Below are 57,671 nucleotides of genomic sequence, written 5' to 3' on the forward strand. Positions count from 1 at the left end.
CATTTTTCGTCCGAGGACGTTAAGAATCCATGTCACTTTGAGTGCCCACACAGATTGTCTGATAAATTGTTAAAGAGCAGTGCAACGCGGCTTTCACTCACCGTTGCGAGGTCCCGTATAATACGTTTTCCTCATTCAGAGTCAAGCATTTGTTTTCGCTTTTCTCTGTCAGAATTTCCGGAGAAACCCTTCTGACCCGGCGGCTTGCTTGCCGTTGTTCCGTGTCAGTGGAGGCGCATTATAGGGAGTTCTGAGACGTTGACAAGCCCTGTTTTAAAAAAACTTTTCAACCGTCTCTTTTTTGTGCAAAACACCCTTAAAGCGGCAGTTTTTCCAGCGTCTCAAAGCCATAACGCTGTAAAACGGGTAAAAGTTGCTCGGTTCCGGCGGTCAGCGCCATGCAATAGGCAATATTAGGATCACTGGATTTTGCATCTGGTGCTTCGTGCTCCAGCAGCCAGACGGTACGGCGGGCAATTGCGGCTCCGGAATCAATCATTCGCGTGCCTTCCGGCAAGACCTGCTGCAGTTCTTCCTGTAACAGCGGGAAATGCGTGCAGCCCAGCACCACGGTATCGGGCGGCTCTGACATTCGCAGCCAGGGACGCAGAATACGGCGTAACTCATCCAGCGGGACCGGCTCGCCCTGCAGCTTCGCTTCTGCCAGCTCAACCAGTTCCGCAGAACCCAGCATCTCTATCTTACATTCATTGGCAAAGCGGCTGATTAGCTCACGCGTATAAGGACGCTTAACCGTACCGCGGGTGGCTAGCAGGCCGACAATACCGTTCGCCGTGAGTCGGGCCGCAGGCTTAATCGCCGGCACCACACCCACCACGGGAAAGCCGAATTTGTCGCGCAGTGCAGGAAGAGAGACGGTACTGGCGGTGTTACAGGCAATGACGGCTAGCGCCAGTGGATAACGCCGCTGAACTGCGGTGACAATCTCGAGTACGCGTTCAACGATAAATTCTTCACTCTTTTCCCCATAAGGAAAAGCAACGTTATCGAAAGCGTAGATGTAATGCAGATCCGGCAGCAGCTGCCGGATCTCATTATAAACCGACAACCCACCGACACCGGAATCAAACACCAGTACGGTGGGACGTGGATCAGAAGGTGTAGCTGCCAGACAAGTAGTATTCTCGTCCTGCAGTTTGGTAGCCATAAGCTGTCTCGTAATCTTTATCGAACAGGTTGGCTATTTTACCACGAACTGTCAGGCGATCGGTGATCGGATACGCGGCAGAAACGTCAACCGTGCTGTAGCTTGGCAAAATTCGCTGCGTCGGATTGTACTGAGACGTGTTGTTGTCGTAGCGCTTACCGTAATACTGCCACGAGATATCCATATCGACCTTGAACATCGTCCAGTCGAGCTGGTATTTAGCCTGGCGTTTAGAACGTCTGGCCAGGACTTCGCCGTTGTCGTCATTGCGCGGATCGACATACTGCAACGTCACGCGATGGCTGAAGATGCCGGTATCAATATTACCCGTCCACTCCACACCTTTAATGGTCGCGGAATTGATATTGTCATACTCACCGTCATAGGTGACAGGATCCGAGTAATAGGTAATCAGATTCGAAATCTTGTAGTGATACGCCGACAGTCGCCAGTCCAGCGGACCGGTGAGTCCTTCAAGTCCGGCTTCCCACTGCTTAGACTCTTCAGGCTTCAGGTTCGGGTTTGAGTTGATGCCAAAGCGGGCGGAGCCGAACTGTTGCCCCAGAGAAGGCGCGAGGAAGCCGGTGCCGTAGCCCAGGGTGACGCGATAATTCTCCACGAACTCCCAACCGGCGGTGGTTTGCCAGGTGCCGTGCCAGCCAAACTGCTCGTCGTGGTCCTCGCGGCCGGAAGCCTCAAGCGTCACATCACCAAACTGCTGTTGCCCGGTCAGATACAGACCCGTGTTATCGCGCTTATAGGTATCCGATATCACCGTGTCCGACGAGGTCAGTCGCTGCTGCTGCCAGTCCACACCGGCGCTCACCGAGCCGTGACCAACAACAAGATTGTTTCCCCACTGCAGATTACGCTGCGTCATGCGATCGAGCGTCGTACCGTCATTGTAACGGCCGTAGATGCTGCTGTAGTTGTAGTCTTTCACCTTCTGGTAGCTGGCGATCAGCTGCGAAGAGTAGATCCCGGAGCTGTAGGTCAGGCCCGCATCCCAGCTCTGGTTATAGAGCTGTTCTTCATCTGCGCTGTACGCCGCGCTGTAGGGCGCACTTCCCAGATCGTAATCGGAGTTGTTGGTATAGCTGCGACCGCGGAAGAAGCCGTCGAAGTTATCGTTGAATTTATGCTCGAGGCTGCCCCAGAACGCTTTACTGCGGAAGCCGTCGCGATCCTGGTCATGGCTCCAGCTGGAGTCAGGCTGAACGTTAAAGCCTTTATTGCCCTCATAGGAGCCCGCCACAGTAGCAACCGTATCGCCGAAGCGATGACGCAGAGTGCCGTCGTATTGCTGATAGCCTTCCGACCCGACGCCCGCAGTGATCTTAGATTCTTCTTTATCAGAGTGGGTAATGACGTTAATCACCCCGCCCATCGCGCCGGAACCATAAATCGCGGAGCGCGGTCCACGGATGTACTCCACCCGTTGCACCAGCGAGAGCGGTATTTGGTTGAGGTCGGGGTTATTGGTGATGCCAGGGCGAGGCGTAGGAACGCCATCGATCAGCACCAGCACCTGTTTGGCTTCCGTACCGCGGATGAACAGCGACGAGCTCTGCCCCATTCCGCCATTCTGGGCAACATCCACACCAGGCAGTCGACGCATGACGTCGTTTAAATCCTTGGCCTGCCAGCGATCGATATCTTCCCGGGTCACCACGTCAGTCGGCGCAAGCACCGTATTGACCGGCTGTTGAAAACGATTTGCTGTCACCACTAACGTGTCTGAATTGCTGTCTTGCGCCCAGCCAGAAAATGCCGTGACGGAGAGTGCCGTCATCAGCGAAGCTTTTTTAATCATTGTAAAAGCATCCGTAACATATAAAGGATGCCGCTGGCTTCATCAGTAGCACGCGATGATAGAAACCAAATGCGACGTATTCCGGCAGGTCTTCGGGCTCGGGGTGTGTTATGGATGAAGACTTCCCACCAACTATCGGCAGTGTCTGCATAATGCGTTCATCCCACCTTCCTTACCGCTGCGCGTCAGCCCCAGATTTGCACTGGATTCCCTTTTAACTCACAGGACCGGTTACACAATGCTATAATTAGAAACATATAGATGTCCAGACTTCTATAATTATATTTGAAACCTTATCCGGGCTGGACATCCCCTGCGCTTTCCCTACAATCCCCGCGTAATTATTTTATTCAGGATGCATCATGACCCCCGAACATCTTCCGACCGAACAGTATGAAGCGCAGCTGGCAGAGAAAGTCGTCCGTCTGCAGAAAATGATGGTGCCTTTTGCCGCGCCGGTTCCGGAGGTGTTTCGTTCGCCGGTCAGCCATTATCGAATGCGTGCTGAGTTTCGTCTGTGGCACGATGGCGACGACCTGTACCACATCATGTTTGATCAACAGACCAAATCCCGCATTCGCGTTGATAGCTTCCCGGCAGCCAGCGAGCTTATCAATCAGCTGATGACCGCCATCCTCGACGGTGTTCGCAACAACCCGGTTTTGCGCCATAAGTTATTCCAGGTCGACTACCTGACGACCATGAGCAACCAGGCCGTGGTCTCGCTGCTGTACCACAAAAAGCTCGACGATGAGTGGCGTCAGCAGGCCACCGCCCTGCGCGATGCGCTGCGGGCGCAAAACCTGAACGTGCATCTGATTGGCCGGGCCACAAAAACCAAAATCGAGCTCGACCAGGATTACATCGACGAGCGTCTGCCGGTCGCAGGCCGGGAGATGATCTACCGTCAGGTTGAAAACAGCTTCACCCAGCCGAATGCCGCTATGAATATTCAGATGCTGGAATGGGCGCTGGATGCCACCAAAGACGCTACGGGGGATTTACTGGAGCTGTACTGCGGCAACGGCAACTTCTCGCTAGCGCTGGCGCGCAATTTTGAGCGCGTACTGGCAACCGAGATCGCCAAACCGTCCGTCGCAGCGGCCCAGTACAACATTGCGGCTAACCATATTGATAACGTGCAGATTATTCGCATGGCGGCAGAAGAGTTTACTCAGGCCATGAACGGCGTGCGAGAGTTTAATCGCCTGCAGGGTATCGACCTACAAAGCTATCAGTGCGAGACCATTTTTGTCGATCCGCCGCGCAGCGGTCTGGACAGTGAAACCGAGAAGATGGTGCAGGCGTATCCACGGATCCTGTATATCTCCTGTAACCCGGAGACCCTGTGCCAGAATCTGGAAACCTTAAGCCAGACTCACGACGTCACACGCCTGGCGCTGTTCGATCAGTTCCCGTATACCCATCATATGGAATGCGGCGTGCTGTTAACGAAGAAGTAAGAAGGAAGAAATGAACCCGGCAACGCGATGTTTGCCGGGTGAGCCCGACGACCGGTTTACTCTGCCGCCGTGTCCTTACGGTTGCGGATCCGGTAGCCAATCCAGAACACGGTGATCACCGACAGCACCGCCGGGAAGAAGTTAGACCCGATATCCGGATACTCCGCACGCACCACGGTGCTGTACAGCAGAACGCCCAGAATAAAACAGGCGGCCGCCAGGCCCGGCAGCCCCACGGGCATGCTGCGATTCTGATAGCGCTGGTGCAGACAGTACACCGTCAGCAGTAACGACAGAATCGGGAAGATGGAAAAGGGAACAATCGAGCTGAACAGGGCTGCGAAGGTTCCATTAATGGACAGGCCAGCGATCAGCGCCAGCAACAACGTACCTTTATCTTGAACTGAGTGTTTCATTGCTCGTCCTTCACGTTATTCGGAATGATGTGACATTTTTTCTTGTTCGCGGCGATACCAATAGTACGCCCCTTTCGAGATCATTCTGAGCTGCAGTACCAGTCGTTCTTCCAGCTGCCGACGTTGTTCAACACCGACATCCAGCGCTTCTGCGCCGGCACTAAACACGATGGTGACCATAGCTTCAGCCTGCGCTTCGGTAAAGGCGCGTGGCATGTGGTTTTCGATTTCTAAATAGTCGGCAAGTTCCGCGATGAAATGTTGAATTTCGCGTGCGACAGCGGCGCGAAACGCCGCGGAAGTGCCAGAACGTTCCCGCAACAACAGGCGGAATGCGTTAGGGTTATTGCCGATAAATTCCATAAATGTGGAGACGGAGGTGCGAATCACGCTACCGCCTTTAGCGATACGCTGCCGCGCCTGGCGCATCAGCTGGCGGAGCATGAGCCCACTCTCGTCGACCATGGTCAGACCTAGCTCATCAACATCACGAAAATGGCGATAAAAGGAGGTGGGGGCAATCCCCGCCTCGCGCGCGACTTCACGTAAACTCAAGCTGGCGAAACTCCGCTCAGCGCTAAGCTGGCTGAATGCCGCTTCGACCAGCGAACGCCGGGTTTTCTCTTTTTGTAGCGCTCTTACGCCCATCACGATGTCTGAATCCTTCCAATAGCCCTGCTGGCACTATACCAGAGATTAAAACTAATCGGTTTACACTGCTTTGTGAATGATTGTTTACGAGCCGATTCTGCTTTTATGCCGCAAAAAAGCACAACGATAATTGGGTTAAAGCCCGGCGAATGTTATCATCGTGTTTATTTTATGTATAAAACAGGTGAGTAATGCCATGTCGCACTCTTGGGATTATGATGCAATCGTGATTGGGTCCGGCCCTGGCGGTGAAGGCGCCGCCATGGGACTGGTTAAACAGGGAGCGCGCGTCGCCGTTATCGAGCGCTATCATAACGTCGGCGGCGGCTGTACCCACTGGGGTACCATCCCGTCAAAAGCGCTCCGCCATGCCGTCAGTCGTATTATCGAGTTTAACCAAAACCCTCTCTACAGTGACCACTCCCGCCTTCTTCGTTCTTCTTTTGCCGACATTCTTAACCATGCCGACAGCGTGATTAATCAACAAACCCATATGCGTCAGGGTTTCTATGAGCGCAACCACTGCGAAATTTTGCAGGGCAACGCCCACTTTGTTGATGAGCACACCCTCGCGCTGGAATGTCACGATGGTACCGTCGAGACCATCACCGCGGAAAAATTCGTCATCGCCTGCGGCTCACGCCCTTACCATCCTGCCGATGTCGATTTTTCCCATCCGCGCGTGTACGACAGCGATTCGATTCTCAGCCTGCAGCATGAACCACGCCACGTGATCATCTACGGCGCCGGGGTTATTGGTTGCGAATATGCGTCGATTTTCCGCGGCATGGAGGTGAAGGTCGACCTGATCAACACCCGCGATCGTCTGCTGGCGTTCCTCGATCAGGAGATGTCCGACTCTCTCTCCTATCACTTCTGGAACAGCGGCGTGGTGATTCGCCACAACGAAGAGTATGAGAAAATTGAAGCCGTCGATGACGGCGTGATCATGCATTTGAAATCGGGCAAAAAACTGAAAGCCGACTGCCTGCTGTACGCCAACGGCCGTACCGGTAATACCGATTCCCTGGCGCTGGAAAATATCGGCCTGAAAACCGATAGCCGCGGCCAGATCAAAGTGAACAGCATGTATCAGACGGCGCTGCCGCATATCTATGCCGTTGGTGACGTTATCGGTTATCCGAGCCTGGCGTCCGCCGCCTACGATCAAGGCCGCATCGCCGCGCAGGCGCTGATTAAAGGCGAGGCCTCTGCCCACCTGATTGAAGATATCCCGACCGGTATCTACACCATTCCGGAAATCAGCTCCGTGGGTAAAACCGAGCAGCAGCTGACGGCGATGAAGGTGCCATATGAAGTGGGCCGTGCGGCGTTTAAACACCTGGCACGCGCGCAAATCGTCGGCATGAGCGTGGGAACCCTGAAGATCCTGTTCCATCGTGAAACGAAAGAGATCCTGGGCATTCATTGCTTTGGTGAACGCGCGGCCGAGATTATTCATATCGGCCAGGCGATTATGGAGCAGAAAGGTGGTGGCAACACCATTGAGTACTTCGTCAACACCACCTTTAACTACCCGACCATGGCGGAAGCCTATCGGGTTGCCGCGTTAAATGGCTTAAACCGCCTGTTTTAACGCTTTGTCGAAATGGCCATCCATGGTGCCGCGGATGGCCTCCGCCAGATGCTCGTAGCGACTACGCAGCGGTGAACCGGGACGATATACCAGACCGATGGTGCGTCTTGGTTCCGGCTTAATGCACGGAATATAGACCACGCCATCGCGTTTTCTCTCCTGCGGCACCGCTAACGCCGGCAGCAGCGTGATGCCGCTACCTGCGGCCACCATGTTGCGCAGCGTTTCAAGACTGGTCGCGCGGAAATGGGTATCTTCATCCGCACCGGCCTCAAAACAGAAGCCCATCGCCTGATCGCGCAGGCAGTGGCCATCTTCCAGCATCAGCAGCTTTTCCCCGGCCAAATCAGACATCGGCACGCGATCGCGATTTGCCCACGGGTGATCTTCGTAGATAGCCAGCATCATCGGCTCATCAAACAGCGGGACCTCAATAAAGGCCTCGCTCTCTTTCACCAGCGCGAGGATCGCGCAGTCCAGCTTACCGCTGTCGAGCTGAGCCAGCAGTTGATGCGTTTGTGCTTCATGCAGATACATTTCCAGTTTTGGAAAAGTCTGGTGCAGCATCGGTATTATTTGCGGCAACAGATAAGGGCCAATTGTCGGAATCAGGCCAATATGCAGCGGCCCGGACATGGTCTCACCTTGTTGACTTGCCATTTCCTTGAGCACTTTGACTTCGCGTAACACGGTACGCGCCTGATCCACCAGCAACAGTCCGGCCTGGGTAAACAGAACCTTACGGCTGGTGCGCTCCAGCAACATGACCCCAAGTTCATCCTCCAGCTTGCGGATTTGTCCGCTCAGCGTGGGTTGGCTGACGTGGCAGGAGTCCGCCGCGCGCCGAAAATGGCGGTGCTCGGCTAGCGCAACCAGGTATTCAAGATCGCGAATATTCATTATTCATCCTCCGTCGCCATGATAGTTCATGGCGATAGATAGCATAGCAACGAACGATTATCCCTATCAAGTTTTCTGTTCAATAATAAGCCCAGAAACGAGGCCGACGTCAGAAAATCAACGATGGCCTCATCATATTCCCTGACCGAACAACTAAAGCCAACGTGAACTTTTGCGGACCTTGTGTCCGCTTTTTTTTGCATAAAAAAAGCCCGGGCATGGCCCGAGCCTCTTTGACGACTCACTCCGTTAGAATGACCCGTGAAAATAGCGCATTCACACCAGACGCTGTCTGGCGTCGTCAATTGCCTTAGCGACCTGCTGCGGTGAGACGCCGCCTTTTGCCGAACGCTTATCCAGGCAAGACTGCAGCGACAGAATCGGATAGACATCATCGGCAATCACGCTGCTAAATTTCTGCAGGTCGGCCAGCGCCAGATCTTCCAGCGGCTTGCCCTGGGCGATCGCTTCTACCACCGCTTCACCGACGATATGGTGCGCTTCGCGGAACGGAACCCCTTTCGCTACCAGGTAATCCGCCAGCTCAGTGGCATTGGCATAGCCCTGCTGCGCCGCCTCTTCGCAACGCGGACGCTTAACCTGAATACCGTCCAGCACCAGCGCCGCCATATGCAGGCAGTCCAGCCAGGTATCGAGCGCGTCGAACAGCCCTTCTTTATCTTCCTGCATGTCTTTGTTGTACGCCAGCGGCAGACCTTTCAGGGTCATCATCATCCCGGTCAGCGCGCCCTGAACACGGCCGCATTTACCACGGATAAGCTCCAGCGCATCCGGGTTTTTCTTCTGCGGCATCAGAGAGGAACCGGAGGTGACGCGGTCGGACAACTCAATAAAACCGGCTTCCCCGGTATTAAAGAAAATCAGGTCTTCGGCAAAGCGTGACAGGTGCACCATGCCAATCGATGCATCAGAGAGCAGTTCCAACACGTGGTCACGGTCAGAAACGCTATCGAGGCTGTTGCGGGTCGCCGAGGCAAAGCCCAACCAGCCAGCCAGCTGCTCGCGGTCGATTTCATAGGCGGTTCCCGCCAGCGCGCCGCAGCCCAGCGGGCTGACATCCAGACGTTTCAGGGCATCCTGCAGACGGCTTTCATCACGCGCCAGCATTTCAACATACGCCAGGCACCAGTGGGCAAAAGTCACCGGCTGCGCGCGCTGCAGGTGGGTATACCCCGGCATCACCGCATCCTGGTTGCTCTGAGCTGTCTCCACCAGCGCGCTTTGCAGCTGGCGGTTGGCCGACAGCAGCTCGGCGACCGTGTCTTTACACCACAGCTTCAGGTCAGTGGCGACCTGATCGTTACGGCTACGCCCGGTATGCAGCTTCTTACCCAGTTGACCCACTTTGTCGATCAGCTTGCCTTCTACCCAGCTGTGAATATCTTCCGCGTCGCTTTCAAGGATTTGCTGCGGGTTCGCCCGCACCTCTTCCAGCAGCACACCTAATGCCTCTTCCAGCTGCTGTTGCTCGGCGGCACTCAGCACGCCCACCGTCACCAGCGCTTTAGACCAGGCGACAGAGCCAACAATATCCTGCTCCGCCAGGCGATAGTCGAAGCGCAAAGAGTCGTTGAACTGTTTGAACCGCTGATCGGCTGCCTGAGTAAAACGCCCGCCCCAAAGTGCCATAATGTGCTTCCTTCAAATTTGGTTTTATGCTGCCGGGAAGCCCTGTGCTTCCCGTCTTCAACTGTGTTAAATCAGGCCAGAATGCGCGTGCCAATAGGCGTGCCGTTAAACAACGCCGGCAACTGCTCCGCGTGGCGCCACGAGGCGATATCCACCGGGCGGCCCAGCGTGCGTGCCGCATCCAGTGCCGCATGCACCTTCACAATCATGCCGTCGGTAATAATGCCTTGTTCGATCAGCTGCTCTGCCTTCGCCGCGGTCATCTCCGCAATGCGCTGGCCCTTGCCATCGAGAATGCCGCTGACATCGGACAGCAGAATCAGGTCCGCACCGAGCGTCGCCGCCAGCGCGGTCGCCGCCTGATCGGCATTCACGTTCATCAGTTGCCCTTCATCGGTGACCCCGATGGAGCTGACCACCGGCAGATAGCCGCCCGCCAGCAGGGTGTTAATCAGCGCAGGCGAACCCGGCTGCGCCAGACCAACGTGACCCAGTTCTTCGTCCAGCTGCGTCACCTTAACGCTATCGCCATCGCCGAGGAACAGGCCCACGGAAGCCAGATGGTGTTTTTTCGCCCAGGCCAGCAGCGTTTTATTGGCGGTTCCCGCCAGCGCGCCGGTAATAATGTCGATCTGATCCGCCGGCGTAACCCGCAGACCATTTTTCTTGTTCACCGGCAGGTTGAGCTGCTTCATCAGCTCATCCACCACACAACCACCGCCGTGCACGATAATCAGCGGGCGATGATGGGCTTCACGGTAATTCACCAGCGCGGTAAACAGGCGCTCCAGCGCTTCTTCGCTATCGAGTAACACGCCGCCGAGCTTAATTATTAATGGGTTCATCATCACACCTTAAATAAGAGACTGCGTCTCAGCGTAGCCGAAACGAATATTCGCGCACTGTATTGCCTGTGCCGCCGCACCTTTCAACAGGTTATCTTCCGCCGCCACCACAATAATGTGCTGGTCCTGAACGGCAAAACCGATATCACAGAATGGCAGACCCACGACGTTTTTCAATGCCGGCACGCCTTTATCATATAAACGGACCATCGGCTTATTGGCATAGGCCTGCTGGAACACGGCGGCAACCTGATCTTTGCTCACGCCAGGCTTCAGGCGGCAGGTGATGGTTTCGAGGATCCCACGTTTAAAATTACCAAGGTGAGGGGTAAAAATAACCTCCGCGCCAAGGTGGGTGGAGATTTCCGGGTGGTGACGATGATTGAATACGCCATACGGCTGCAGGCTGACTTCACAGAAGCTATTACTGATAGCCGCTTTACGCCCTGCGCCGCTGACGCCGCTGGTCGCATTGATCACCGGCCACTGGTTCAGATCCAGCAGGTCCGCATCGATCAACGGTTTCAACGACAGCTGGGCCGCCGTCGGATAGCAGCCTGGAACAGCAACTAAGTTCGCCTCTTTCAGCGCGTCAGCGTTCCACTCAGCCAGACCGTAAACCGCCTGCTCAAGCAGGGCCGGATGCTGATGAGTGAAACCGTAATATTTTTCGTAGAACGCACCGTCGTTCACGCGGAAGGCGCCGGACAGGTCGAACACCACGCAGCCTGCGGCAAGAAACTGCGGCGCCAGGTCGTGGCTCACTTCATGTGCGGTCGCGAGGAAGACAACATCGACGCCGGCGCTAAATTCGCTGATATCTGACATCGGCTGCAGCGGCAGATCCACAATGCCTTTCAGCTGAGGATGCAAATCGGAAATTAATTTCCCTGCATCATTGCTTTGCGCGGAGACCGTCAAAGCGGTTATGGTCATATGAGGATGGCGATTTACATAGGTCACTAGCTCTGCGCCGGCATAACCGCTGGCACCCACAATCAGCGTCTTCAACATCGGGGCTCTTCACCTTCTTACGTCATATTTGCCCAGGAAGCATCTCGCTTCCTCACCCAGTTAAGCCGTAAGAGTCTCCCTGCATTTTATGGGTTTTCTTACGCTCAACGATAATGTATTTTTATTCACAAATAATGCATGAATATTGATACTATCATGACCCGAGGTGTGTCAACAATGAAAAACAATTTACCGCCCTTTATCGAGATTTACCGCGCATTGATCGCCACACCTTCCATCAGTGCAACCGAAGAAGCACTGGACCAAAGTAATGAGACTTTAATCAATTTACTCGCTGGCTGGTTCCGCGATATTGGCTTCAATGTTGAAGTCCAGCCGGTACCGGAGACGCGCAATAAATTCAATCTGCTGGCCAGTACCGGCCACGGCGCTGGCGGTCTGCTGCTCGCCGGGCATACCGACACCGTGCCGTTTGATGACGGCCGCTGGACCCGCGATCCTTTCGCCCTGACCGAGCACGACAACAAACTGTACGGTCTCGGCACCGCCGACATGAAAGGCTTTTTCGCCTTTATCCTTGATGCCCTGCGCGATGTCGATGTCAGCACGCTGAAAAAGCCGCTCTACATCCTGGCCACCGCCGATGAAGAGACCAGTATGGCCGGCGCCCGTTACTTTGCCGAAACCACCCAGCTGCGTCCGGACTGCGCCATCATCGGCGAACCGACTTCTCTGCAGCCGGTGCGAGCGCATAAAGGCCATATGTCCAACGCGATTCGTATCCAGGGCCAGTCCGGCCACTCCAGCGATCCGGCGCGCGGCGTGAATGCCATTGAGCTGATGTACGATGCTATCGGCCGCATCATGCAGCTACGCGACGACTTAAAAGAGCGTTATCACTACGCCGCGTTTACCGTGCCGTATCCGACGCTCAACCTCGGCGCGATTCACGGCGGCGATGCCTCAAACCGCATCTGCGCCTGCTGCGAGCTGCATATGGATATTCGCCCGCTGCCGGGCATGACGCTCAACGATCTTAACGGACTGCTGGATGAAGCGCTGGCGCCGGTAAGCGAACGCTGGCCGGGCCGCCTGACGGTATCCGAACTGCACCCGCCGATTCCCGGCTACGAATGCCCGCCGGACCACCGTCTGGTTCAGGTCGTGGAAAAGCTGCTCGGCGCACAAACCGAAGTGGTGAACTACTGCACCGAGGCGCCGTTTATCCAGACGTTGTGTCCGACGTTAGTATTAGGCCCTGGCTCCATCAACCAGGCGCACCAGCCGGATGAATACCTGGAAACCCGCTTTATTAAGCCGACCCGGGAGCTAATTACCCAGGTTGTCCATCATTTCTGCTGGCATTAAGGGCAGTCCGTTCCCGCCGCTTTTATCAGGGCGGGACGGTGATTCTGGTCACATTTCCATAAGTAATGCTTATCAGGCGACCTCTGAGTTAAATTTCGCAAATTGCCGTCATTTATTCGTTTGCTGAAGCGATTTCGCAACAATTGACGTGGGGGTTTTTACGTGGCTTTATAAAAGACGGCTGCTTATCCGATGCTCACTGTTGCAGAGCGCCGGATATAACAAAATAAAATGAGATGGGGTGTCTGGGGTAACATGAACGAACAATATTCCGCTTTGCGTAGTAATGTCAGTATGCTCGGTAAGGTGCTAGGCGATACCATCAAGGATGCGCTGGGAGAGAACATTCTTGATCGTGTCGAAACTATCCGTAAATTGTCCAAGTCTTCTCGCGCCGGCAATGAAGCCAACCGCCAGGAATTGCTGACCACGCTGCAAAACTTGTCCAATGACGAGCTGCTGCCGGTGGCCCGTGCTTTCAGCCAGTTTCTGAATCTGGCGAATACCGCAGAGCAATACCACAGCATTTCACCGAACGGTGAAGCGGCCAGCAACCCGGAAGTGATTGCCCGCACCCTGAGAAAGCTCAAAGACCAACCTCATCTCAACGAAGAGACCATTAAGAAAGCGGTGGAGTCCCTGTCTCTGGAGCTGGTGCTTACCGCTCACCCCACCGAGATCACCCGCCGTACGCTGATCCACAAAATGGTGGAAGTGAACAACTGCCTGAAGCAGCTTGATAACAAAGATATCGCTGACTACGAGCACCACCAGCTGATGCGCCGTCTGCGCCAGCTGATTGCCCAGTCCTGGCATACGGATGAAATCCGTAAATACCGCCCGACGCCGGTTGATGAAGCAAAATGGGGTTTTGCCGTTGTTGAAAACAGCCTGTGGGAAGGGGTGCCAAACTACCTGCGCGAGCTGAACGAACAGCTGGAAGAGAACCTCGGCTATCAGCTGCCGGTAGACTTCGTCCCGGTGCGTTTCACCTCCTGGATGGGCGGCGACCGCGACGGTAACCCGAATGTCACCGCCGATATTACTCGTCACGTGCTGCTGCTGAGCCGCTGGAAGGCGACCGACCTGTTCCTGAAAGATATTCAGCTGCTGATCTCTGAACTGTCGATGGTTGAATGCACCGACGAGCTGCGCGAACTGGCCGGCGCGGAAGGGGCACAGGAACCGTACCGCTATCTGATGAAAAAGCTGCGTACCCAGCTGATGGAAACTCAGACCTGGCTGGAAGCCCGCCTGAAGGGGCAGAAACTGCCGAAGCCGGCAGGCCTGATTACCCAGAACGAACAGCTGTGGGAACCGCTTTACGCCTGCTATAAGTCGCTGCAGTCCTGCGGCATGGGCATCATCGCCAACGGCGAACTGCTGGATACGCTGCGCCGCGTGAAATCTTTCGGCGTACCGCTGGTGCGTATCGACATTCGTCAGGAAAGCACCCGTCATACCGAAGCGCTGGGCGAAATGACCCGCTATCTGGGTATCGGCGATTACGAAAGCTGGTCAGAAGCCGACAAACAGGCGTTCCTGATCCGCGAACTGAATTCCAAACGTCCGCTGCTGCCGCGTCAGTGGGAGCCAAGCAACGAAACCCGTGAAGTCCTCGACACCTGTAAAGTGATCGCCGAGGCGCCGTACGGATCCATCGCCGCGTATGTGATCTCAATGGCGAAGACCCCGTCCGACGTGTTGGCCGTGCATCTACTGCTGAAAGAGTCCGGTATTGGCTTCGCCCTGCCGGTCGCGCCGTTGTTTGAAACCCTGGACGACCTGAATAACGCCAATGACGTAATGACCCAGTTGCTGAATATCGACTGGTATCGCGGCTTTATTCAGGGCAAACAGATGGTCATGATTGGCTACTCTGACTCCGCAAAAGATGCCGGCGTCATGGCAGCATCGTGGGCGCAGTATCAGGCACAGGACGCGTTGATCAAAACCTGCGAAAAAGCCGGGATTGAGCTGACGCTGTTCCACGGCCGCGGCGGTTCCATCGGTCGTGGTGGCGCACCGGCACACGCCGCGCTGCTGTCTCAGCCTCCAGGTAGCCTGAAAGGCGGCCTGCGCGTGACCGAACAGGGCGAGATGATTCGCTTTAAATACGGCCTGCCTGAAGTCACCATCAGCAGCCTGTCGCTGTATACCAGCGCGGTGCTGGAAGCCAACCTGCTGCCGCCGCCGGAACCAAAACCGGAATGGCGCCATATCATGGCCGAGCTGTCTGACATCTCCTGCAAGATGTACCGTGGCTATGTGCTTGAAAATAAAGACTTCGTCCCGTACTTCCGCTCCGCAACGCCGGAGCAGGAGCTGGGTAAACTGCCGCTGGGTTCCCGTCCGGCAAAACGCCGTGCGACCGGTGGCGTCGAGTCTCTGCGCGCCATTCCGTGGATTTTCGCCTGGACGCAAAACCGTCTGATGCTGCCGGCCTGGCTTGGTGCAGGCACCGCGCTGCAGAAAGTGGTGGAAGATGGCAAACAGAGCGAGCTCGAAACGATGTGTCGCGACTGGCCGTTCTTCTCTACCCGTCTCGGCATGCTGGAAATGGTGTTCTCGAAAGCCGACCTGTGGCTGGCGGAATATTACGATCAGCGCCTGGTGACCCCGGAGCTGTGGAAGCTGGGTGCAGAACTGCGCGAGCTGCTCTCTACCGGGATCAACGTGGTACTGGATATTGCGAACGATTCCCACCTGATGGCCGACCTGCCGTGGATCGCCGAGTCTATCCAGCTGCGTAACATCTATACTGACCCGCTGAACGTTCTGCAGGCAGAGCTGCTGCACCGTTCGCGTCTGGCGGAAGAAGAAGGCAAAGAGCCGGACCCACGCGTCGAACAGGCGCTGATGGTCACCATCGCCGGCGTTGCTGCCGGTATGCGTAACACCGGCTAATCTCGCCGCAAACCAGCCCCGGATAGCGCCGTTTAGGCCTTATCCGGGCAACAAAAACCCCGGCCAGCATCGCGCGACCGGGGTTTTTTATTAACTGGCTTTTTTCATTAATGGTGCAGCATCTCGTCGACGATCTGTTCTTTGTGCAGGGCATACGGATAATAGGTCGGCCAGTTATCCATCTCTTTCAGCAGCGCCTCCTGCGATTCATTACCCATAAAGATGTGGAAGTGCTGCGATTTGCGTGGGCCGATAATATGATCGCTGAACTGCACAAATTTCGGTGCTTTTGAATCAGCCTGCTGGCATTCAAACAGATAGCGCACGCCCTTCTTACCGGAGGCATAAGTCAGGATCTTCTTGCCGGCATAGGCGTACTGGCAGGTATTGACCGTTTTGCCAATGTGGAACTCCATCACGTTGTCCTCAATCCCAATCTGGTCAACGTCGGTGGCATAGCCTTTCTTATAATATTCCCGATACTCGGCCACGCTCTTATCGCCCGCTTTTTTGGCTTTTTGCTCCAGCACCGGATCCAAATCACCATTGAGCAGATAAGGGTTCACCGACTGCCAGATCCCGTCCCAATCGCTTAACGAGCGATCCTTCACATCCCCATCGGCAAAAATGCCCTCGCTTGCTTTTATCTCCGCCTCGGTTAACGCGGGTCCATGGCTATGATTGCCGTGAGCAAAGGTCTGAGCGCTGGCCAATAGCAGGCCAACGCCCAACGCAAGGGCAGACATCTTTGTGGTCATTACATTCTCCTGAGTTAACGCTTGCAACGATATGTTACGATATAACATATCACACATATCGTGCAACATCGTTCTCCCGCTATCCTGCACCGGCTTTTACCCTTTCTGCTCTGTCCGGTATGATAAATACGAGGCGCCTTGTATGGAGCAAGTATGGATACCGATCTCAATCAACTCATCGACGCGTTAATCACCGGTCCGGCGGCGATCCAGCAGATCCGCTTTGCCAGCACCCACCACCCGCTTGCCGATGAAGTACAGAAGGCTGATTTTTCACGTCTTGAAATCATGCTTGAAGGCCAGCTGTACGATCCTGGTGTAAAGGCCGATCCGCCAATACTTGCCCGGTATGACGCGCTGTATATCCCCGCCGGAGGATGGCATTTTCCCCAGTGGAGCTCGCCCTGTCGCACCCTGAGCATCGTATTTGGCAAGCAGCAGCTGGTATTTACTCTACAGCGCTGGGACGGTAGCCATCTGCAGATTGAGGAAAAGCTGCAGGTTCCGCGCCGCGGCCCTCGTACCGGCTCCTTCCTGCTACAGGCACTCAACGAGATGCTGATGCAACCCCAGGAACAGCGCACGACGCGCTGCATTGTTATCAGCCTGCTGAGCCACTGCGCCGATCTCCTCGGCAGCCAGGTACAAACCGCGTCCCGCAGCCAGGCGCTGTTTGAGGCGATCCGTCAGTATATCGAGGCCCACTTTGCCGAGCCGTTAACCCGCGAAGCGGTCGCGCAGGAATTTTATCTCTCGCCAAACTATCTCTCCCACCTGTTCCAGAAATGCGGGCCAATGGGGTTTAACGAGTACCTGAATCACGTCCGGCTCGAACAGGCCAGGATGCTGCTAAAGGGCCATGACATGAAGGTCAAAGATGTCGCCCACGCCTGCGGCTTTGCCGACAGCAACTATTTCTGCCGCCTGTTTCGTAAAAATACCGAACGCTCGCCCTCCGAGTATCGCCGTCAGTACCACAGCCAGCTAACAGAAAAAGAAATCCAGTAAAAACTAGATTTTTGTAAGTATTTCTTCATATTTCGCTGATTAACCTGCCCAGGTTCATCAGGTATCACGGGAGAAACGTGATCTAAATCATCCTTAACCGCAATGCGTACATTTATCCAGTTTTTGGCAAATTTGTCATCTGGCGACCCGCCGGTGAGAAGCCGTATCCTTATCTCAACATCACTGAATTGAGCATCGAGGAAAGGCTATGGAACTCTATCTGGACACCGCAAACGTAGCAGAAGTTGAACGCCTGGCACGCATCTATCCCCTGGCTGGCGTCACCACCAACCCCAGCATTATCGCCGCCGGCAAAACGCCGGTCTGGGAGGTACTCCCGCGCCTGCAAAAAGCCGTCGGGCCAGAGGGAACGCTGTTTGCCCAGACCATGAGCCGCGATGCCGAAGGCATGGTGGCGGAAGCCAAACGCCTGAGCAATGCCGTCCCGGGAATTGTGGTTAAGATCCCGGTTACCGCCGAGGGCCTCGCCGCGATCAAGCTGCTGAAGAAAGAAGGTATCCCGACTCTGGGCACCGCGGTCTATAGCGCCTCCCAGGGGCTATTGGCCGCGCTGGCAGGCGCAAAATATGTCGCCCCTTACGTCAATCGCGTCGATGCCCAGGGCGGTGACGGCATCCGCATGGTGCAGGAGCTGCAATCCCTGCTGGAGCTCCATGCGCCAGAGAGCAAAGTGCTGGCCGCCAGCTTTAAAACCCCACGCCAGGCGCTGGATTGTCTGTTAGCGGGCTGCGAAGCTATCACCCTTCCTTTAGACGTAGCGCAACAAATGCTTGGCACCCCCGCGGTAGAGTCAGCCATAGAGAAGTTTGAGCAAGACTGGAATAACGCTTTTGGAAATCTGAACCTGTAACCCGATCGGCGCGCCGACAAAGGGCGGCGCCACGATCATCCAGGAGGAAAAGAAATGGATCACATTATTCAATCCCCGGGCAAATACATTCAGGGCGCGAACGCCATCACCCGCCTTGGCGAATACCTCAAACCACTGGCCGAACGCTGGCTGATTGTGGGCGACAAGTTTGTACTGGGTTTTGCCGAAGAAAAACTGCGCAAAAGCCTGACAGACGCCGGCCTGGTGGCCGAAATTGTCCCGTTTGGCGGCGAGTGCTCACGCAATGAAATCAACCGTTTGCAGGACATTGCCAGTTCAGCCAACTGTCATGCCGTGCTGGGTATCGGCGGCGGTAAAACGCTGGATACTGCAAAAGCATTGGCTCACTTTATGCACCTTCCGGTGGTGATTGCCCCGACCATTGCCTCAACGGATGCCCCCTGTAGCGCCCTCTCGGTTCTCTATACCGATGAAGGGGAGTTTGACAGCTATCTGATGCTGCCACGCAACCCGAATATGGTCATTGTCGATACGCAGATCGTTGCCGGTGCGCCACCGCGCCTGCTGGCAGCCGGTATCGGCGATGCGTTAGCGACCTGGTTTGAAGCGCGCGCCTGTTCACGCAGCGGCGCCACGACCATGGCGGGAGGTCAGTGCACTCAGGCCGCGCTGGCGCTGGCCGAACTGTGCTACAACACGCTGATTGAGGAAGGTGAAAAAGCGATGCTGGCGGCGGAGCAACATGTTGTCACGCCGGCGCTGGAGAAAGTGATTGAAGCCAACACCTATCTGAGCGGCGTGGGCTTTGAAAGCGGCGGTCTGGCCGCGGCGCACGCCATCCATAACGGGCTAACGGTGCTGGCGGATGCCCACCATTTCTATCACGGTGAAAAAGTCGCTTTCGGTACGCTGACCCAGCTGGTGCTGGAAAATGCCCCGGTGGAAGAGATCGAAACCGTTGCCGCTCTGTGCCACAGCGTCGGCCTGCCGATCACCCTGGCGCAGTTGAATATTAAAGGGGATATTCCAGGCAAGATGCGCGCCGTGGCGGAAGCCGCCTGCGCAGAGGGCGAAACCATCCACAATATGCCTGGCGGCGCGACGGCCGATCAGGTCTACGCCGCGCTGTTGGTCGCCGATCAGTACGGCCAACGTTTTCTGCATGAGTGGGAATAAAAAACAACATGGCCCTCATTGAGGGCCATCGTTTTATACCGCCGGGCGCACGCCCAGCGTGTGGCAAATCGCGTAGCTCATCTCGGCACGGTTCAGCGTGTAGAAGTGGAAATCCTTCACCCCTTCCCGGCTTAAAATCTTCACCATGTCCATGGCGATGTTCGCCCCGACCAGCTGGCGGGTTTCCGCATCGTTATCCAGGCCTTCAAACATTTTCGACATCCAGGTAGGGATGCGCACGTTGGTCATGTCGGCAAACTTCTTCGCCTGTTTGAAGTTAGAGACCGGCAGGATCCCGGGAATAATTTCGACATCAATGCCGGCCGACACGCAGCGATCGCGAAAACGCAGATAGCTTTCAACATCGAAGAAAAACTGGGTGATTGCCCGGTTGGCGCCCGCATCGACCTTACGCTTCAGATTCAGCAGATCCGCCTGCGCGCTTTTGGCCTCGGGGTGCACTTCAGGATAGGCCGCCACGGAGATATCAAAATCGCCCACCTCTTTCAGCAGCGTCACCAGATCGGCGGCGTACATATCCGGCTTGCCGCTACCCGGCGGTAAGTCACCGCGCAGGGCGACAATATGACGAATGCCGTTGTTCCAGTAGTCCTGGGCAATGGCGCGCAGCTCGTCGCGGCTGGCGTCGATACAGGTCAGATGCGGTGCTGCTTCCAGACCAGTACGCTCTTTAATGCCTTTGATGATGCTGTGGGTACGGTCGCGCTCGCCGGAGTTCGCGCCGTAGGTCACCGACACAAACTTCGGCTTCAGGCTGCTTAAGCGATCGATGGACTTCCACAGGGTTTGCTCCATTTCACTGGTGCGCGGCGGGAAGAATTCAAAAGACACATTAATCTGGCCCTGCACTTCTGCCAGGCTCTGATTCAGCGCTTCCCGCTGATTGGCGTGAAAAAAGCTCATACCTTACCTCATCAATCGCATTTTATTGTTTGTTGTGTTGCGAACTTCTATACGTTTAGACGTCCAGATGTAAAAATGACGGAAAAGCGGGCAGGCGTCAATAGAAAAATCAGCGTAAACAGTGAGGAATATTCAGCGAAGATGAGATTAATTCATGTCACCCGACGCTAAGTTAATGATTCTTCAATTAACGGCAGCAGCCAGTCGCGCAACGCGTCATCTTCCGGCCGGGTTAATAATCCCAGCGTCAGATGCAGACGGGCCTCCTCCAGCGTCTGGAACACCACCCCCTGACGCTGAATAGCCGCAAATGAGGCGGGCAGCAGAATCATCCCTTCGCCACGCGCAATACGCGCCAGCAGGACATCATGCTCGGCAGGCTCTTCAACGTAGGTTGGGGTAAAGCCAGCACGTTCAAAGATGCGCCGGGTCTGGTCAAAAAACGCCGGATTACGCTCCCGCTTGAACCAGAACAGCGGTCGATGGTTCAGGGCGTTTAAGGTCAACTGGACCATGGCGGCTTGCGGCCATGAAGCCGGCAATGCCGCAATCAGCGGTTCATCATAGGGCAGCGGCGAAAACGTTAAGCCGTCGGCATCCAGCGGCAACGCCACCAGCGCGGCGTTCAGCTTGCCTCTGCGCACCTGTTGAGCGAGGGCCGGTGAAGCCTGTCGGCTGAGGTGCAGGGCGCTGACGTGACCGCTCAGGGCCGATTCCAGCGGCGCAAAGATCCCCTGTTCAAACGCGGTGGTCAGCCCCAGTCGTAACGGCTGCTGGCGGTCGCGGGAGAGCTGGCTTAACGCGCTCAGCGTCTGCTCCTGCAGCGCCAGCAACGGCCGGATCGTCTCCAGCACCCGCTCGCCTTCTGCGGTCAGTATCAGTCCTTTGGTGTGACGGACAAACAGCGTCACCCCCAGCAGCATTTCCAGCTGGCGGATATGCCGGCTCAGCGGCGGCTGTGAAATAAACAACCGCTGCGCTGCCCGACTAATGTTGTTCTCTTCCGCCACCACCGCGAAATAACGCAGCAGCCGCATGTCCAGAGTAGATAAGCGCGAATTTGTCATACCGGAAAGGTATCACGAAAAGGGTATTACTCAACGCTTCCCGATGCCTCTACTCTCCTTACAGCACATTATCTCTATGAGGAAAGATCATGACATCAGAACGTTATACTACCGGCCTTGAGATGCTGCAGCGCGTTGATGGTAAGGGCGGCGATGCCGTCGTAGCCAGCCTGCAGGCTATCGCCCCGGACTTTGCCCGCTATCTGATTGAGTTCCCGTTCGGCGATATCTACGCCCGTCCGGGGCTGGATTTGCGCAGCCGTGAAATCGCCACCATTGCCGCGCTTACCGCGCTGGGCAACGCCGCCCCGCAGCTCAAAGTGCACATTGCCGCCGGGTTACACGTGGGTTTGTCGCAGGAAGAAATTCTCGAAGTGATCATGCAGATGGCGGTATATGCGGGGTTCCCCGCGGCGCTGAATGGCCTGTTTGCCGCCAAAGAGGTGTTCGCTGCACGCTGATGTCACGAGACCAGAGCAACGCCTGGTCTCGTGACAGGGTTGAATTACAGCAGCTGCGCCAGACGGTTGATGTCCGACTGAATGGCGCCAGCGGTCACATCGCGGCCGGCACCCGGGCCGCGGATCACCAGCGGGTTATCGCGGTACCAGCGGCTCTCGATCGCAAACACGTTGTCGCACGGCAGCAGCGCCGCCAGAGGGTGCTCCTCACGTACCGCTTCCACGCCGACTCGTGCTTTGCCGTTGGCATCAAAACGCGCCACGTAGCGCAGAACCAGCCCCATTTCACGGGCCGCTTCCAGACGCTGCAGCATCTGCTCGTTCAGCTCTTCACCATTCTCGAAGAAGTGATCGACAGAGCCCTCTTCGCAGTGCGCAGGCACCAGCGATTCCACACGAACCTGATCCGGCTCGATGTCATACCCGGCCTCACGCGCGAGGATCACCAGTTTACGCATAACGTCTTTCCCCGCCAGGTCAACGCGCGGGTCCGGCTCCGTCAGCCCTTGCTGCCACGCCTGATCGACCAGGTCGGTGAACGGCACGGTGCCATCAAACTGCAGGAACAGCCAGGAGAGCGTGCCGGAGAAAATGCCGCTCAGCGCCAGGATGGTATCGCCGCTATCGATCAGATCGCGCACCGTGTGGTTCACAGGCAGGCCCGCGCCTACGGTGGCGTTGTACAGCCAGTGACGACCGGTTTTCTCGAACGCATCGTGGATCTGACGGTATTTATCGCTGCTGCTGGCGCCCGCCAGTTTATTGGCGCTGATCACGTGGAAGCCATGGCTGGCGAAATCCAGGTATTGATCGGCCAGTTGCTCGCTGGCGGTTACGTCCAGCACCACTAAATCATCGTACGGGTGGGCACGCATCCACAAGAACAGCGACTCTTCATCCTGGGCGACGGCCTCGTCGTTGAAGAAGGCCAATGCGCGGCTGGCGTCCAGGCCTTCGTAGTTCAGCAGGCTGCGGCGGCTGTCCACCACCCCGGCGAGAATAAATTCAAAACCGGTGCGCGCGGAAAGCGTGGTTTGTTCGCGAGCGAACAGCTCCAGCCAGCGCGAACCAATGTTGCCTTTGCCAAACAGCACCAGGCCAATGCGTTTCTCGGCACGGAACAGCGACTGGTGCAGCCCCTGAATCAGGCTTTCCGTCGGACCAGCACGCAGCACCGCGACCAGGCTGATGCCCTCTTCGGACTGCCAGGTAAACTCAACCGGCTGCCCTTTCAGCTGCTGCCAGAAACGGTGACAGTGCAGTGGGTTACGGCTGACGCCAGCCCCCACCATCGCCACCAGCGCCAGCTTCTGACGCAGACGCAGCTCGCCCGGAAGACCGGCTTCGTCGAGCAGGCGCAGCGCGCTGTCGGCGACTTCCGAGGTATAGCAGAACTGCAGCAGCTTACGGTCGGCATGAACGCCGACCGCCAGCGGGCGCAGCTGGGCGCGTTTAAAGATAAGATCCAGCTCTTTATGCGCCAGCTTGAAATCCTGGCCCGCAGGCACCTGGAACTCAATCAGGCACACATCATCGTGGCTGGTCACAATACGTGCGCCGGTCCCGGAGGCCAGCACACGTTCAATGCGCGTGGAGCCCTGTTCAGGGTTATAGCTACAGCGCAATTGCAGATCGATATCGCTACCGGATACCGGCTGCAGAGTACGGGCATGCAGCACTGGCGCGGCCAGACGTGCCAGCTCACTGGCTTCATCCAGGCGCAGCAGCGGCAACAGGCAGGCATCTTTTACCTTACGCGGGTCGGCACTGTAGACCCCGGCCACGTCACTCCAGATCGTGACGCGCGAGGCCCCGGCCAGCGCGCCAATCTGGGTCGCGGAATAGTCGGAGCCGTTGCGCCCCAGCAGAACCGTCTCTCCCGCGTTGTTACGCGAGATAAAACCGGTCACCACCAGGCGTTTGTTCGGGTGTTGCGCCATCAGTTGCTGCAACAACGGGTAGGACAGGCCTTCATCCACCTGCGGCTGGGCGCCGCGTTCGGCACGCAGGAAGCTGCGGGCATCGAGCCAGGCCGCCTCCTGCCCTAAATGGTTCAGGACTGCCGCCATCAGGCGTGCGGACCAGACTTCCCCGTGACCAACCACTTCGGCGTAGACCGCATCGGTCACGCCGCTGTCAAGCAAGCCGGCAAGGCGCTCGAGATCGTGAATAAAAGTGGCGATCAGCGTATCGGCAGCATCTGCTGGCAGCAGGCTGGCGATCAGCTCCATATGATAACGGCGCAGCGACTGCTGCACCTGATGCGCAGAAAGGCGATCGGTCTGGCTGAGTTTCAGCCAGCTAATCAGCTGGTTGGTGGTGCTACCCGCGGCGGAGACAACCATCATGTCACCCGCCTGCGAGTATTCCGTCATGATCCCCGCGACGCGCAGGTAACATTTCGCATCCGCTAAACTACTCCCACCAAATTTGTGCAGCTGACGACCCTTCGCCCCTGCCTGCGCATTCACACTCATGTTTATTCCTCGTTTGCTGCCCGGAAGCCATTTTCCAGGTCGGCAATTAAATCTTCACCATCTTCAATACCGGTCGAAATACGCAGAAGCGTTTCTGAAATCCCAGCCGCCGCACGTGCTTCAGGCGACATACCTGCATGCGTCATCGTCGCGGCATGCGAAATCAGACTTTCTACGCCCCCCAGCGATTCGGCCAGCGTAAACAGCGACAATCCGCTCAGAAAACGACGCAACATCTGCTCATCCCCGTCCAGTTCAAAGCTTAACATTGCGCCAAAACCTTTTTGCTGACGCGCAGCAATCTCATGCCCCTGATTTTCCGGCAGGGACGGATGATACAGTTTTTTCACCAACGGCTGGGCTTTCAGATAGTCGACAATCGCCTGAGCATTGCGCTGCGCCACTTCCATACGCGGAGAGAGCGTACGCAAACCACGTAGCAACAAGTAACTATCGAATGCACCGCCGGTGACGCCGATATTATTCGCCCACCATGCCAGTTCGGTGACAAGGGCCGGATCTTTGGCAATCACCACGCCCGCCACCACGTCAGAGTGGCCATTCAGGTATTTGGTGCACGAATGCAGTACCAGATCGGCACCCAGCGCCAGCGGGTTTTGCAACGCCGGGCTCAGGAAGGTGTTATCCACCACGCTTACCGCACCTGCTTCACGAGCCAGCGAACAGATTTTCGCAATATCCACCACCCGCAGCAACGGATTACTTGGGCTTTCGACCAATACCAGCTTCGGTTTTTCAGCCAATGCCGCATTCAGCGCCTGTTCATCATTCTGATCGACAAACAGCACGCGATAGCACCCGCGTTTCGCCAGGCTATCAAATAAGCGATAGCTGCCGCCGTAGCAGTCATGTGGTGCTACCAGCACATCACCAGGCTTCAGGAACACGGTGGTCACCAGCAGAATAGCCGACATACCGGTGTTGGTCAGCACAGCACCCGCGCCGCCTTCCAGCTCCGCCAGTGCGCGTTGCACGACATCACGCGTCGGGTTGCCGCGACGGGAATAGTCATGGGCACGAGGTTCATTAAAGCCGGTGAAGTTGTAGGTACTGGAAAGGTGAATCGGCGGGACAACGCAACCGTACTGTTCGTCGTCATTTAAACCGCTACGCACTGCGATGGTGGCCTGTTTACGCGTCATGTTGGGCAGTTCCTGGGCTGGATCGGTGAAAAGTCAGGCACCAGAGTAATCATTGTCACAATGGACGTCAATACATCTGGACATCTAAACTTCTTTGCGTATAGATTGAGCAAAAAGCGAATAGCCGTTAAAATTATATGCATTGGCGCACATCCGCAGGGGCTAATCAGATGTCAGACACGCCCCGCTACGGTAAACTACGCGCAATTATGGCCAGACAAGACGTTCTGGTCCTTAACTAATGAATAGAGGATTAAGGTATCTCATGGCTGAATGGAGCGGCGAATATATCAGCCCATACGCTGAGCACGGTAAGAAGAGTGAGCAAGTAAAAAAAATTACGGTTTCCATTCCTCTGAAGGTGTTAAAAATCCTCACCGATGAACGCACGCGTCGCCAGGTGAACAACCTGCGGCATGCCACCAACAGCGAACTGCTGTGTGAAGCGTTCCTGCATGCCTTTACCGGTCAACCGTTGCCGAACGATGAAGACCTGCGTAAAGAGCGCAGCGATGAGATCCCGGAAGCGGCGAAGCAGATTATGCGTGAGATGGGCATCGACCCGGATACGTGGGAATACTAAGCGCATGAAAAAGGGCGGAGTTTATCTCCGCCCTTTTTGACGTCGCTGACCGGCCATCAACTACAGCACGGTCTGGCGACAAAAACAAAAAAAGCCGCCCTGAGGCGGCTTTTTCTTTCAGCAAATTACTTGCTGGTACCCGGCACGCTGAAGCGCTTGTTGAAGCGGTCAACACGGCCACCGGTAGCAACGTCACGCTGCTTGCCAGTGTAGAACGGGTGGCATTTACCGCACACGTCGAGGTTCAGGTCGTGACCTACGGTAGAACGGATTTTCATGACGTTACCGCAAGAGCAGTTAGCAGTAACTTCTTCGTATTTCGGGTGAATATCTTTTTTCATGGGAGAACCTCAGTTAAGGCCGCGTCGCTCTTCCAGCCCTAACGCCAGACACCACGCGATGTTAATAATTGCCCGTCACCTTCTACGCTACCGGCACATTGACCACAGCGCGAAACTTTCAGGTAATAAGTTTAGTTTGATGCTGCACGAAGCGCACCAAAGGCGGCGAATCATACAGAATTTGACCAGCATATGCAAACTGATCCGCGAGCCCTTATCACAATGTGTATACTAAGCGGCCAGATTTCAAGTCAGGAAGATGACATGTCCGTCGCCCACGTTGCCCTGCCCGTTCCGCTGCCCCGTACTTTTGACTACCGCCTCCCTGAAGGCATGGCGGTCAAAGCAGGCTGTCGCGTGCGTGTGCCCTTTGGCAAACAGGAGAAGATCGGCATTGTCACCGCCATCAGCGAGCACAGCGAACTGCCGTTAGATGAGCTAAAACCGGTTGCCGAAGCGCTGGATAGCGAACCGGTGTTTTCATCTACCGTCTGGCGACTGCTGCTATGGGCGGCCGATTATTATCACCACCCTATCGGCGATGTGCTGTTCCACGCGCTACCGATCCTGCTGCGTCAGGGTAAACCGGCCAGCGCAGCGCCGCAGTGGTACTGGTTTGCCACCGAACAGGGGCAGGCCGTCGACATCAACAGCCTCAAGCGTTCGCCGAAGCAACAGCAGGCGCTGTCGGCGCTGCGTCAGGGAAAAATATGGCGCTATCAGGTCGCTGAGCTGGAGTTTAACGATGCGGCGCTGCAGGCGCTGCGTGGCAAAGGGCTGTGTGAGCTGGCGAGCGAAACCCCGGCCCTTACCGACTGGCGAAGCCATTTTTCCATTCCCGGCGAACGGCTGCGTCTGAATACCGAACAGGCCACCGCCGTGGGCGCCATTCATAGCGCTTCAGACCGGTTTTCAACCTGGCTGCTGGCCGGTATTACCGGTTCCGGCAAAACGGAAGTCTATCTCAGCGTCCTGGAAAACGTGCTGGCACAGGGCCGTCAGGCGCTGGTGATGGTGCCGGAGATTGGCCTCACGCCGCAAACCATCGCCCGCTTCCGCCAGCGCTTTAACGCGCCGGTCGAGGTGCTGCACTCCGGGCTGAATGACAGCGAGCGTCTTTCTGCATGGTTAAAGGCTAAAAATGGCGAGGCGGCTATCGTCATCGGGACGCGCTCGTCGCTGTTTACGCCGTTTAAAGACCTCGGGGTAATTGTTATCGATGAGGAGCACGATAGCTCCTATAAGCAGCAGGAAGGCTGGCGCTATCATGCCCGCGACCTGGCGGTCTGGCGCGCCCATAGCGAGCAAATCCCGATCATTCTGGGCTCCGCCACGCCGGCGCTGGAGACGCTCTATAACGTTCGTCAGGGCAAGTATCGTCAGCTGAAGCTGACCAAGCGAGCGGGCAACGCGCGTCCGGCTCAGCAGCACGTGCTGGATTTAAAAGGCCAACAGCTGCAGGCGGGACTATCTCCGGCCCTGATTAGCCGCATGCGGCAACATCTGCAGGCCGATAACCAGGTGATCCTGTTTTTAAACCGCCGCGGTTTTGCCCCTGCGCTGCTGTGCCACGATTGTGGATGGATTGCGGAATGCCCGCGCTGCGACAGCTATTACACTCTGCACCAGGCCCAGCATCACCTACGCTGTCACCACTGCGACAGTCAGCGCCCCATTCCGCGTCAGTGTCCCTCTTGCGGGTCGACGCACCTTGTTCCCGTCGGGCTGGGAACCGAACAGCTGGAGCAGGCGCTGGCGCCGCTGTTTCCCGGCGTTCCGATCTCCCGCGTCGACCGGGATACCACCAGCCGTAAAGGCGCGCTCGAACAGCACCTCGCCGATATCCACCGCGGCGGCGCGCGTATCCTGATCGGCACGCAGATGCTGGCAAAAGGTCACCACTTCCCGGACGTGACGCTGGTGTCTCTGCTGGACGTTGATGGCGCGCTGTTTTCCGCCGACTTCCGTTCTGCCGAGCGCTTCGCCCAGCTCTACACCCAGGTCTCTGGCCGTGCCGGGCGCGCGGGTAAACAGGGCGAGGTGATTCTGCAAACGCACCATCCGGAGCATCCGCTGCTGCAAACGCTGCTGTATCAGGGTTACGACGCTTTTGCCGATCAGGCGCTGGCCGAACGTCAGACCATGCAGCTGCCGCCGTGGACCAGCCACGTCCTTATTCGTGCCGAAGATCACAACAATCAGCAGGCGCCACTGTTCCTGCAGCAGTTGCGCAATTTGCTGCAGGCCAGCCCGTTGGCCGATGACAAACTGTGGGTGCTTGGCCCTGTACCGGCGCTGGCCCCCAAACGCGGAGGCCGCTGGCGCTGGCAGATCCTGCTCCAGCATCCGTCGCGCGTTCGCCTGCAGCATATTGTCAGCGGGACATTGGCGCTGATCAACACCCTGCCGGAAGCACGTAAGGTAAAGTGGGTGCTGGATGTCGATCCTATTGAAGGTTAAGCCTTCTCTTGCGAGACGGATCGAAAAAATTCAACAACCATCACGTTTTTCATGAAAATTCTGTAACTCTCTGCATCGACTATCTGCTAAAAATGTTGCTGATGTCAGAGCACAAGGGATGTGTCTGCACGAGTCAGTGAGGAGAAAACAGGTGAAGCCCAAAAAACAGGTGGTTGCCGCCACGATGAAAGACGTCGCCCTGAAGGCAAACGTTTCCACGGCAACCGTGTCCCGAGCGTTAATGAATCCCGATAAGGTGTCTCAGACTACCCGTAACCGGGTGGAACAGGCAGCGCTTGAAGTCGGCTATTTGCCGCAGTCGCTCGGGCGTAACATGAAACGCAATGAATCGCGTACGATTCTGGTCATCGTGCCTGATATTTGCGATCCCTTTTTCAGCGAGATCATTCGAGGCATTGAGATCACCGCGGCGGAACAGGGATATCTGGTGCTGATCGGTGACTGCGCTCACCAGAACCGCCAGGAAAAAACCTTTATCGACCTGATTATCACCAAGCAGATCGACGGTATGCTGCTGCTCGGCTCACGACTGCCCTTCGACGCTGGCGTTGAAGAGCAACGCAATCTACCGCCGATGGTCATGGCGAATGAGTTTGCGCCGGAGCTGGAGCTGCCGACGGTGCATATCGATAACCTCACCGCGGCGTTTAATGCTGTTAATTATCTGCATGAACTGGGACACCAGCGCATTGGCTGTATCGCCGGTCCGGAAGAGATGCCGCTGTGCCATTACCGGCTTCAGGGCTATGTGCAGGCGCTGCGCCGCAGTGGAATAACTATCGACCCGCATTATATTGCGCGCGGTAATTTTACCTATGAAGCCGGTGCCAACGCGCTGGAGCAGCTTCTGGCGCTCCCGGTGCCGCCCACCGCGGTTTTCTGCCACAGCGATATCATGGCGCTTGGCGCGCTGTCGCTGGCAAAACGCCGGGGCCTGAAAGTGCCTGACGACCTGTCGATTGTGGGTTTCGATAATATCTCTTTATCTGAATTTTGCGATCCGCCATTGACGACCGTTGCGCAACCGCGCTTTGATATCGGCCGCGAAGCGATGCTGTTACTACTGGATCAGCTACATGGTCATAATGTGAACAGCGGTTCACGATTGCTGGACTGCGAACTGATCGTTCGCGGCAGTACACGTAAAATCAGAGCATAACCATCCGGTTCTGGTCAAAGCCTTGCCGCTTAAGTAACATGGCGGACTGACGAACGAATAAGACAGCGAAACGATAGTGGCACAACGAGATTATGTACGCCGCAGCCAACCGGCTTCTTCGCGGCGCAAAAAGGGTAATACCCGAAGCTCAAGGAACAAACAGAGCAGCCTGGCGGCGGTTTCACCAACGATGGTTGCGATCGCGGCGGCAGTGCTGGTGGCCTTTATCGGTGGGCTGTACTTCATCACGCACCATAAAAAAGAAGAAGCGGAAGCCCTGCAAAACCGTCAGGCTGCAGGAAACGGCTTACCGCCGAAGCCGGAAGAGCGCTGGCGCTATATCAAAGAGCTGGAAAGTCGCCAGCCTGGCGTACGTGCGCCTACTGAACCGACGGCCGGCGGGGAAGTGATGAAACCCGAACAGCTAACCAACGAACAGCGTCAGCTGCTGGCACAAATGCAGGCGGATATGCGCCAGCAGCCAACTCAGCTGACTGAAGTTCCGTGGAACGAACAAACCCAGGCCCAGCGCCAGCAAACGCTGCAGCGCCAACGTCTGGCTCAGCAGCAGGTGCAACAGCAGCAACAGGTTGCCCAGCAGCAGTGGGCGCAGACGCAAACGCAGGCGCCGGTACAACAGCCGCGTGCGCAACAGCGAGTAGCAGAACAGCCAAAGCCAGCTGCGCAACCAAAACCGGTGCAGCAGCCGAAGCAAACCGCGTCTACCCAGCAGCCGTATCAGGACCTGCTACAAACGCCGGCGCATACAACGTCGCAGCCTAAAACCCAGGCCGCCGCGCCAGTTGCTCGCGTTGAAGAAGCGCAGAAAGCGCCGGCTGAGAAGAAAGACGATCGTAGCTGGATGATTCAGTGCGGCTCCTTTAAAGGCGCTGAGCAGGCAGAAACCGTGCGCGCACAGCTGGCATTTGAAGGGTTCTCCTCACGCATTACCACCAACAATGGCTGGAACCGCGTGGTGATTGGGCCGCTGAAAGGCAAAGAAAGCGCCAACGATATGATCACTCGCCTGAAGATGGCCGGGCATGCAAACTGCATTCGTCTTGCCGCCAGGGGTTGAAACCCTAAAAATCCCCCCCATCTATAATTGCATTCTGCCCCGCGTCATCCGCGGGGCCCCTATTCCGCATTTGTAACCAAGGGGTCTGCTCGTGACAACAATAGTAAGTGTTCGCCGTAACGGCCATGTGGTTATCGCCGGTGATGGCCAGGCCACGCTTGGCAATACCGTCATGAAAGGTAACGTGAAAAAGGTTCGTCGCCTGTACAACGACAAAGTGATCGCAGGCTTCGCCGGCGGCACTGCTGATGCCTTCACGCTGTTCGAACTGTTTGAACGTAAACTGGAAATGCACCAGGGACACCTGGTCAAGGCCGCCGTGGAACTGGCAAAAGACTGGCGTACCGATCGTATGTTGCGCAAACTGGAAGCCCTGCTGGCGGTCGCGGATGAAAACGCCTCGCTAATCATCACCGGTAACGGTGACGTGGTGCAGCCCGAAAACGATCTGATCGCTATCGGTTCTGGTGGCCCCTACGCTCAGGCCGCGGCTCGTGCTCTGCTGGAAAACACCGATATGGGCGCACGCGACATCGCAGAGAAGGCGTTGAATATTGCAGGTGATATCTGCATATATACCAACCATTTCCACACCATCGAAGAATTAGCCTCTAAAGCGTAAGGATCTCCCATGTCTGAAATGACCCCACGCGAAATTGTCAGCGAACTGGACAAACACATTATCGGTCAGGATGCAGCCAAGCGTTCCGTGGCTATCGCGCTGCGTAACCGCTGGCGCCGTATGCAGTTAAACGAAGAACTGCGCCACGAAGTCACGCCGAAAAACATTCTGATGATCGGTCCGACCGGCGTCGGTAAAACCGAAATTGCTCGTCGTCTGGCGAAACTGGCCAACGCGCCGTTCATCAAAGTTGAAGCAACGAAATTCACCGAAGTGGGCTATGTCGGTAAAGAAGTGGATTCGATTATCCGCGATCTGACCGATGCGGCGATCAAAATGGTCCGCATGCAGTCCATTGATAAAAACCGCTATCGCGCCGAAGAGATGGCCGAAGAGCGTATTCTCGACGTACTGATCCCGCCGGCAAAAAATAACTGGGGCCAGGCAGAACAGCCTCAGGAGCCGTCAGCGGCGCGCCAGGCATTCCGTAAGAAACTGCGTGAAGGCCAGCTCGACGACAAAGAAATCGAGATCGATCTTGCCGCTGCGCCAATGGGCGTTGAAATCATGTCCCCTCCGGGCATGGAAGAGATGACCAGCCAGCTGCAGTCTATGTTCCAGAACCTCGGTGGCCAGAAGCAAAAACCGCGTAAGTTGAAAATCAAAGACGCGATGAAGCTGCTGATTGAAGAAGAAGCGGCGAAACTGGTGAACCCGGAAGAGCTGAAGCAGGATGCCATCGATGCCGTTGAACAGCACGGTATCGTGTTTATCGACGAAATCGACAAAATCTGTAAGCGTGGTGGCAACAGCTCTGGCCCGGATGTCTCTCGTGAAGGCGTTCAGCGTGACCTGCTGCCGCTGGTGGAAGGCTGCACCGTCTCAACCAAACACGGCATGGTCAAAACCGACCATATCCTGTTTATCGCCTCCGGCGCATTCCAGGTGGCCAGCCCGTCTGACCTGATCCCGGAACTGCAGGGACGTCTGCCGATCCGCGTTGAGCTGAAAGCGCTGACTACCGAAGATTTCGAACGCATCCTGACCGAGCCGAATGCCTCCATCACCGTGCAGTACAAAGCACTGATGGCCACCGAAGGGGTTAACATCGAGTTTACCCAGGAAGGTATCAAGCGCATCGCACAGGCAGCATGGCAGGTGAACGAAACCACCGAAAACATCGGTGCACGTCGTCTGCACACCGTGCTGGAGCGTCTGATTGAAGATATCTCCTACGACGCCAGCGAAATGAACGGTCAGAGCATCACGATTGATGCGGAATATGTTGGTAAACATCTGGATGTACTGGTGGCAGATGAAGATCTGAGCCGTTTTATCCTATAATCCGGTCCAATATATTTTCATCACTATAGATGGGGCTATATAAACCCAACATAATTCGAGTTGCAGGAAGGCGGCGACGCAAAGAATCTCCGGGAGCTTACTCAGGTAAGTGACCGGGGTGAGCAGGCGAAGCCAACAAAGAGGCAGCTTGAAGGATGGCGGGTATAGCCCCATTTTTATTGGCCGGAACCTATGACTGAAAAACCAATAACCCGCACCCAGGCCTGGCTCGAAAGCCTGCGGCCAAAAACACTCCCTCTGGCCTTTTCCGCCATCGTGGTTGGCACAACGCTGGCCTGGTATCAGGGGCACTTCGATCCCTGGGTCGCGCTACTGGCGCTGATCACCGCTGGATTGCTGCAAATACTGTCGAATCTCGCCAACGATTATGGCGATGCCGTGAAGGGCAGCGATAAACCCGACCGTTTAGGACCACTGCGCGGCATGCAGAAAGGGGCTATCACCCAGCCGCAAATGAAGCGCGCGCTGATCGCCACCGTGGTGCTGATTTGCCTCTCCGGGCTGGCGCTGCTGTTCTGCGCCTGGCAAACGATGGCCGATTTTATTGGCTTTATGGTGCTCGGCAGCCTTTCGATTATCGCCGCCATTACCTACACCGTCGGAACCCGTCCTTACGGCTATATAGGCCTGGGCGATATTTCGGTACTGCTGTTCTTTGGCTGGCTTAGCGTCGCCGGGAGCTGGTATCTACAGGCCCACACCATTGAAGCCGTCATTTTCCTGCCTGCCACCGCCTGTGGCCTGTTAGCCGCTGCGGTGCTGAATATCAATAATCTGCGCGATATCGATAGCGACCGAGAGAACGGCAAAAATACCCTGGCGGTACGCCTGGGACCGGTCAACGCCCGCCGCTACCACGCAAGCCTGCTTATCGGCGCTCCGCTGTGTCTGGCGCTGTTTAATCTGATATCGCTACAAAACCTATGGGGTTGGCTGTTCATGCTCGCTACGCCGCTGCTGGCGAAGCAGGCGCGATTTGTGATGCGCGAGCGCGAGCCGGCCGCCATGCGTCCAATGCTGGAACGGACGGTCAAAGCCGCGCTGTTAACCAACCTGCTGTTTGTCATTGGAATTGTTTGCAGCAAGCTCGCGGGTTAACTGACAAATATCAATTAACAATTGATGATTTTGCCAACAATACGATTCGCGAGATATACTAAAAACTCTCGCAGCAACTGAACGTTAAGCCTATGAAATACGATACTTCCGAGCTTTGTGACATCTACCAGGAAGATGTCAACGTAGTGGAACCTCTGTTCTCCAACTTTGGGGGGCGGTCGTCGTTTGGTGGACAAATCATCACGGTGAAATGTTTCGAGGATAACGGGTTGCTATACGATATGCTCGAACAGAACGGCCGTGGTCACATCTTACTGATCGATGGCGGGGGCTCCGTCCGCCGTGCGTTAATTGACGCCGACCTGGCGCGTCTGGCCGTACAAAACGAGTGGGAAGGGTTAGTGGTCTATGGCGCAGTGCGTCAGGTTGACGACCTGGAAGATCTGGATATTGGCATCCAGGCGCTGGCCGCTATTCCTGTTGGCGCCGCTGGCGAAGGCATCGGCGAAAGCGACGTTCGCGTCAATTTCGGCGGCGTGACCTTCTTCTCCGGCGACCATCTGTATGCTGATAATACCGGCATCATCCTTTCCGAGGATGCGCTGGATATCGAATAACCCGCCCGATAAAAAAAGGCCTTCTCAGAGAGAAGGCCTTTTTGTTTGTCTCGCGCCAGAACTTAGTACAGTTTCTTCGCGCAATCCAGCCAGTCGTTTTTGAACGGACGCTTCATGTTCTCGATAGCATCGATGATGTCATGGTGCACCAGTTTTTCGTTCTGAATGCCGACACAGCGGCCACCGAAGCCCTGCAGCAGCAGTTCGATCGCGTAGGCGCCCATGCGGGAAGCCAGGATACGGTCGTAAGGAACCGGAGAACCACCACGCTGAATGTGGCCCAGTACCGTTGCACGGGTTTCACGGCCGGTTTCTTTCTCGATGTAGTGAGCCAGTTCGTCCACGTCGCACATGTGCTCAGTGATCGCCACGATGGCGTGTTTCTTACCTTTTGCAATACCGGCTTTGATTTCAGACACCAGGTCATCGCGGGTGTATTCAACTTCGGGAACCATGATGAACTCACAGCCACCGGAAATCGCCGCCGCCAGGGTCAGGTCGCCACAGTAGCGGCCCATCACTTCAACAACAGAAATACGCTGGTGAGAAGAAGAGGTATCACGCAGACGGTCAATCGCTTCAACTACAGTGCTCAGCGCGGTGAAGAAACCGATGGTGTAGTCGGTGCCTTTGATGTCGTTATCGATGGTGCCAGGCAGACCGATGCACGGGAAGCCCATTTCGGTCAGGCGCATCGCCCCCATGTAGGAACCGTCACCGCCAATAACAACCAGCGCATCCAGACCACGCTTTTTCATGTTCTCAAGGGCTACGGCACGCACATGCTCTTCGCGGAATTCAGGAAAACGCGCTGAACCCAGGAAAGTACCGCCACGGTTGATCATGTCGGAAACGCTATAGCGGTCGAGCTGAACCATGCGATCTTCATACAGGCCGAGGTAACCGTCATAGATTCCAAAAACTTCCAGACCTTCCGTTAATGCTGCGCGCACAACGCCACGAATTGCTGCGTTCATGCCCGGCGCATCACCGCCACTTGTCAATACACCGATTTTCTTAATCATGACTACCTCTGAACTTAGGAAGCAAAAAATAATCCTGTTGCCTGAAGCGCTCCTCGATCAGGAGAGCACGACGATAATTGCAATAGTATATCAAACGCTTCTGGCTGAATTGATTCAGGTCAGACCAAATGGCGGTAATTTATACAAATAATGCCGATCCGCCCCACATTTTAACATCGAATTTACAGACTATAACTCAACGCTCAAAAAACGCCCTGGCGTGCCAGCGGCACGACGGAGCAGGGGTCTTGATGGATAATGACATCAGAACCCGGGAAACGGTGCAGAATCGCCTGCTCAACCTGGTCGGCAATCACATGCGCCTGAACCAGAGGGAGGTTATCTTCCATTTCCAAATGTATTTGAATAAAGCGAGTCGGCCCTGACTGCCGCGTTCGTAGATCGTGCGCCCCGCTGACGCCAGGCCATGCGGTCACGATATTGATAATGTCCTGACGTTCCTCATCAGGAAGTGCGCGGTCTAATAACGACTGAACAGCGTCATAGCCCATACGCAGCGCGCTATATAAAATATAGATGCCAATCCCGAGAGCAAACAGCGCATCGGCACGATGCCAGCCATACCAGGACAGGCCCAGCGCCACCAGAATGGCGCCATTCATCATAACATCAGACTGATAATGAAGCATATCTGCTCGCACCGCCTGACTTTGCGTTTTTCTCACCACCCAGCGCTGAAAAGTGACCAGCACCAGCGTGCTGACCAGCGCAATCAGGGTCACGATCATGCCAATACCTGCCGCCTGCATGGGCTCCGGACGCGCCAGATGCTGTATGCCGGTCAAAAACAGGAACAGGGCCGACCCAGAGATAAACATACTTTGCGCCAGCGCGGCCAGCGATTCCGCCTTGCCGTGACCAAAAGTATGTTCTTCATCAGCGGGTTGCAGCGAATATCGCACCACCAGCAGGTTGGTTAACGAGGCGGCAATATCCACCAGCGAGTCCACAAGCGCAGCCAGAATACTGACAGAACCGGTATACCACCACGCAAAAATCTTGATCAAAAGTAACGTGGAGGCCATCACCGTCGCCGCAATAGCCGCCCGGCTCACCAGCCGCCCATAAGATTGATTCATAAACTCTCCTTTTCGGCGATGCGCTTAGTATAACCTGAACTTTTGCCGCAACGAGGCGCAAGGAGAAGAAGTCATATTGCTGAGTGACAGGCAAAAAAAACCCCCACATCATGTGGGGGAAGACAGGGATGGTGTCTATGGCAAGGAAAACAGGGTTTACTACTGGGGTTGCACGGTATTGCTACTACTCGACAGCATGGTTGCTGATCCTTTCTGCATCCTTGCAACCTCACGCAACTGATCCATTCGTTGCTGGTGTTTAGCATTGAGAACCGCTTGCTGCTCTGGCGTTAACAGGTGGTACATCTGGTTGCGAACTTTTGCCATTTCGATCTGGCGGGCAACCTGTTCCTGCGCCATCTTATCTGCCTGAGCGCGCACAGCGTTTTCATCAAAATTTTCTGCGGTGACAAGGCGATGCATTGTCTCCATTTCGCTAACATTAATGGGTGGCCTGTCGTGGCGCGCCCGTCGCATAAGATCTCGTAACTGCTGACGTTGCTGTTCGGTTAAACTTATGCCGTCAAACATATGACTCTGGCTGGTGCGCTGCACCCCGTCGTCTCCGGGGAGCCAGTTAACGCTGGTAACGACTTCAGCGGCCTGGCTATATGCACTTAACGCCAGCGTTGAGGCCATGACGGCAGCTATAACATTGCGCATCACATACTCCCAATACGTTTGTGTCTGTGTAGCGATTCAACGAGATACAGTCTACGATTCGGGCTGCAAACATGCGTCAGGGGGTGTAAAACAACGTAAAGTCATGGATTAGCGAGCCTTGATGACGTAATTTCTGCCTCGGAGGTATTTAAACAATGAATAAAATCCTGTTAGTTGATGATGACCGGGAGCTCACCTCCCTGTTAAAAGAGCTGCTTGATATGGAAGGATTTAATGTGCTCGTGGCCCATGACGGGGAACAGGCACTGGCTCTTCTTGACGACAGCATCGATTTACTTTTGCTTGATGTGATGATGCCGAAGAAAAATGGCATCGATACACTGAAAGAGTTACGTCAGACACACCAGACCCCGGTCATTATGCTCACTGCCCGCGGTAGCGAGCTGGATCGCGTGCTTGGCCTTGAGCTGGGCGCAGATGATTACTTGCCTAAGCCGTTCAACGATCGTGAACTGGTGGCGCGTATACGCGCGATTCTGCGCCGTTCGCACTGGAGCGAGCAGCAGCAAACCACCGAAGCAGGTTCCCCGACGCTGGAAGTTGATGCATTAAGCCTCAATCCGGGTCGTCAGGAGGCCAATTTCGATGGGCAAACCCTGGAGCTGACCGGTACCGAGTTCACCCTGCTCTACCTGCTGGCGCAGCATCTCGGTCAGGTGGTATCTCGTGAACACCTGAGCCAGGAAGTATTGGGTAAACGCCTTACGCCATTCGACCGCGCTATCGATATGCATATTTCGAATCTGCGTCGTAAGCTGCCGGAGCGCAAAGATGGTCACCCATGGTTTAAAACCCTGCGCGGCCGCGGCTACCTGATGGTTTCAGCTTCATGATAGGAAGTTTAACCGCACGCATCTTCGCTATTTTCTGGCTTACGCTGGCACTGGTGTTGATGCTGGTTCTGATGTTGCCCAAGCTGGACTCGCGCCAGATGACCGAATTGCTGGAAAGCGAACAGCGTCAGGGCATCATGATTGAACAGCACGTCGAAGCCGAACTGGCGACCGACCCGCCCAACGATCTGATGTGGTGGCGTCGTCTGTTCCGCGCGATCGATAAGTGGGCCCCGCCGGGGCAGCGTTTACTGCTGGTCACCAGCGAAGGACGCGTTATCGGCGCAGAACGCAACGAAATGCAGATCATTCGCAACTTTATCGGCCAGGCCGATAATGCCGATCATCCGCAGAAAAAACGTTACGGCCGCCTGGAAATGGTTGGCCCGTTTTCCGTCAGGGATGGGGAAGATAATTACCAGCTTTATCTAATCCGCCCCGCCAGTACCTCCCAGTCAGACTTTATCAACCTGCTGTTCGACCGTCCGTTGCTTCTGCTCATCGTGACGATGCTGGTCAGTTCTCCCCTGCTTCTGTGGCTTGCATGGAGCCTGGCCAAGCCGGCGCGTAAGTTGAAAAACGCCGCCGATGAGGTCGCGCAGGGTAACCTGCGCCAACATCCAGAGCTGGAAGCCGGCCCGCAGGAGTTTTTAGCTGCCGGGGCCAGTTTTAACCAGATGGTGACGGCGCTGGAACGCATGATGACCGGGCAGCAGCGTTTGTTATCCGATATTTCTCACGAGCTACGTACCCCGCTCACGCGCCTGCAACTGGGGACCGCCCTGCTGCGTCGCCGCAGTGGCGAGAGCAAAGAGCTTGAGCGAATTGAGACCGAAGCCCACCGGCTGGACAGCATGATCAACGACCTGCTGGTGATGTCGCGCAACCAGGCGAACAACGCCCTGGTGAGCGAAACGGTGAAGGCGAATCAGCTGTGGGGTGAAGTGCTGGATAACGCTGCGTTTGAGGCCGAGCAGGTAGGGAAATCCTTCACGGTAGAGTATCCGCCAGGCCCCTGGCCGCTCTACGGCAACCCGAATGCCCTGGAAAGTGCGCTGGAAAACATCGTGCGTAACGCGCTGCGTTACTCGCATACCAAAATTTCAGTGAGCTTCTCCGTCGATAAAGACGGCATCACGATTAACGTTGATGACGACGGTCCAGGCGTTAGCCCGGAGGATCGCGAGCAGATATTCCGGCCGTTCTACCGCACCGACGAGGCTCGCGATCGCGAGTCTGGCGGCACCGGTCTGGGGCTGGCGATTGTCGAAGCGGCTATTCAGCAGCATCGCGGTTGGGTCAAGGCCGATGACAGCCCGCTGGGTGGATTGCGTTTAACGATTTGGCTGCCGTTGTACAAACGGACCTGATGAAGTCTGTCCCGGTGACACGGACATGTCGCCCGCCGCCGCCGGGAACACGTCCGGCAAGGCTCTAATGGGGGGAATTATTCCCCCATAATCTCCGCGAATTATCTTCTATCTGCCCACTTAAACGCCGCTTCTGCATGGCGCGGGTCCAGCTCACCGACAGCCCCGCGGCAGACAGCAGGCGATGATACTGCTCATCATCGAACGGCATATGCCAGGCAATGGCTCCGGCTTCGTAGACGCTCACATCACTGACCTGAGAGACCCGCTCCAGCGGCGCATCGCTGGAGACATGACCGCCCGCCACTACCCGATAGAGCCAGCCCGTTTTACCGCTTTGCTGCATTCGCTGCGCCATATCGCTGATAGCAAAATGGAAGTTAAGTTTGAAGCAGGGTGAACGCGGCTGCGTGACCTGAATCAGCGCCTCGCCCCAACGAAAGATATCGCCAATGTGGACATTATGCTCCGTCAGCCCTTCGGTAGAGAGGTTTTCGCCAAACGCCGGCGAGCAGAAAAGGTCGGCCTGTTCAGGAAACTCGCGGATCCAGTCGGCATAGTGTTCACGGGGATAGTGGCAAAGCGCGCGGTCTGGCCCGCCATGAATTTTGTGTTCCGCCTGCTCATCACCTTCCAGGCCCAGCTCACCCAGGGTTAACTCGCCGTCGACCTGAATTTTTTTGATAGCGCTCGGGCGGCTGCCGGGAAAGTCGCGAACGCGACCGATATAGACGTTGAGCGGATAGTGCATCTGCTGCTCCTTATGCCGATACAAAAAAAGCGAGTCATCAGACTCGCTTCTCAGTCAGCACAATGCAACCTTATTTTTTGGCGGCAAAACGTGCAGCTGCTTCGTCCCAGTTAACCACATCCCAGAAGGCTTTGATGTAGTCCGGGCGACGGTTCTGGAATTTCAGGTAGTAAGCGTGTTCCCAAACGTCCAGGCCCACGATCGGGAAGCCGGAAGCGCCAGAGATAGCTTCGCCCATCAGCGGGGAATCCTGGTTCGCGGTAGAAACCACGGCCAGTTTGTCACCTTTCAGGACCAGCCACGCCCAACCGGAACCGAAGCGGGTTGCTGCCGCTTTTTCGAATTCCGCTTTGAAGTTATCAACGGAACCGAAATCACGCTCGATCGCCGCTTTCAGGTCGCCCTGCAGGGTAGTCCCGGTTTTCAGGCCTTTCCAGAACAGGCTGTGGTTAGCGTGACCGCCGGCGTTGTTACGCAGAACGCCTTTTTTGTCAGCCGGCAGCTGATCCAGTTTGGTGATCAGTTCTTCAGCGGACAGGCTTGCGAATTCCGGCAGGCTCTCCAGCGCAGCGTTAGCATTGTTAACGTAGGCCTGGTGGTGCTTAGAGTGATGGATTTCCATCGTCTGCTTGTCAAAGTGCGGTTCCAGGGCGTCATAAGCGTACGGCAGGGCTGGCAGTGTATAACTCATAATCATCTCCATTATTGTCGAGCGGCAGGAAGTGTTAAGGCCGCGTAAGCAGTTGGTTCATTATAGTTAATTAAATGATATTGAAAACGCTTATCAATGCCGTATTTTTAATAAGGTTATAACAACGGGGTATATCCATTTTTTTGCCAAATAAAACAATAAATTAACCTGTTGTCATATGTTGCTTCGTCCTGTAGCGGGATCGCGTTCTGCGCAAAGTCACGTGGGTTATACCTTTATAAAATCTGAAAAAAACACACTTCTTATCTGGCTCTCATCTTTCCCTGTCCTGTTGCCACTTTTGGCACATCGTGGCAACAGGCTAAAGGTCTCTCCCGGCACAACCAGGTAATTTCGCCTTCAGCAATCATTGATAGCGAGGGAAAAATGAAATTACTACGGAGAATAGTGCTACTCACGGCCATCCTGCTGATACTGCCGGCCGGAGCGCGGGCAGATACGATATTACGGCTGGCCTATGCCGAAAACAGCCAACCGGTGAAAGAGGCGTTACGTTTTCTCGGCGAGCAGATCGAGTCCAACACCCATGGTGAAGTCAAAGTCATGTATTTCCCGGACGGCCAGCTTGGCGGCGAGCGCGAGCTAGTCGAACTCACCCAGGTCGGCGTGGTGGATATCACCAAAGTCTCCTCCGGGCTCATGGAAAGTTTTTCGCCTGTATACGGTGTTTTCTCTCTGCCTTACCTTTTTGCCAACCCGCAAGAGTATTACAAGGTTATGGATGACCCGCAGGTCATGGAAAGCGTGTATCAATCCACTGCCGCACAGGGATTTATCGGCGTCGGCTGGTACGACTCAGGCGCCCGTAACTTTTATATGAGCAAAGGCCCGGTCCGCAATCTCGGCGATCTGCAAGGTAAAAAGATCCGCGTAATGCAGAGCGAAACCGCGATTCGTACGCTAAGGCTATTGGGCGCCTCCCCCATCGCCATGAGTCAGGCCGAAGTCTATACCTCGCTGCAACAGGGGATCCTGGATGGCGCAGAAAACAACGAGTTCGCCCTCACGATCGCCCGGCACGGCGAAGTTGCCCGCTACTACACCTACGATATGCACACCCGCATCCCCGATATTTTGCTGATGAGTTCGTTGACGCTGGAAAAGCTGACGCCAGAGCAACAGAAAGTCATTCGCGAAGCGATAAAAGCCTCTACCGAGTTCGAAAAAATGGCCTGGGAAGCTGAAATCGAAAAGACAAAACTATCGGCGATTCAAGACTTCAATGTCGAATTCTTCGAGGTCGATCAGAAACCCTTCCAGCAGGCGGTACAGCCGATTTATGACGAGTTGAAATCCCGCCCGGACCTGTACGCCTTGTACCAAAAAATTCAATCCGCTAAAGCCAGATAAGCACAGGATATGTTATGGAAAAATTTAGAAAAGGACTCGACAGGCTACTTGAGCTTGTCTGTTGCCTGGTACTTACAATTATGGTCGCAGTGTCATGCTGGCAGGTGATTAGCCGCTATATTGTTGGGCGCCCAAGCACCATTACCGAAGAACTACTGCGTTTTATGTTGGTATGGATTTCCATGCTGGGTATGGCTTACGTTGCCGGCAAGCAACAGCATATCAGTCTGACCCTGCTTATCGATAAGGTCTCAACGACGGTTCGCCACTGGTGGATGATCGTTTTACAGTTAACGTTCATGGCATTTTCCGTATGGATACTGATTATCGGCGGCCTGAAAATTTCAGCGATTTCTATGCTCCAGGTCTCCCCGGCGCTGGGGATCCCGATGGGGAAAGTGTATTACGCTCTGCCCATCGCAGGCATGCTGATTATTATCTACAGCCTCCTGAACATCGTCGATGCCGTGCGCACGATCCGAACCTCCTCGCCGACCGTGGAGAATCACCATGATTGATCCTGTTTTCGCCTCTCTGACGTTAATTGGCGTGTTCGTGCTCTTACTGGCGATGGGCGCGCCTATTGGTATCTGCATCGTCATAGCCTCTTGCAGCACCATGATGCTGGTCTTACCGTTCGATATCTCGATGTTCGCTACCGCGCAGAAAATGTTCTCCAGCCTCGATAGTTTCGCCCTACTGGCGGTGCCATTTTTCGTGCTTTCCGGCGTCATTATGAACAGCGGGGGGATCGCTACACGCCTGGTGAACTTCGCGAAACTGTTTACCGGCCGGCTGCCCGGTTCGTTAACCTACACCAATATTGTCGGTAACATGATGTTTGGCGCAATTTCCGGTTCTGCTATCGCTGCTTCGACGTCAATCGGCGGCGTTATGGTGCCAATGAGCGCAAAAGAAGGCTATAACCGCGCGTTCGCATCCGCTGCCAATATTGCCTCTGCCCCAACCGGCATGCTTATTCCACCAACCACCGCTTTTATCCTCTATGCGCTGGCCAGCGGAGGAACCTCAATCGCTGCGTTATTCGCAGGCGGTATGGTCGCCGGAATATTGTGGGGCGTCGGCTGTATGCTTGTGACCTGGGTGGTCGCGAAGCGAAATAACTATCGGGTATTTTTTACCGTTCAGAAAGGAATGGCGCTGAAAGTCACGCTTGAGGCGGTACCCAGTTTGCTGCTGATCGTGATTATCGTCGGCGGTATCGTAAAGGGCATCTTTACCGCGATTGAAGCATCGGCCATCGCTGTGGTGTACACATTATTGCTGACCCTCTGCTACCGCACGCTTTCACTGAAAGATATGCCAGCGATTCTGATCCAGACGGTGGTGATGACAGGGATCATTATGTTCCTGTTGGCCACCTCATCGGCCATGTCCTTCTCCATGTCGATAACCAATATTCCGGCAGCTCTCAGCAGGATGATTTTGGGGATATCAGAAAACAAAGAGGTTATCCTGCTGGTGGTCAACGTTTTTCTATTGCTCATTGGCGCCTTTATGGATATCGGCCCGGCGATTCTGATTTTTACCCCGATCTTGCTACCGATTATGGTTAAGATCGGCGTAGATCCGGTGCATTTCGGTATCATTATGATCTATAACCTGGCGATCGGTACCATCACGCCGCCGGTAGGCAGTGGACTGTATGTCGGTGCCAGCGTCGGTAAGGTGAAGGTTGAAGAAGTCATTAAGCCACTGATATCGTTCTATATCGCTATCTTCGGCGTTCTGTTACTCATTACCTACCTTCCAGAATTAACGCTATTCCTGCCGCGCTTACTGGGCGTCATGTCCTGACCCAGCCAGATAAGAATCCGCCTTCCTGCAGAAGGCGGAGTAATCTTTCCTGATTGGCTTAACGCTAAAACTGCCAATAGCCACCGTAAATGACGCTCATCTGCACAAGACGAGGATATTTATCATGCGGCCATGCGGCTGCGCTGCCGCCACTGTCCCGGCGTCATGCCGATTTCGCGGTTGAATACCACGGAGAAGTAGTTGCTGTCTTCGAAGCCGCACTGCGTCGCCACTTCGCCAATCAGCCGTTCGGTGTGCTGCAGTAAATACTGCGCGTGGCAGATGCGCAGCTGTCGCAAATAGTGGTTGATGGTCATACCCGTCTGCTGGCGAAACTGCTGGCGTAGCGCCCGTTCGCTGCACGCTTCACGTTCGCAAAAGCGATCGAGAAAGAAGGGACGGTTCAGGCTGCCCGCCAGTTCGGTCAGCAGCTTATCGAGCAACGTTTCGCTGGCGGTCGCCGCCCGGTTATCGGTCGCGTAGCGATGACGCTGCAGCGTCAGCACCAGCTGAGCAAACAGCAGTTCGGCCATATTGTTGGACTGGGCGTCGCAGCGGCTACTTTCGTGTTCCAGCTGGGTGATGACCTGGCGGACCTGAGCCATCCCGGTGCTGCCGATGCGCCAGTGCGGAACCCACGGTGTACCAAACAGACCGGGAATATGTGCCGACCAGTCAAAATTGAGCCGCAGGCGATCCGGGCAGTAGATAACGTTTTGCAGGACTAAATCGTTCACCGAAGCGTAGGAGTGTTTATCTTCGGCGCGGATGTAGAACAGGTCACCGCGGGTGATGCGCCAGGGACGGTCGTTCAGGACATGCAGGCCGTTGCCTCGCCACACCAGCACCAGCTCGCAGAACTCGTGGGTGTGCTCGGCGAAGACGTTTTGCGGATAACGATCCGCCACCGCCACCGCCTGCGAAGGAGATGCGAAGAACTCATCTTTACGAAGAATCAGCTGACCTGCCACCACGCACACTCCACCGCCAATAACGGTTAATTATTGGCGTTTTTACTCGCTAAAACGTTGACTGCTCTCGCGTTATTGAAGAATCGCGTCACGCCCCTGGCGAATATCGCGCGGCGACCAGTCAAACTCGCGGCGAAAAAGCGTCGAAAAGTGGTTACTGTCGCCGAAACCGCAGTGATAAGCGATATCCGTCACGCTCTCATCGCTGTGACGCAGCAGGTGGCGCGCCTTCATCAGCCGCACCCGGTTAAGGTAACGCTGCGGCGTCAGCCCCGTTTGCTGTTTCAGCTGGCGGTGTAGCGTGCGTAGCGACAGCGAAAACTGCGCCGCCACCTCCTCCCAGCAGACATCTTCCGCGAAGTGATCTTCCAGCCAGGCCATCAGGTGGTTCAGTCGCGCATCGTTGTCTGCCGCCCCTTCCGCGAGGCTGCTTTTTCGCAGCAGCACCAGCAGCTGCATAAAGAGGATCTCCCGTCCGGCGATGGTGTGCATATCCGTATCTGCACCAACGTTCTCCATCTGCTCGACAATCTGCCGCACCTGCTGCAACGCATTCTGGTTCACCCGCCAGTGGGAGAGATAGTTACCCTCCTGCTCCTGCGGCAGCAGCTGGCTGACGCCATTCAGAAAACGAAAGGCATCCGGTGCGCGATAGAGCACGTTAGTCAGGCACAAATTATCCGTATGTTCATAGAGATGGCGGTCGTGGTCGCGAATAAAGCACACCGATCCCCCGCTGATGGTATAGGGCTGACCGTTAAAAACATGAATCCCCGTCCCGTGCTCGACGATGACGATTTCATGGAAATCGTGGTGATGCTCCGGGAAGGCGGACTGAGGGAGACGCGGCTCAATGGCTACAGCAGAAGTGCCAGACTTAAAGAAATCCACGCTGTGCAGGATGGTCATAGCTACGCCCTCTAAATGAGAAAGACTATCAATCAGTGCTGGAATAGTAATAAAGGGCTGACAATCCGGCCTTCAATTTTTGACCGCAAAATTCGCAAAGCCTGCCGCTTTTTCAAGAAACAGCCGGAAAGTTCGGGAACTGCGGACGCCGTCACACCCCCGCTCCCGCCACTGATTAACAGGAAATGTGAGCTTCCTCACGGTCACCTTTGCTTTCTTGCCAGCGACGGATTTTCCCTGTCCGTAGCAAGAAGGTGAGCCAGTGACGGCTTTTTTAGACTGCACACAATGATTTTCACAAGGATCTCCCCATGAGTTTTCGTCATTGTGTCGCCGTTGATTTAGGCGCCTCCAGCGGGCGGGTAATGCTCGCCAGTTATGACCCCGGTCAGCGAAAGCTGGCGCTGCGTGAGGTGCATCGGTTCGCCAACAGGTTGCAGAAGGTCGATGGCTTCGACTGTTGGGATATCGATAGCCTGGAAGCGGAAATTCGTCACGGGCTGCAGGCGGTATGCGAACAGGGCATCCTTATCGACAGTATCGGTATTGATACCTGGGGCGTGGATTATGTCCTGCTGGATCAACAGGGCCAGCGTGTCGGCCTGCCGGTGTCGTATCGTGATGCCCGCACCGATGGCCTGATGACGCTGGCGGAAACCCAGCTGGGCCGGGCGGACATTTACCGTCGCAGCGGCATCCAGTTTCTGCCGTTCAACACCCTGTATCAGCTCCGGGCGCTGGTAGAACAACAACCGGAACAGGTCAGCCAGGTCGCGCACGCGCTGCTGATCCCGGACTACTTTAGCTTCCGCCTGACCGGCAAGATGAACTGGGAATACACCAACGCCACCACCACCCAGTTGGTCAACATTAACAGCGATAACTGGGATGACACGCTGCTGAACTGGTGCGGCGCGCCGCATGAATGGTTCGGCACCCCCACCCATCCAGGCAACGTGATCGGTGATTGGCTATGCCCGCAGGGCAACGCGATCCCGGTGGTCGCCGTCGCCAGCCACGATACCGCCAGCGCGGTTATCGCCGCGCCGCTCGTCGACCAAAACGCGGCTTACCTCTCTTCCGGCACCTGGTCGTTGATGGGCTTTGAAAGCAAAACCCCCTGCACCAGCGATGACGCGCTGCAGGCGAATATCACCAACGAAGGCGGCGCCGAAGGCCGCTATCGGGTGCTGAAAAATATCATGGGCCTGTGGCTGCTCCAGCGGGTGATTGCCGAGCAACAGATCGATGACCTGGCGGCGCTGATTGCCCAGGCGGCGCAACGCCCTGCCTGTCGCAGCGTGATCGACTGCAACGACCAACGCTTTATCAACCCGCCCAGCATGCGCGCCGAAATTCAGGCCGCCTGTCGTGAGTCCGGACAGCCGGTCCCCGACGATGATGCCGGGCTGGCGCGCTGTATTTTCGACAGCCTGGCGCTGCTGTACGCCCAGGTACTTAGCGAACTTTCCCGGCTCCGCGGCCAGCCGTTCAGCCAGCTGCATATCGTCGGCGGCGGCTGCCAGAACGACCTGCTGAACCAGCTGTGTGCCGATGCCTGCGGCATCACGGTGGTCGCGGGTCCCGTTGAAGCTTCCACCCTGGGCAACATCGGCATACAGCTGATGACCCTTGATGAGCTGAACAACGTCGATGAATTCCGTCAGGTGGTGCAGCAAAACTACGCCCTCACCACTTTTACCCCACATCCTGACAGTGAAATTGCCCGCTTTATGGCGCAGTTTCAGCCCCAACAGACTAAGGAGCTTTGCGCATGACCACTCAACTTGAACAAGCCTGGGAGATTGCTAAACAGCGCTACGCCGCCGTTGGCGTGGATGTCGAGGAGGCCCTGCGCCAGCTGGACCGGCTACCGGTATCGATGCACTGCTGGCAGGGTGATGATGTTGCCGGCTTCGAAAACCCGGAAGGAAGCCTGACCGGCGGCATCCAGGCCACCGGGAATTACCCAGGGAAAGCGCGCAACGCCAGCGAATTACGCGCCGACCTTGAGCAGGCACTGAGCCTGATCCCCGGGCCAAAGCGCCTGAATCTGCATGCGCTCTATCTGGAGTCAGATACCCCGGTGGCGCGCAATGAAATCCAACCGCAGCACTTCCGTAACTGGGTTGAGTGGGCGAAAACCCAGGGGCTGGGGCTGGACTTTAACCCTTCCTGCTTCTCCCATCCGCTGAGCGCCGACGGCTTTACCCTGTCGCATGCCAACGACGACATCCGCCAGTTCTGGATCGATCACTGTAAGGCCAGCCGTCGCGTATCGGCCTATTTCGGCGAGCAGCTCGGCACCCCTTCAGTGATGAATATCTGGATCCCCGACGGCATGAAGGACATCACCGTCGACCGTTTCGCGCCGCGCCAGCGCCTGCTGAATGCGCTGGATGAGGTGATCAGCGAGAAACTCAACCCGGCGCACCATATCGATGCCGTGGAGAGCAAGCTGTTTGGGATCGGCGCCGAAAGCTACACCGTCGGCTCCAACGAGTTCTATATGGGCTACGCCACCAGCCGTCAGACCGCCCTGTGCCTGGATGCCGGCCACTTCCATCCCACGGAAGTGATTTCCGACAAAATCTCCGCTGCCATGCTGTACATCCCGCGCCTGCTGCTGCACGTCAGCCGCCCGGTGCGCTGGGACAGCGATCACGTAGTGCTGCTGGATGATGAAACCCAGGCCATTGCCAGCGAAATCATCCGCCACGATCTGTTCGACCGCGTACACATTGGCCTCGATTTCTTTGATGCCTCCATCAACCGCATCGCCGCCTGGGTGATCGGCACCCGCAACATGAAAAAAGCGCTGCTGCGCGCCCTGCTGGAGCCGACCGGACAGCTGCGTCAGCTGGAAGCCGACGGCGATTACACCGCCCGCCTGGCCCTGCTGGAAGAGCAGAAATGCCTGCCGTGGCAGGCCATCTGGGAGATGTATTGCCAGCGCCACGATACCCCGGCGGGCAGCCAGTGGCTGGATAGCGTGCGGGCGTATGAAAAAACGGTGTTGGTCCAACGCGGGTAGTGTCAGCACATCCCCGGTCGCGCCGTACTGAGCGGGCGACCGGCATATAAACAACCTATTTATGGTGAGGGGCGCTCCCCGCATCGCATTAACAGGAAACGCAAGACTATGCAGAACATCAACCACTCCTGGTTCGTCCAGGGCATGATTAAAGCCACTTCCGATGCCTGGCTGAAGGGCTGGGACGAGCGCAACGGCGGTAACCTGACGCTGCGTCTCGATGAGGCGGATATTGCACCGTTCACGGCCGATTTCCACGCCAAACCGCGCTATATCTCGCTGAGCCAGCCGATGCCAACCCTGGCTAATCAGCCGTTTCTGGTCACCGGCTCAGGTAAATTCTTCCGTAATGTGCAACTCGACCCGGCTGCCAACCTTGGCGTCGTAAAAGTCGACAGCGACGGCGCGGGATATCATATTCTGTGGGGGCTGACCGACGACGCGGTGCCGACGTCTGAACTGCCGGCGCACTTCCTGTCACATAGCGAACGCATCAAGCTCACCCACGGCAAAGACCGCGTGATCATGCACTGTCATGCCACCAATCTGATTGCCCTGACCTATGTCCTGGAAAACAACAGCGAACTGGTTACCCGCAAGCTGTGGGAAGGCAGCACCGAGTGTCTGGTGGTGTTCCCGGACGGCGTCGGCATGCTGCCCTGGATGGTGCCCGGTACCGACGAAATCGGTCAGGCCACCGCCCAACAAATGCAGCAACATTCTCTGGTACTGTGGCCTTTCCACGGGGTCTTCGGCAGCGGCCCGACGCTGGACGAAACCTTTGGGCTGATCGATACCGCAGAGAAATCGGCCGAAGTGCTGGTGAAAGTCTATTCGATGGGAGGCATGAAACAGACCATTACCCGGGAAGAGCTGATCGCGCTGGGCAAGCGCTTTGATGTGCAACCGATGCAGTCCGCGTTAGACCTTTATCCATAATAACATCGCGCCCCGCTCACTGAGACGGGGCGAACTCTGTCACCTGCAAACCCAACTCAAAATATGTGGAGTAAAAGCAATGAAAATAAAGACAAGCTTGATCCTCACCGTTGCCGCTCTGGCGTTGTCCGGTTCCGCTTTAGCTGAAGTAAAAATCGCCCTCGTGGCGAAATCGTTAGGCAATGGCTTCTTCGAAGCAGCAAACGTGGGTGCCCAGGAGGCAGCCAAAGAGTTAGGTGATGTAAAAGTTATTTATACCGGCCCGACCACCACCACGGCAGAAGCGCAGATCGAAGTGCTTAACGGGTTGATCGCCCAGGGGGTTGATGCGATCGCGATATCCGCCAACGATCCGGACGCGGTCGTGCCGGTGTTGAAAAAAGCAATGCAGCGTGGCATCAAGGTGGTCTCCTGGGACTCCGGTGTCGCGCAGGCCGGACGGCAAATCCATCTCAATCCGTCGAATAACGCCTTAATTGGCGAAACCAACGTCAAGCTTGCCGCCGACGCGCTGAAAGCGTTGAACGTCGAAAAAGGCGATGTGGCGATCCTCAGCGCCACCCCGACGTCCACCAACCAGAACATCTGGATTGAAGAGATGAAAAAGGTGCTGCCGCAGTACCCGTCCATCAATCTGGTTACCGTCGCCTACGGCGACGATCTGTCCGATAAGAGCTACCGCGAAGCGGTGGGCCTGTTGAAGTCTTATCCGGATCTTAAAGTGATCGTGTCGCCTTCATCGGTGGGGATCGTGGCCGCCGCACAGGCGGTGAAAGATCAGGGCAAAATCGGCAAGGTGTACGTCACCGGGCTGGGGCTGCCGTCTGAAATGGCCGGGGCGATCAAGTCCGGCGCCAGTAAAAGCTTCGCCATCTGGAACCCGATCGACCTCGGCTATGCCGCGACATATCTGGCTGACGATTTAGTCAAAGGGACCGCCACCAAAACCGAAGCCAACATGGGCAAGCTGGGTAAAGTGCAGCTGGATGCAAACGGTAACGGCGCCATGGCGCAGCCGTTCGTTTACGATGCCAGCAACATCGATAAGTTCTCGAAGATTTTCTAATCCTCATCCCCTGCTTCTCCTGGCGGCAGGGGAAAAACCGGAGAACTATCATGTCAGCACCCACTCCTCTGCTGTCGCTTAAGGGCATCACCAAGGTTTTTCCCGGTGTGCGTGCCCTCGAGAACGTGCAGCTCGACCTCTGGCCCGGCAAAGTGACCGCCTTAATCGGCGAAAACGGCGCGGGCAAGTCCACGCTGGTCAAAGTGATGACCGGTATTTATCAGCCCGAAGAGGGCGACATTCTTTATAAAGCGATCCCCATTCAGCTGCCGAACCCGGAGTCGGCGCATAAGGTGGGGATAACCGCGATTCATCAGGAAACCGTGCTGTTTGACGAGCTGTCGGTGACCGAAAATATTTTCGTCGGCCAGTATCTGCATACCGGCCTGCTGAAGAAGCTCGACTGGCCGGCGATGCATCGAAAAGCCGGTGAAATCCTCAATCGCCTTGAGGTGCAGATTGACCCGCGGGCGACGCTGAAAACCCTCAGCATCGCCCAGCGTCATATGGTGGCGATTGCCCGGGCGCTCTCTTTTGAAGCGCAGGTGGTGATTCTCGACGAGCCTACCGCGGCGCTCTCCCAGCATGAAATTCTGGAGTTTTATCAAATCGTTGAACGCCTGAAGCTCGACGGCAAAGCGATCTTGTTTATCTCGCATAAGTTCGACGAAATTTTCGAACTGGCAGATCACTACACCATTCTGCGCGACGGCGTGTACGTCAGCTCCGGCGATATTCACGCGATCACCGAAGAGCAGATGGTGGCGATGATGGTCGGCCGGGCCATCACCCAGACCTACCCGAAGGTCGACTGCACGCCGGGAGAAACGGTGCTTGAGGTGAAAAACCTGTGCCACCCGACCGAGTTTGCCGATATTACCTTTTCGCTGCGCAAAGGCGAGATTCTGGGCTTCTATGGCCTGGTCGGCGCCGGGCGTACCGAACTGATGCAGGCGCTCTCTGGGGTCTCCCGACCGTCATCCGGCGAAATCGTGCTCAACGGCAAAACGGTGCGCTTTCGCCAGCCGGCGGACGCCATCCAGGCCGGGATTGTCTGCGTACCGGAAGAGCGGCAGAAACAGGGGGCAATTATCGCCCTGCCCATCGCCCAGAACATCAGCCTGCCGCAGCTCAGCAAGCTGAACCCCAACGGCGTGCTGAACGATGCCCGCGAATGGCGGCTGGCGGATGAATACGCCACGCGTCTGCAGGTCAAAGCTTTTAGCTGGCGGCAGGCGGTAGAGACGCTCTCCGGCGGCAACCAGCAGAAAGTGGTGATCGGCAAATGGCTGGCGACCCATCCGGACGTAATTATTCTCGATGAGCCGACCAAAGGCATCGATATCGGCTCCAAAGCGGCAGTGCATCAGTTTATGTCCGAGCTGGTGAGCCAGGGGCTGGCGGTGATTATGGTCTCTTCGGAATTACCGGAAGTGATGGGGATGTCGGACCGGATAATCGTGATGCACGAAGGGTTGATGGTTGCCGAGTATCGCGCAGGCGAAGCGACGGCAGAAACCATCGTCAGCGCCGCCAGCGGCACCGGCCAGGAGGCAGCATAATGGGGCGACAACTGCTTAAACACCGCGAAGCGCTGCTGGCGGCGGTGATCGTTTTGATGATCGGCGCCATCGGCAGCCGGGTGCCGTCGTTTATTTCGCCGGGCAATCTGGCGGAGATGTTTAACGACACCGCCATCCTGATCATCCTCGCGCTTGGCCAGATGATGGTGCTGCTGACGAAAGGCATCGATCTGTCGATGGCCGCCAACCTGGCGCTCACCGGAATGATCGTCGCGCTGCTCAACGCCCACTATCCGGGGATCCCGGTTGTGGCGCTGCTGGCGCTGGCAACCTTGCTGGGCCTGTTGATGGGGGTAATAAATGGCCTGCTGGTGTGGCGGCTCGGTATTCCGGCCATCGTGGTCACCCTGGGGACCATGAGCATCTATCGCGGCATTATTTTCCTGCTCTCCGACGGCGGCTGGGTCAACTCACACCAGATGAGCGCCGGGTTCCTCGGCCTGCCGCGCACCTCATTCCTGGGGCTGCCGTTGCTGAGCTGGTGCGCCATCGCCGCGCTGTGCCTGGTCGGCTATTTCCTGCGCTACAGCCGCACCGGCCGGGCGTTATACACCGCGGGCGGCAACGCCACGGCGGCCTATTACACCGGGATTAATGCCGGGAAAATGCAGTTCGTCAGCTTCTGCCTTTCCGGCGCGCTGGCCGGGTTCTGCGGCTATCTGTGGATTTCGCGCTTTGCCGTCGCCTACGTGGATGTTGCCAATGGCTTTGAGCTGCAGGTGGTTGCCGCCTGCGTCATCGGCGGCATCAGCACCATGGGCGGGACCGGACGGGTGCTGGGTTGCCTGTGCGGCGCGCTGTTCCTTGGGGTTATCAATAACGCGCTGCCGGTGATCGGCATTTCGCCGTTCTGGCAAATGGCGATTTCCGGCGCGGTCATTGTGATTGCGGTGCTCCTGAACGAGCGCAGCAATAAAGGGCACGGGCGGTTAATCCTGCGAAACGCAGCGTTAGCCCGGCAGAAACAGGCGGTGAAATCATGAGCAAAATGATGCTATCTGAAGAGATCAAAAGCGTGCCGGTTGCGCCGTCGCCGCTGCGCCGCCTGCTGTGCTGGGAGGGATTCCTGCTGGCGGTCACGCTGGCGGTGTTTATTGCCAATGCGCTGGCGTCTCCCTACTTCCTCAATATCTGGAACCTGTCGGACGCCACGTTTAACTTTACCGAAAAAGCGATCATCGTTCTGCCGATGGCAATGCTGATTATTGCCCGGGAAATCGACCTCTCGGTGGCGTCGACGATGGCGCTAAGCTCAACGGTCATGGGCTTCTGCGCGGCGGCGGGGATGGACACGCCGCTGCTGGTTATGGTGGGTCTCGGCGTGGGGCTGCTGTGCGGCCTGTTTAACGGCATCCTGGTGACGCGCTTTAATCTGTCGTCGATTGTTATCACTATCGGCACCATGAGCCTGTATCGCGGCCTGACCTATATCCTGCTGGGCGACAAGGCTCTGAATCAGTACCCGGAAAGCTTCGCGTGGTTCGGCCAGGGCTACGTATGGGGCGCGCTCTCCTTCGAGTTCGCGCTGTTTATCCTGCTCGCCGTCGCCTTTACCTTCCTGCTGCATAAAACCAACTTTGGTCGCCGGACTTACGCCATCGGCAATAACCCCACCGGAGCCTGGTTCTCCGGGATTAACGTCAAGCGCCACAACCTCGTGCTGTTTGCGCTGGTCGGGCTGATGGCGGGCCTGGCCGCGGTGCTGCTGACCTCAAGACTCGGCAGCACCCGCCCGACCCTGGCGATGGGCTGGGAGCTGGCGGTGGTGACCATGGCGGTACTCGGCGGCGTCAACATTCTTGGGGGGGCCGGCAGCATGGTGGGGGTGATTATCGCCGCCTTCCTGATGGGGCTGGTGACCTTCGGCCTGAGCCTGCTCAACGTGCCGGGCATCGTTATGTCAATCATCATCGGCGCGATGCTGATTGTGGTGATTTCACTGCCCATCATTACCCGACGGGTGATGCAACGCAGGGGCAGCCAAAAGGATAACCCGTAGATATTAAGGAGAATAATCATGAGCTTTATGTTGGCATTACCCAAAATTAGCCTGCACGGCGCAGGGGCCATCGGCGATATGGTGGAACTGGTGGCGAAAAAACCGTGGGGAAAAGCGCTGATTGTCACCGATGGTCAGTTGGTAAAGCTGGGCCTGCTGGACAGCCTGTTTGCCGCCCTCGATAAACACCAGTTGGCTTATCATCTGTTTGATGAAGTGTTTCCCAACCCTACCGAGGCGCTGGTGCAACAAGGCTATGCCACCTATCTGGCGGCAGGCTGCGACTACCTCATCGCCTTTGGCGGCGGTAGCCCGATCGATACTGCCAAAGCGGTGAAAATTCTGACCGCGAACCCGGCCCCGTCGACCGCCTATGCCGGCGTGGGCAAAGTACAAAATGCCGGCGTGCCGCTGGTGGCCATCAACACCACCGCCGGTACAGCAGCGGAAATGACCAGCAACGCGGTGATTATCGATAGCGAACGCCAGGTCAAGGAGGTGATTATCGACCCCAATATCATCCCCGATATTGCAGTCGATGACGCCAGCGTCATGCTGGATCTCCCGGCCTCCGTCACCGCCGCCACCGGCATGGATGCCCTGACTCACGCCATCGAAGCGTTTGTTAGCGTCGGCGCGCACCCGTTGACCGACGCGAACGCCCTGGAGGCGATTCGCCTGATCAACCTGTGGCTGCCGCAAGCCGTAGACGATGGGCATCACCTTGAGGCCCGTGAGCAGATGGCCTTTGGTCAGTATCTGGCGGGAATGGCGTTTAACAGCGCTGGTCTTGGCCTGGTCCACGCGCTGGCCCATCAGCCCGGCGCCACCCATAACCTGCCGCATGGCGTGTGCAACGCTATTCTGTTGCCGGTGATCGAAAACTTTAACCGCCCGCATGCCGTCTCCCGCTTTGCCCGCGTGGCGCAGGCCATGGGGGTCGATACTCGCGGCATGAGCGATGAAGCCGCCAGCATGGAGGCCATCGACGCCATTCGCGCCCTGAGCAAACGCGTTGGGATCCCGCAAGGCTTCAGCCAGCTTGGCGTCAGCAAAGCCGATATTGAAGGCTGGCTGGATAAAGCGCTGGCCGACCCCTGCGCACCATGCAACCCGCGCAGCGCCAGCCGCGACGAGGTTCGCGAGCTCTATCTGGAGGCCTTATGATCCGCAAAGCCTTCGTCATGCAGGTCAATCCCGACGCGCATGAAGAGTACCAGCGCCGCCATACGCCAATCTGGCCAGAGCTGGAGGCGGTGCTGAAAGCCCATGGCGCGCACCACTACGCTATCTATCTCGATCCCGCGCGCCACCTGCTGTTCGCCACGGTAGAGGTGGAATCGGAAGCCCGTTGGGATGATATTGCCCGCACCGAAGTCTGTCAGCGCTGGTGGCAGCATATGGCCGATATTATGCCGACCAACGCCGATAGCAGCCCGGTGAGCGCCGCGCTGAAACCGGTATTTTATCTGGAATAAGTGGCGAGTTGCCCCGCGATATTCGCGGGGCAATGCTGACAGGTAATCAGAAGAAGTATTTAAAGCGCACGCGGGCGCCGTAACGATCGTCGTCATCGCTCTGGCTCAGCTTATCGTTGCTATCGAGCAGAGAGTAATAAGCCCCGAGATAAATATTAAAGTTCTGCATATTCATCACGTTCGGGATTTGATACGAGGCGTGGAAGGTATGAATATTATAAGTGCCTTCATCTTTAATCCAGCAGTCGTTATCGCAAATTACCCCGGCATAATCGTTAATTTTATTATGTGCGTAGACATATCCCAGCTCAAAGCGCTGCCATAGCGCATTCACCCCGGCGGTAAAATCTTTTTCATTACTGGCGTCCATATACGCGGTATTCAGATTCACCACCACGCCGTTATCCGGATCGCTATTCAGGCCATTCCAGGTCATGGTCAGGCCATATCCGGTACGGTCAGACTGATCGACAAAATTCCCTTGGGCATTCTGATAACCATAGGCATTGTTTACCACGTTCGACTCCATCGCCGCAGCGACAGAAAAATCGTCTTTCGCCCATGAAATCACCGGACGCAAATAGGCGACGTTCTTTTTCTGCTCCATATTGCGACCGTGGTAGCCGCCGTTGTCATACAGCGACGTGCCATCTTCCAGCAGCGTATTGAGCTCAAAATACCAGTTGTCGATCTGCTTGCTCAGCAGGAAGTTACCGCCGGCATCGGAACGGCCGCGACCCTCTTTCATCATATAGATATAACCGTGACCGTCGCTGTAGAGGTCATTTGCGGTATTGCCGGAGTGCTCAACAAAGGTGTCCTGATTAAGCGGGAACATGTCGTAGGCTTCAAAGCGACCGACCTTCACCTTCCAGTCATCCTCCTGACCAAAAAAGAACACGGCGTCATCGAGGTTCATCGAACCGGTCATATCCGCCAGCGGCTGAACCGAGAAGCCGGCAAAATAGCCGTTGTCCATTTTGCGCATGCCGTCAAACCCCAGCAGGATGCGGCCATTGAGGTCCCAGCGATCGGAGGTCGGGTCGCTACTGACATCGGCGTTAGTCATCGCCAGCAAGCCGCGTTTGCTTTCGGCATCCATGT

Annotated in this window: 52 protein-coding genes and 1 riboswitch (1 of these 53 running past the window's edge); of the genes, 30 read left to right on the top strand and 22 right to left on the bottom strand. The window is 56.2% G+C overall.

Going from position 1 to position 57,671, the window contains the following annotated elements:
• Positions 1-316: 316 nt before the first annotated feature.
• Positions 317-1,168 carry a glutamate racemase gene (gene murI, locus EDF82_RS24045; RefSeq protein WP_123757985.1) on the bottom strand — a complete coding sequence of 284 codons (852 nt, stop codon included), beginning with the start codon at positions 1,166-1,168 and terminating at the stop codon, positions 317-319.
• The gene (btuB, locus tag EDF82_RS24050) at positions 1,113-2,981 is read right to left on the bottom strand and encodes a TonB-dependent vitamin B12 receptor BtuB (RefSeq protein WP_123757986.1); all 1,869 of its coding nucleotides are present in this window, start codon (positions 2,979-2,981) and stop codon (positions 1,113-1,115) included. Before btuB ends, murI begins: the two co-directional genes overlap by 56 nt.
• Positions 2,982-3,046: 65 nt before the next feature.
• Positions 3,047-3,228, bottom strand: a riboswitch (cobalamin riboswitch).
• A gap of 115 nt (positions 3,229-3,343) precedes the next feature.
• Here btuB and trmA point away from each other — a divergent pair.
• A complete protein-coding gene (gene trmA, locus EDF82_RS24055; protein WP_123757987.1) occupies positions 3,344-4,444 on the top strand; it encodes a tRNA (uridine(54)-C5)-methyltransferase TrmA in 1,101 nt (366 codons plus the stop codon).
• A 56-nt stretch (positions 4,445-4,500) separates the two neighbouring features.
• Here trmA and EDF82_RS24060 read toward each other — a convergent pair whose 3' ends face one another.
• Together EDF82_RS24060 and fabR are read right to left on the bottom strand one after the other, a co-directional pair.
• On the bottom strand, positions 4,501-4,860 hold the full coding sequence (locus EDF82_RS24060) for a YijD family membrane protein (protein WP_123757988.1): 360 nt from the start codon (positions 4,858-4,860) through the stop codon (positions 4,501-4,503).
• Positions 4,861-4,875: 15 nt separating this feature from the next.
• Positions 4,876-5,511: an HTH-type transcriptional repressor FabR gene (gene fabR / locus EDF82_RS24065; RefSeq protein ID WP_123757989.1), complete on the bottom strand. Its 636-nt coding sequence runs from the start codon at positions 5,509-5,511 to the stop codon at positions 4,876-4,878.
• 196 nt (positions 5,512-5,707) lie between these two features.
• On the opposite strand from fabR, the gene sthA reads away from it, so the two are divergent.
• Complete coding sequence (gene sthA / locus EDF82_RS24070) at positions 5,708-7,108, top strand: Si-specific NAD(P)(+) transhydrogenase (protein WP_123757990.1); 1,401 nt, start codon at positions 5,708-5,710, stop codon at positions 7,106-7,108.
• On the opposite strand, the gene oxyR is transcribed toward sthA, so the two are convergent.
• The 4 genes from oxyR to argC form a co-directional block, all read right to left on the bottom strand.
• Complete coding sequence (oxyR, locus tag EDF82_RS24075) at positions 7,091-8,008, bottom strand: DNA-binding transcriptional regulator OxyR (RefSeq protein WP_123757991.1); 918 nt, start codon at positions 8,006-8,008, stop codon at positions 7,091-7,093. The genes sthA and oxyR overlap by 18 nt on opposite strands.
• 276 nt (positions 8,009-8,284) lie before the next feature.
• Positions 8,285-9,658 carry an argininosuccinate lyase gene (gene argH / locus EDF82_RS24080; RefSeq protein ID WP_123757992.1) on the bottom strand — a complete coding sequence of 458 codons (1,374 nt, stop codon included), beginning with the start codon at positions 9,656-9,658 and terminating at the stop codon, positions 8,285-8,287.
• 71 nt (positions 9,659-9,729) lie between these two features.
• Positions 9,730-10,506 (bottom strand): acetylglutamate kinase, encoded by a 777-nt coding sequence (argB, locus tag EDF82_RS24085; protein WP_123757993.1) that lies wholly within the window; start codon positions 10,504-10,506, stop codon positions 9,730-9,732.
• 6 nt (positions 10,507-10,512) lie between these two features.
• On the bottom strand, positions 10,513-11,517 hold the full coding sequence (gene argC, locus EDF82_RS24090) for an N-acetyl-gamma-glutamyl-phosphate reductase (protein WP_123757994.1): 1,005 nt from the start codon (positions 11,515-11,517) through the stop codon (positions 10,513-10,515).
• A gap of 177 nt (positions 11,518-11,694) precedes the next feature.
• Between argC and argE the strand changes: the two genes are divergently transcribed.
• Positions 11,695-12,846, top strand: a complete 1,152-nt coding sequence (gene argE / locus EDF82_RS24095; protein WP_123757995.1) for an acetylornithine deacetylase — start codon at positions 11,695-11,697, stop codon at positions 12,844-12,846.
• A 255-nt stretch (positions 12,847-13,101) separates the two neighbouring features.
• On the top strand, positions 13,102-15,753 hold the full coding sequence (ppc, locus tag EDF82_RS24100; RefSeq protein ID WP_123757996.1) for a phosphoenolpyruvate carboxylase: 2,652 nt from the start codon (positions 13,102-13,104) through the stop codon (positions 15,751-15,753).
• A gap of 107 nt (positions 15,754-15,860) precedes the next feature.
• Here ppc and zinT read toward each other — a convergent pair whose 3' ends face one another.
• Positions 15,861-16,511 carry a metal-binding protein ZinT gene (zinT, locus tag EDF82_RS24105; protein ID WP_123757997.1) on the bottom strand — a complete coding sequence of 217 codons (651 nt, stop codon included), beginning with the start codon at positions 16,509-16,511 and terminating at the stop codon, positions 15,861-15,863.
• Positions 16,512-16,664: 153 nt separating this feature from the next.
• On the opposite strand from zinT, the gene EDF82_RS24110 reads away from it, so the two are divergent.
• The 3 genes from EDF82_RS24110 (at position 16,665) to EDF82_RS24120 (ending at position 19,548) form a co-directional block, all read left to right on the top strand.
• Complete coding sequence (locus tag EDF82_RS24110) at positions 16,665-17,519, top strand: AraC family transcriptional regulator (RefSeq protein ID WP_123757998.1); 855 nt, start codon at positions 16,665-16,667, stop codon at positions 17,517-17,519.
• 208 nt (positions 17,520-17,727) lie between these two features.
• Positions 17,728-18,390: a fructose-6-phosphate aldolase gene (gene fsa, locus EDF82_RS24115; RefSeq protein ID WP_123757999.1), complete on the top strand. Its 663-nt coding sequence runs from the start codon at positions 17,728-17,730 to the stop codon at positions 18,388-18,390.
• Between the two features lie 54 nt (positions 18,391-18,444).
• Positions 18,445-19,548: a glycerol dehydrogenase gene (locus EDF82_RS24120; protein ID WP_123758000.1), complete on the top strand. Its 1,104-nt coding sequence runs from the start codon at positions 18,445-18,447 to the stop codon at positions 19,546-19,548.
• Between the two features lie 33 nt (positions 19,549-19,581).
• Here EDF82_RS24120 and metF read toward each other — a convergent pair whose 3' ends face one another.
• Entirely contained in the window at positions 19,582-20,472 is an 891-nt protein-coding gene (metF, locus tag EDF82_RS24125; protein WP_123758001.1) for a methylenetetrahydrofolate reductase, read from the bottom strand.
• A 167-nt stretch (positions 20,473-20,639) separates the two neighbouring features.
• Positions 20,640-21,539, bottom strand: coding sequence for a LysR family transcriptional regulator (locus EDF82_RS24130; protein ID WP_123758002.1), 900 nt, complete (start codon positions 21,537-21,539; stop codon positions 20,640-20,642).
• 89 nt (positions 21,540-21,628) lie between these two features.
• Here EDF82_RS24130 and EDF82_RS24135 point away from each other — a divergent pair, with 89 nt between their 5' ends.
• On the top strand, positions 21,629-22,000 hold the full coding sequence (locus EDF82_RS24135) for a carboxymuconolactone decarboxylase family protein (RefSeq protein ID WP_123758003.1): 372 nt from the start codon (positions 21,629-21,631) through the stop codon (positions 21,998-22,000).
• Between the two features lie 44 nt (positions 22,001-22,044).
• On the opposite strand, the gene EDF82_RS24140 is transcribed toward EDF82_RS24135, so the two are convergent.
• Both EDF82_RS24140 and metB read right to left on the bottom strand, forming a co-directional pair.
• Positions 22,045-24,477: a bifunctional aspartate kinase/homoserine dehydrogenase II gene (locus EDF82_RS24140; protein WP_123758004.1), complete on the bottom strand. Its 2,433-nt coding sequence runs from the start codon at positions 24,475-24,477 to the stop codon at positions 22,045-22,047.
• 2 nt (positions 24,478-24,479) lie between these two features.
• Positions 24,480-25,640: a cystathionine gamma-synthase gene (gene metB / locus EDF82_RS24145; RefSeq protein ID WP_123758005.1), complete on the bottom strand. Its 1,161-nt coding sequence runs from the start codon at positions 25,638-25,640 to the stop codon at positions 24,480-24,482.
• Between the two features lie 265 nt (positions 25,641-25,905).
• Between metB and metJ the strand changes: the two genes are divergently transcribed.
• Positions 25,906-26,223 (top strand): met regulon transcriptional regulator MetJ, encoded by a 318-nt coding sequence (gene metJ / locus EDF82_RS24150; protein ID WP_004869405.1) that lies wholly within the window; start codon positions 25,906-25,908, stop codon positions 26,221-26,223.
• A gap of 125 nt (positions 26,224-26,348) precedes the next feature.
• Here metJ and rpmE read toward each other — a convergent pair whose 3' ends face one another.
• Positions 26,349-26,564, bottom strand: coding sequence for a 50S ribosomal protein L31 (gene rpmE / locus EDF82_RS24155; RefSeq protein ID WP_045853658.1), 216 nt, complete (start codon positions 26,562-26,564; stop codon positions 26,349-26,351).
• A 264-nt stretch (positions 26,565-26,828) separates the two neighbouring features.
• On the opposite strand from rpmE, the gene priA reads away from it, so the two are divergent.
• The 7 genes from priA to rraA all read left to right on the top strand — a co-directional run bounded on the left by priA (position 26,829) and on the right by rraA (position 34,945).
• Complete coding sequence (gene priA / locus EDF82_RS24160; protein WP_123758006.1) at positions 26,829-29,024, top strand: primosomal protein N'; 2,196 nt, start codon at positions 26,829-26,831, stop codon at positions 29,022-29,024.
• Positions 29,025-29,175: 151 nt separating this feature from the next.
• Complete coding sequence (cytR, locus tag EDF82_RS24165) at positions 29,176-30,204, top strand: DNA-binding transcriptional regulator CytR (protein WP_123758007.1); 1,029 nt, start codon at positions 29,176-29,178, stop codon at positions 30,202-30,204.
• Between the two features lie 76 nt (positions 30,205-30,280).
• On the top strand, positions 30,281-31,282 hold the full coding sequence (gene ftsN / locus EDF82_RS24170; RefSeq protein ID WP_123758008.1) for a cell division protein FtsN: 1,002 nt from the start codon (positions 30,281-30,283) through the stop codon (positions 31,280-31,282).
• A gap of 91 nt (positions 31,283-31,373) precedes the next feature.
• The gene (gene hslV / locus EDF82_RS24175) at positions 31,374-31,904 is read left to right on the top strand and encodes an ATP-dependent protease subunit HslV (RefSeq protein ID WP_095105382.1); all 531 of its coding nucleotides are present in this window, start codon (positions 31,374-31,376) and stop codon (positions 31,902-31,904) included.
• Positions 31,905-31,913: 9 nt separating this feature from the next.
• Positions 31,914-33,248 (top strand): HslU--HslV peptidase ATPase subunit, encoded by a 1,335-nt coding sequence (gene hslU, locus EDF82_RS24180; protein ID WP_123758009.1) that lies wholly within the window; start codon positions 31,914-31,916, stop codon positions 33,246-33,248.
• A gap of 192 nt (positions 33,249-33,440) precedes the next feature.
• The gene (gene menA / locus EDF82_RS24185) at positions 33,441-34,367 is read left to right on the top strand and encodes a 1,4-dihydroxy-2-naphthoate polyprenyltransferase (RefSeq protein WP_123758010.1); all 927 of its coding nucleotides are present in this window, start codon (positions 33,441-33,443) and stop codon (positions 34,365-34,367) included.
• A 92-nt stretch (positions 34,368-34,459) separates the two neighbouring features.
• The gene (gene rraA / locus EDF82_RS24190) at positions 34,460-34,945 is read left to right on the top strand and encodes a ribonuclease E activity regulator RraA (RefSeq protein WP_123758011.1); all 486 of its coding nucleotides are present in this window, start codon (positions 34,460-34,462) and stop codon (positions 34,943-34,945) included.
• 62 nt (positions 34,946-35,007) lie between these two features.
• Here rraA and pfkA read toward each other — a convergent pair whose 3' ends face one another.
• From pfkA to cpxP, 3 genes are all read right to left on the bottom strand, one after another.
• The gene (gene pfkA / locus EDF82_RS24195) at positions 35,008-35,970 is read right to left on the bottom strand and encodes a 6-phosphofructokinase (RefSeq protein ID WP_123758012.1); all 963 of its coding nucleotides are present in this window, start codon (positions 35,968-35,970) and stop codon (positions 35,008-35,010) included.
• Between the two features lie 203 nt (positions 35,971-36,173).
• Complete coding sequence (gene fieF / locus EDF82_RS24200) at positions 36,174-37,070, bottom strand: CDF family cation-efflux transporter FieF (protein WP_123758013.1); 897 nt, start codon at positions 37,068-37,070, stop codon at positions 36,174-36,176.
• Between the two features lie 159 nt (positions 37,071-37,229).
• Positions 37,230-37,733, bottom strand: a complete 504-nt coding sequence (cpxP, locus tag EDF82_RS24205; RefSeq protein ID WP_123758014.1) for a cell-envelope stress modulator CpxP — start codon at positions 37,731-37,733, stop codon at positions 37,230-37,232.
• 155 nt (positions 37,734-37,888) lie between these two features.
• Here cpxP and cpxR point away from each other — a divergent pair, with 155 nt between their 5' ends.
• Together cpxR and cpxA are read left to right on the top strand one after the other, a co-directional pair.
• A complete protein-coding gene (cpxR, locus tag EDF82_RS24210) occupies positions 37,889-38,587 on the top strand; it encodes an envelope stress response regulator transcription factor CpxR (protein ID WP_004203671.1) in 699 nt (232 codons plus the stop codon).
• Complete coding sequence (gene cpxA, locus EDF82_RS24215; RefSeq protein WP_123758015.1) at positions 38,584-39,957, top strand: envelope stress sensor histidine kinase CpxA; 1,374 nt, start codon at positions 38,584-38,586, stop codon at positions 39,955-39,957. The genes cpxR and cpxA overlap by 4 nt, the downstream gene beginning before the upstream one ends.
• A gap of 64 nt (positions 39,958-40,021) precedes the next feature.
• Here the strand turns inward: cpxA and yiiM are convergent, their stop codons facing one another.
• Both yiiM and sodA read right to left on the bottom strand, forming a co-directional pair.
• Positions 40,022-40,708, bottom strand: a complete 687-nt coding sequence (yiiM, locus tag EDF82_RS24220) for a 6-hydroxyaminopurine reductase (RefSeq protein WP_123758016.1) — start codon at positions 40,706-40,708, stop codon at positions 40,022-40,024.
• A 70-nt stretch (positions 40,709-40,778) separates the two neighbouring features.
• On the bottom strand, positions 40,779-41,399 hold the full coding sequence (sodA, locus tag EDF82_RS24225) for a superoxide dismutase [Mn] (protein WP_123758017.1): 621 nt from the start codon (positions 41,397-41,399) through the stop codon (positions 40,779-40,781).
• Positions 41,400-41,786: 387 nt separating this feature from the next.
• On the opposite strand from sodA, the gene EDF82_RS24230 reads away from it, so the two are divergent.
• The 3 genes from EDF82_RS24230 to EDF82_RS24240 are packed head-to-tail and all read left to right on the top strand — an operon-like array spanning position 41,787 to position 44,588.
• Positions 41,787-42,770, top strand: a complete 984-nt coding sequence (locus EDF82_RS24230; protein ID WP_123758018.1) for a TRAP transporter substrate-binding protein — start codon at positions 41,787-41,789, stop codon at positions 42,768-42,770.
• Positions 42,771-42,784: 14 nt separating this feature from the next.
• Positions 42,785-43,288, top strand: a complete 504-nt coding sequence (locus EDF82_RS24235) for a TRAP transporter small permease (RefSeq protein ID WP_123758019.1) — start codon at positions 42,785-42,787, stop codon at positions 43,286-43,288.
• Complete coding sequence (locus tag EDF82_RS24240; protein ID WP_123758020.1) at positions 43,281-44,588, top strand: TRAP transporter large permease; 1,308 nt, start codon at positions 43,281-43,283, stop codon at positions 44,586-44,588. The genes EDF82_RS24235 and EDF82_RS24240 overlap by 8 nt, the downstream gene beginning before the upstream one ends.
• Before the next feature lie 122 nt (positions 44,589-44,710).
• On the opposite strand, the gene rhaR is transcribed toward EDF82_RS24240, so the two are convergent.
• Both rhaR and rhaS (EDF82_RS24250) read right to left on the bottom strand, forming a co-directional pair.
• The gene (gene rhaR, locus EDF82_RS24245; RefSeq protein ID WP_123758068.1) at positions 44,711-45,559 is read right to left on the bottom strand and encodes an HTH-type transcriptional activator RhaR; all 849 of its coding nucleotides are present in this window, start codon (positions 45,557-45,559) and stop codon (positions 44,711-44,713) included.
• Between the two features lie 72 nt (positions 45,560-45,631).
• Entirely contained in the window at positions 45,632-46,468 is an 837-nt protein-coding gene (gene rhaS, locus EDF82_RS24250) for an HTH-type transcriptional activator RhaS (protein ID WP_123758021.1), read from the bottom strand.
• Positions 46,469-46,779: 311 nt separating this feature from the next.
• On the opposite strand from rhaS (EDF82_RS24250), the gene rhaB reads away from it, so the two are divergent.
• The 9 genes from rhaB (at position 46,780) to rhaM (ending at position 56,567) form a co-directional block, all read left to right on the top strand.
• Positions 46,780-48,246, top strand: a complete 1,467-nt coding sequence (gene rhaB / locus EDF82_RS24260; RefSeq protein WP_123758023.1) for a rhamnulokinase — start codon at positions 46,780-46,782, stop codon at positions 48,244-48,246.
• Positions 48,243-49,502: an L-rhamnose isomerase gene (gene rhaA / locus EDF82_RS24265; protein ID WP_123758024.1), complete on the top strand. Its 1,260-nt coding sequence runs from the start codon at positions 48,243-48,245 to the stop codon at positions 49,500-49,502. Before rhaB ends, rhaA begins: the two co-directional genes overlap by 4 nt.
• Positions 49,503-49,610: 108 nt before the next feature.
• Positions 49,611-50,441 (top strand): rhamnulose-1-phosphate aldolase, encoded by an 831-nt coding sequence (rhaD, locus tag EDF82_RS24270; RefSeq protein ID WP_123758025.1) that lies wholly within the window; start codon positions 49,611-49,613, stop codon positions 50,439-50,441.
• Between the two features lie 79 nt (positions 50,442-50,520).
• Positions 50,521-51,507, top strand: a complete 987-nt coding sequence (gene rhaS, locus EDF82_RS24275) for a rhamnose ABC transporter substrate-binding protein (protein ID WP_123758026.1) — start codon at positions 50,521-50,523, stop codon at positions 51,505-51,507.
• Between the two features lie 50 nt (positions 51,508-51,557).
• Positions 51,558-53,069, top strand: a complete 1,512-nt coding sequence (locus EDF82_RS24280; protein WP_123758027.1) for a sugar ABC transporter ATP-binding protein — start codon at positions 51,558-51,560, stop codon at positions 53,067-53,069.
• A complete protein-coding gene (locus tag EDF82_RS24285; protein ID WP_187043064.1) occupies positions 53,066-54,073 on the top strand; it encodes an ABC transporter permease in 1,008 nt (335 codons plus the stop codon). The genes EDF82_RS24280 and EDF82_RS24285 overlap by 4 nt, the downstream gene beginning before the upstream one ends.
• A complete protein-coding gene (locus EDF82_RS24290; protein WP_123758029.1) occupies positions 54,070-55,089 on the top strand; it encodes an ABC transporter permease in 1,020 nt (339 codons plus the stop codon). Before EDF82_RS24285 ends, EDF82_RS24290 begins: the two co-directional genes overlap by 4 nt.
• Before the next feature lie 18 nt (positions 55,090-55,107).
• Positions 55,108-56,256 carry a lactaldehyde reductase gene (gene fucO / locus EDF82_RS24295; protein ID WP_123758030.1) on the top strand — a complete coding sequence of 383 codons (1,149 nt, stop codon included), beginning with the start codon at positions 55,108-55,110 and terminating at the stop codon, positions 56,254-56,256.
• Entirely contained in the window at positions 56,253-56,567 is a 315-nt protein-coding gene (rhaM, locus tag EDF82_RS24300; protein ID WP_123758031.1) for an L-rhamnose mutarotase, read from the top strand. Before fucO ends, rhaM begins: the two co-directional genes overlap by 4 nt.
• Positions 56,568-56,613: 46 nt before the next feature.
• Here the strand turns inward: rhaM and EDF82_RS24305 are convergent, their stop codons facing one another.
• On the bottom strand, positions 56,614-57,671 hold the 3' portion of the coding sequence (locus EDF82_RS24305) for a carbohydrate porin (RefSeq protein WP_123758032.1). Its footprint extends 331 nt past the window's final position; only the last 1,058 of its 1,389 coding nucleotides appear in the window; the start codon falls outside the window, past its right edge; it ends in the stop codon at positions 56,614-56,616.

It is taken from the genome of Klebsiella sp. BIGb0399, from assembly GCF_003752615.1.
GTDB classification, from domain to species: Bacteria; Pseudomonadota; Gammaproteobacteria; order Enterobacterales; family Enterobacteriaceae; genus Klebsiella; species Klebsiella lignicola.

Excerpts from the sequence above, each read along its gene's own strand:
- yiiM (WP_123758016.1), bottom strand. The coding sequence starts at position 40,708 with ATGCACTATCCGCTCAACGTCTATATCGGTCGCGTTCGCGACTTTCCC.
- EDF82_RS24240 (WP_123758020.1), top strand. The coding sequence starts at position 43,281 with ATGATTGATCCTGTTTTCGCCTCTCTGACGTTAATTGGCGTGTTCGTG.
- oxyR (WP_123757991.1), bottom strand. The coding sequence starts at position 8,008 with ATGAATATTCGCGATCTTGAATACCTGGTTGCGCTAGCCGAGCACCGC.
- EDF82_RS24135 (WP_123758003.1), top strand. The coding sequence starts at position 21,629 with ATGACATCAGAACGTTATACTACCGGCCTTGAGATGCTGCAGCGCGTT.
- rhaA (WP_123758024.1), top strand. The coding sequence starts at position 48,243 with ATGACCACTCAACTTGAACAAGCCTGGGAGATTGCTAAACAGCGCTAC.
- rhaD (WP_123758025.1), top strand. The coding sequence starts at position 49,611 with ATGCAGAACATCAACCACTCCTGGTTCGTCCAGGGCATGATTAAAGCC.
- EDF82_RS24290 (WP_123758029.1), top strand. The coding sequence starts at position 54,070 with ATGAGCAAAATGATGCTATCTGAAGAGATCAAAAGCGTGCCGGTTGCG.
- cpxR (WP_004203671.1), top strand. The coding sequence starts at position 37,889 with ATGAATAAAATCCTGTTAGTTGATGATGACCGGGAGCTCACCTCCCTG.
- EDF82_RS24140 (WP_123758004.1), bottom strand. The coding sequence starts at position 24,477 with ATGAGTGTGAATGCGCAGGCAGGGGCGAAGGGTCGTCAGCTGCACAAA.
- rhaB (WP_123758023.1), top strand. The coding sequence starts at position 46,780 with ATGAGTTTTCGTCATTGTGTCGCCGTTGATTTAGGCGCCTCCAGCGGG.
- pfkA (WP_123758012.1), bottom strand. The coding sequence starts at position 35,970 with ATGATTAAGAAAATCGGTGTATTGACAAGTGGCGGTGATGCGCCGGGC.
- EDF82_RS24230 (WP_123758018.1), top strand. The coding sequence starts at position 41,787 with ATGAAATTACTACGGAGAATAGTGCTACTCACGGCCATCCTGCTGATA.
- EDF82_RS24120 (WP_123758000.1), top strand. The coding sequence starts at position 18,445 with ATGGATCACATTATTCAATCCCCGGGCAAATACATTCAGGGCGCGAAC.
- zinT (WP_123757997.1), bottom strand. The coding sequence starts at position 16,511 with ATGACCACAAAGATGTCTGCCCTTGCGTTGGGCGTTGGCCTGCTATTG.
- murI (WP_123757985.1), bottom strand. The coding sequence starts at position 1,168 with ATGGCTACCAAACTGCAGGACGAGAATACTACTTGTCTGGCAGCTACA.
- argC (WP_123757994.1), bottom strand. The coding sequence starts at position 11,517 with ATGTTGAAGACGCTGATTGTGGGTGCCAGCGGTTATGCCGGCGCAGAG.
- metB (WP_123758005.1), bottom strand. The coding sequence starts at position 25,640 with ATGACGCGTAAACAGGCCACCATCGCAGTGCGTAGCGGTTTAAATGAC.
- cpxA (WP_123758015.1), top strand. The coding sequence starts at position 38,584 with ATGATAGGAAGTTTAACCGCACGCATCTTCGCTATTTTCTGGCTTACG.
- rhaS (WP_123758026.1), top strand. The coding sequence starts at position 50,521 with ATGAAAATAAAGACAAGCTTGATCCTCACCGTTGCCGCTCTGGCGTTG.
- cpxP (WP_123758014.1), bottom strand. The coding sequence starts at position 37,733 with ATGCGCAATGTTATAGCTGCCGTCATGGCCTCAACGCTGGCGTTAAGT.
- EDF82_RS24130 (WP_123758002.1), bottom strand. The coding sequence starts at position 21,539 with ATGACAAATTCGCGCTTATCTACTCTGGACATGCGGCTGCTGCGTTAT.
- EDF82_RS24280 (WP_123758027.1), top strand. The coding sequence starts at position 51,558 with ATGTCAGCACCCACTCCTCTGCTGTCGCTTAAGGGCATCACCAAGGTT.
- argB (WP_123757993.1), bottom strand. The coding sequence starts at position 10,506 with ATGATGAACCCATTAATAATTAAGCTCGGCGGCGTGTTACTCGATAGC.
- fsa (WP_123757999.1), top strand. The coding sequence starts at position 17,728 with ATGGAACTCTATCTGGACACCGCAAACGTAGCAGAAGTTGAACGCCTG.
- ppc (WP_123757996.1), top strand. The coding sequence starts at position 13,102 with ATGAACGAACAATATTCCGCTTTGCGTAGTAATGTCAGTATGCTCGGT.
- menA (WP_123758010.1), top strand. The coding sequence starts at position 33,441 with ATGACTGAAAAACCAATAACCCGCACCCAGGCCTGGCTCGAAAGCCTG.
- metJ (WP_004869405.1), top strand. The coding sequence starts at position 25,906 with ATGGCTGAATGGAGCGGCGAATATATCAGCCCATACGCTGAGCACGGT.
- hslU (WP_123758009.1), top strand. The coding sequence starts at position 31,914 with ATGTCTGAAATGACCCCACGCGAAATTGTCAGCGAACTGGACAAACAC.
- fucO (WP_123758030.1), top strand. The coding sequence starts at position 55,108 with ATGAGCTTTATGTTGGCATTACCCAAAATTAGCCTGCACGGCGCAGGG.
- argE (WP_123757995.1), top strand. The coding sequence starts at position 11,695 with ATGAAAAACAATTTACCGCCCTTTATCGAGATTTACCGCGCATTGATC.
- sodA (WP_123758017.1), bottom strand. The coding sequence starts at position 41,399 with ATGAGTTATACACTGCCAGCCCTGCCGTACGCTTATGACGCCCTGGAA.
- EDF82_RS24060 (WP_123757988.1), bottom strand. The coding sequence starts at position 4,860 with ATGAAACACTCAGTTCAAGATAAAGGTACGTTGTTGCTGGCGCTGATC.
- argH (WP_123757992.1), bottom strand. The coding sequence starts at position 9,658 with ATGGCACTTTGGGGCGGGCGTTTTACTCAGGCAGCCGATCAGCGGTTC.
- metF (WP_123758001.1), bottom strand. The coding sequence starts at position 20,472 with ATGAGCTTTTTTCACGCCAATCAGCGGGAAGCGCTGAATCAGAGCCTG.
- fieF (WP_123758013.1), bottom strand. The coding sequence starts at position 37,070 with ATGAATCAATCTTATGGGCGGCTGGTGAGCCGGGCGGCTATTGCGGCG.
- EDF82_RS24235 (WP_123758019.1), top strand. The coding sequence starts at position 42,785 with ATGGAAAAATTTAGAAAAGGACTCGACAGGCTACTTGAGCTTGTCTGT.
- priA (WP_123758006.1), top strand. The coding sequence starts at position 26,829 with ATGTCCGTCGCCCACGTTGCCCTGCCCGTTCCGCTGCCCCGTACTTTT.
- sthA (WP_123757990.1), top strand. The coding sequence starts at position 5,708 with ATGTCGCACTCTTGGGATTATGATGCAATCGTGATTGGGTCCGGCCCT.
- rraA (WP_123758011.1), top strand. The coding sequence starts at position 34,460 with ATGAAATACGATACTTCCGAGCTTTGTGACATCTACCAGGAAGATGTC.
- rpmE (WP_045853658.1), bottom strand. The coding sequence starts at position 26,564 with ATGAAAAAAGATATTCACCCGAAATACGAAGAAGTTACTGCTAACTGC.
- trmA (WP_123757987.1), top strand. The coding sequence starts at position 3,344 with ATGACCCCCGAACATCTTCCGACCGAACAGTATGAAGCGCAGCTGGCA.
- btuB (WP_123757986.1), bottom strand. The coding sequence starts at position 2,981 with ATGATTAAAAAAGCTTCGCTGATGACGGCACTCTCCGTCACGGCATTT.
- rhaM (WP_123758031.1), top strand. The coding sequence starts at position 56,253 with ATGATCCGCAAAGCCTTCGTCATGCAGGTCAATCCCGACGCGCATGAA.
- EDF82_RS24110 (WP_123757998.1), top strand. The coding sequence starts at position 16,665 with ATGGATACCGATCTCAATCAACTCATCGACGCGTTAATCACCGGTCCG.
- rhaS (WP_123758021.1), bottom strand. The coding sequence starts at position 46,468 with ATGACCATCCTGCACAGCGTGGATTTCTTTAAGTCTGGCACTTCTGCT.